The organism is Massilia sp. X63, assembly GCF_041023745.1.
Lineage (GTDB): Bacteria > Pseudomonadota > Gammaproteobacteria > Burkholderiales > Burkholderiaceae_D > Telluria.
Map to the genome: position 1 here is coordinate 515,096 of NZ_JBFTEF010000002.1, position 56,725 is coordinate 571,820.

The 56,725-nt window shown below is 67.0% G+C and carries 47 protein-coding genes and 1 pseudogene (2 of these 48 cut by a window edge); 11 read left to right on the forward strand and 37 right to left on the reverse strand.

Annotated features, from left to right (window positions below):
* From AB3347_RS06425 to AB3347_RS06510, 18 genes are all read right to left on the reverse strand, one after another.
* Nucleotides 1-1,224 carry the 5' portion of a methyl-accepting chemotaxis protein gene (locus AB3347_RS06425; protein WP_369090949.1) on the reverse strand. The gene continues 825 nt to the left of window position 1, outside the view, so the window shows 1,224 of its 2,049 coding nt (coding positions 1-1,224); the start codon lies at nt 1,222-1,224; the stop codon falls past the left edge of the window.
* A 17-nt stretch (nt 1,225-1,241) separates the two neighbouring features.
* Entirely contained in the window at nt 1,242-2,048 is an 807-nt protein-coding gene (locus AB3347_RS06430) for a TorF family putative porin (protein ID WP_369090950.1), read from the reverse strand.
* A gap of 176 nt (nt 2,049-2,224) precedes the next feature.
* Complete coding sequence (locus AB3347_RS06435; RefSeq protein ID WP_369090951.1) at nt 2,225-3,733, reverse strand: UdgX family uracil-DNA binding protein; 1,509 nt, start codon at nt 3,731-3,733, stop codon at nt 2,225-2,227.
* Nucleotides 3,730-4,959 carry a putative DNA modification/repair radical SAM protein gene (locus tag AB3347_RS06440; protein WP_369090952.1) on the reverse strand — a complete coding sequence of 410 codons (1,230 nt, stop codon included), beginning with the start codon at nt 4,957-4,959 and terminating at the stop codon, nt 3,730-3,732. The genes AB3347_RS06435 and AB3347_RS06440 overlap by 4 nt, the downstream gene beginning before the upstream one ends.
* A 293-nt stretch (nt 4,960-5,252) precedes the next feature.
* Nucleotides 5,253-8,015 (reverse strand): M16 family metallopeptidase, encoded by a 2,763-nt coding sequence (locus AB3347_RS06445; protein WP_369090953.1) that lies wholly within the window; start codon nt 8,013-8,015, stop codon nt 5,253-5,255.
* A gap of 216 nt (nt 8,016-8,231) precedes the next feature.
* The gene (locus AB3347_RS06450) at nt 8,232-9,791 is read right to left on the reverse strand and encodes a hypothetical protein (RefSeq protein WP_369090954.1); all 1,560 of its coding nucleotides are present in this window, start codon (nt 9,789-9,791) and stop codon (nt 8,232-8,234) included.
* A 7-nt stretch (nt 9,792-9,798) separates the two neighbouring features.
* A complete protein-coding gene (locus tag AB3347_RS06455) occupies nt 9,799-12,006 on the reverse strand; it encodes an EAL domain-containing protein (protein ID WP_369091081.1) in 2,208 nt (735 codons plus the stop codon).
* A gap of 7 nt (nt 12,007-12,013) precedes the next feature.
* Nucleotides 12,014-14,197, reverse strand: a complete 2,184-nt coding sequence (locus AB3347_RS06460; protein WP_369090955.1) for an HDOD domain-containing protein — start codon at nt 14,195-14,197, stop codon at nt 12,014-12,016.
* 330 nt (nt 14,198-14,527) lie between these two features.
* Complete coding sequence (locus AB3347_RS06465; protein WP_369090956.1) at nt 14,528-15,817, reverse strand: multidrug effflux MFS transporter; 1,290 nt, start codon at nt 15,815-15,817, stop codon at nt 14,528-14,530.
* Between the two features lie 7 nt (nt 15,818-15,824).
* Nucleotides 15,825-16,997, reverse strand: a complete 1,173-nt coding sequence (locus AB3347_RS06470) for a class I SAM-dependent RNA methyltransferase (protein ID WP_369091082.1) — start codon at nt 16,995-16,997, stop codon at nt 15,825-15,827.
* 96 nt (nt 16,998-17,093) lie between these two features.
* Entirely contained in the window at nt 17,094-17,507 is a 414-nt protein-coding gene (locus AB3347_RS06475) for a CopD family protein (protein WP_369090957.1), read from the reverse strand.
* Between the two features lie 27 nt (nt 17,508-17,534).
* The gene (locus tag AB3347_RS06480) at nt 17,535-18,800 is read right to left on the reverse strand and encodes a glutamate-5-semialdehyde dehydrogenase (protein WP_369090958.1); all 1,266 of its coding nucleotides are present in this window, start codon (nt 18,798-18,800) and stop codon (nt 17,535-17,537) included.
* 155 nt (nt 18,801-18,955) lie between these two features.
* The gene (gene holA / locus AB3347_RS06485; protein ID WP_369090959.1) at nt 18,956-19,969 is read right to left on the reverse strand and encodes a DNA polymerase III subunit delta; all 1,014 of its coding nucleotides are present in this window, start codon (nt 19,967-19,969) and stop codon (nt 18,956-18,958) included.
* A gap of 17 nt (nt 19,970-19,986) precedes the next feature.
* On the reverse strand, nt 19,987-20,493 hold the full coding sequence (lptE, locus tag AB3347_RS06490) for an LPS assembly lipoprotein LptE (RefSeq protein ID WP_369090960.1): 507 nt from the start codon (nt 20,491-20,493) through the stop codon (nt 19,987-19,989).
* A gap of 4 nt (nt 20,494-20,497) precedes the next feature.
* Nucleotides 20,498-23,140, reverse strand: a complete 2,643-nt coding sequence (gene leuS, locus AB3347_RS06495; RefSeq protein ID WP_369090961.1) for a leucine--tRNA ligase — start codon at nt 23,138-23,140, stop codon at nt 20,498-20,500.
* Between the two features lie 173 nt (nt 23,141-23,313).
* The gene (locus tag AB3347_RS06500; protein WP_369090962.1) at nt 23,314-23,640 is read right to left on the reverse strand and encodes a barstar family protein; all 327 of its coding nucleotides are present in this window, start codon (nt 23,638-23,640) and stop codon (nt 23,314-23,316) included.
* A gap of 2 nt (nt 23,641-23,642) precedes the next feature.
* The gene (gene dapB, locus AB3347_RS06505; RefSeq protein WP_369090963.1) at nt 23,643-24,455 is read right to left on the reverse strand and encodes a 4-hydroxy-tetrahydrodipicolinate reductase; all 813 of its coding nucleotides are present in this window, start codon (nt 24,453-24,455) and stop codon (nt 23,643-23,645) included.
* An 11-nt stretch (nt 24,456-24,466) separates the two neighbouring features.
* Nucleotides 24,467-25,090: an outer membrane protein assembly factor BamE gene (locus tag AB3347_RS06510; RefSeq protein ID WP_369090964.1), complete on the reverse strand. Its 624-nt coding sequence runs from the start codon at nt 25,088-25,090 to the stop codon at nt 24,467-24,469.
* A 92-nt stretch (nt 25,091-25,182) separates the two neighbouring features.
* Here AB3347_RS06510 and fur point away from each other — a divergent pair, with 92 nt between their 5' ends.
* The gene (fur, locus tag AB3347_RS06515; RefSeq protein ID WP_159700486.1) at nt 25,183-25,611 is read left to right on the forward strand and encodes a ferric iron uptake transcriptional regulator; all 429 of its coding nucleotides are present in this window, start codon (nt 25,183-25,185) and stop codon (nt 25,609-25,611) included.
* A gap of 72 nt (nt 25,612-25,683) precedes the next feature.
* Here fur and hrcA read toward each other — a convergent pair whose 3' ends face one another.
* Together hrcA and AB3347_RS06525 are read right to left on the reverse strand one after the other, a co-directional pair.
* A complete protein-coding gene (gene hrcA / locus AB3347_RS06520; RefSeq protein ID WP_369090965.1) occupies nt 25,684-26,700 on the reverse strand; it encodes a heat-inducible transcriptional repressor HrcA in 1,017 nt (338 codons plus the stop codon).
* Nucleotides 26,701-26,796: 96 nt separating this feature from the next.
* Nucleotides 26,797-27,507, reverse strand: a complete 711-nt coding sequence (locus AB3347_RS06525) for an HAD family hydrolase (RefSeq protein ID WP_369090966.1) — start codon at nt 27,505-27,507, stop codon at nt 26,797-26,799.
* A 254-nt stretch (nt 27,508-27,761) separates the two neighbouring features.
* Between AB3347_RS06525 and AB3347_RS06530 the strand changes: the two genes are divergently transcribed.
* Both AB3347_RS06530 and AB3347_RS06535 read left to right on the forward strand, forming a co-directional pair.
* Nucleotides 27,762-28,355 (forward strand): hypothetical protein, encoded by a 594-nt coding sequence (locus AB3347_RS06530; protein WP_369090967.1) that lies wholly within the window; start codon nt 27,762-27,764, stop codon nt 28,353-28,355.
* A gap of 16 nt (nt 28,356-28,371) precedes the next feature.
* Complete coding sequence (locus tag AB3347_RS06535; RefSeq protein ID WP_369090968.1) at nt 28,372-29,019, forward strand: hypothetical protein; 648 nt, start codon at nt 28,372-28,374, stop codon at nt 29,017-29,019.
* 182 nt (nt 29,020-29,201) lie between these two features.
* On the opposite strand, the gene AB3347_RS06540 is transcribed toward AB3347_RS06535, so the two are convergent.
* The 5 genes from AB3347_RS06540 to AB3347_RS06560 form a co-directional block, all read right to left on the reverse strand.
* Complete coding sequence (locus AB3347_RS06540) at nt 29,202-29,375, reverse strand: hypothetical protein (protein WP_369090969.1); 174 nt, start codon at nt 29,373-29,375, stop codon at nt 29,202-29,204.
* Nucleotides 29,376-29,644: 269 nt separating this feature from the next.
* Complete coding sequence (rsmA, locus tag AB3347_RS06545) at nt 29,645-30,415, reverse strand: 16S rRNA (adenine(1518)-N(6)/adenine(1519)-N(6))-dimethyltransferase RsmA (protein ID WP_369090970.1); 771 nt, start codon at nt 30,413-30,415, stop codon at nt 29,645-29,647.
* Between the two features lie 23 nt (nt 30,416-30,438).
* The gene (gene pdxA, locus AB3347_RS06550; protein WP_369091083.1) at nt 30,439-31,500 is read right to left on the reverse strand and encodes a 4-hydroxythreonine-4-phosphate dehydrogenase PdxA; all 1,062 of its coding nucleotides are present in this window, start codon (nt 31,498-31,500) and stop codon (nt 30,439-30,441) included.
* 8 nt (nt 31,501-31,508) lie between these two features.
* Nucleotides 31,509-32,912 carry a peptidylprolyl isomerase gene (locus tag AB3347_RS06555; RefSeq protein ID WP_369090971.1) on the reverse strand — a complete coding sequence of 468 codons (1,404 nt, stop codon included), beginning with the start codon at nt 32,910-32,912 and terminating at the stop codon, nt 31,509-31,511.
* Nucleotides 32,913-33,015: 103 nt separating this feature from the next.
* Nucleotides 33,016-35,295, reverse strand: coding sequence for an LPS-assembly protein LptD (locus AB3347_RS06560; protein WP_369090972.1), 2,280 nt, complete (start codon nt 35,293-35,295; stop codon nt 33,016-33,018).
* Nucleotides 35,296-35,391: 96 nt separating this feature from the next.
* Here AB3347_RS06560 and AB3347_RS06565 point away from each other — a divergent pair, with 96 nt between their 5' ends.
* The 4 genes from AB3347_RS06565 to AB3347_RS06580 are packed head-to-tail and all read left to right on the forward strand — an operon-like array spanning nt 35,392 to nt 39,676.
* The gene (locus tag AB3347_RS06565; protein WP_369090973.1) at nt 35,392-36,450 is read left to right on the forward strand and encodes an aminoglycoside phosphotransferase family protein; all 1,059 of its coding nucleotides are present in this window, start codon (nt 35,392-35,394) and stop codon (nt 36,448-36,450) included.
* A gap of 16 nt (nt 36,451-36,466) precedes the next feature.
* A complete protein-coding gene (murU, locus tag AB3347_RS06570) occupies nt 36,467-37,186 on the forward strand; it encodes an N-acetylmuramate alpha-1-phosphate uridylyltransferase MurU (RefSeq protein WP_369090974.1) in 720 nt (239 codons plus the stop codon).
* Nucleotides 37,183-38,538 (forward strand): aminopeptidase P N-terminal domain-containing protein, encoded by a 1,356-nt coding sequence (locus AB3347_RS06575; protein ID WP_369090975.1) that lies wholly within the window; start codon nt 37,183-37,185, stop codon nt 38,536-38,538. Before murU ends, AB3347_RS06575 begins: the two co-directional genes overlap by 4 nt.
* The gene (locus AB3347_RS06580; protein WP_369090976.1) at nt 38,528-39,676 is read left to right on the forward strand and encodes a UbiH/UbiF/VisC/COQ6 family ubiquinone biosynthesis hydroxylase; all 1,149 of its coding nucleotides are present in this window, start codon (nt 38,528-38,530) and stop codon (nt 39,674-39,676) included. Before AB3347_RS06575 ends, AB3347_RS06580 begins: the two co-directional genes overlap by 11 nt.
* A gap of 5 nt (nt 39,677-39,681) precedes the next feature.
* Here AB3347_RS06580 and AB3347_RS06585 read toward each other — a convergent pair whose 3' ends face one another.
* From AB3347_RS06585 to AB3347_RS06600, 4 genes are read right to left on the reverse strand one after another with little or no spacing between them, the layout of a single operon-like run.
* Nucleotides 39,682-39,903 carry a hypothetical protein gene (locus AB3347_RS06585; RefSeq protein WP_369091084.1) on the reverse strand — a complete coding sequence of 74 codons (222 nt, stop codon included), beginning with the start codon at nt 39,901-39,903 and terminating at the stop codon, nt 39,682-39,684.
* Nucleotides 39,904-39,907: 4 nt separating this feature from the next.
* Entirely contained in the window at nt 39,908-41,365 is a 1,458-nt protein-coding gene (locus tag AB3347_RS06590) for an NAD(P)(+) transhydrogenase (Re/Si-specific) subunit beta (protein ID WP_369090977.1), read from the reverse strand.
* Nucleotides 41,362-41,706, reverse strand: a complete 345-nt coding sequence (locus AB3347_RS06595) for an NAD(P) transhydrogenase subunit alpha (protein ID WP_369090978.1) — start codon at nt 41,704-41,706, stop codon at nt 41,362-41,364. Before AB3347_RS06595 ends, AB3347_RS06590 begins: the two co-directional genes overlap by 4 nt.
* 23 nt (nt 41,707-41,729) lie before the next feature.
* Nucleotides 41,730-42,842, reverse strand: coding sequence for a Re/Si-specific NAD(P)(+) transhydrogenase subunit alpha (locus AB3347_RS06600; protein ID WP_369090979.1), 1,113 nt, complete (start codon nt 42,840-42,842; stop codon nt 41,730-41,732).
* A 261-nt stretch (nt 42,843-43,103) separates the two neighbouring features.
* Here AB3347_RS06600 and AB3347_RS06605 point away from each other — a divergent pair, with 261 nt between their 5' ends.
* The gene (locus tag AB3347_RS06605) at nt 43,104-43,586 is read left to right on the forward strand and encodes an NUDIX hydrolase (protein WP_369090980.1); all 483 of its coding nucleotides are present in this window, start codon (nt 43,104-43,106) and stop codon (nt 43,584-43,586) included.
* 18 nt (nt 43,587-43,604) lie between these two features.
* Entirely contained in the window at nt 43,605-44,717 is a 1,113-nt protein-coding gene (mnmA, locus tag AB3347_RS06610) for a tRNA 2-thiouridine(34) synthase MnmA (RefSeq protein ID WP_369090981.1), read from the forward strand.
* A gap of 31 nt (nt 44,718-44,748) precedes the next feature.
* On the opposite strand, the gene AB3347_RS06615 is transcribed toward mnmA, so the two are convergent.
* The gene (locus tag AB3347_RS06615) at nt 44,749-46,509 is read right to left on the reverse strand and encodes a putative bifunctional diguanylate cyclase/phosphodiesterase (RefSeq protein WP_369090982.1); all 1,761 of its coding nucleotides are present in this window, start codon (nt 46,507-46,509) and stop codon (nt 44,749-44,751) included.
* Between the two features lie 182 nt (nt 46,510-46,691).
* Between AB3347_RS06615 and AB3347_RS06620 the strand changes: the two genes are divergently transcribed.
* Nucleotides 46,692-47,405: a GAF domain-containing protein gene (locus tag AB3347_RS06620; RefSeq protein WP_369090983.1), complete on the forward strand. Its 714-nt coding sequence runs from the start codon at nt 46,692-46,694 to the stop codon at nt 47,403-47,405.
* A gap of 12 nt (nt 47,406-47,417) precedes the next feature.
* Here AB3347_RS06620 and AB3347_RS06625 read toward each other — a convergent pair whose 3' ends face one another.
* The 7 genes from AB3347_RS06625 to AB3347_RS06655 all read right to left on the reverse strand — a co-directional run bounded on the left by AB3347_RS06625 (nt 47,418) and on the right by AB3347_RS06655 (nt 56,030).
* A complete protein-coding gene (locus AB3347_RS06625) occupies nt 47,418-47,816 on the reverse strand; it encodes a response regulator (RefSeq protein WP_369090984.1) in 399 nt (132 codons plus the stop codon).
* Nucleotides 47,817-47,828: 12 nt separating this feature from the next.
* On the reverse strand, nt 47,829-48,614 hold the full coding sequence (locus AB3347_RS06630; RefSeq protein ID WP_369090985.1) for a 5'-3' exonuclease H3TH domain-containing protein: 786 nt from the start codon (nt 48,612-48,614) through the stop codon (nt 47,829-47,831).
* A 69-nt stretch (nt 48,615-48,683) separates the two neighbouring features.
* The gene (locus tag AB3347_RS06635; protein ID WP_369090986.1) at nt 48,684-49,649 is read right to left on the reverse strand and encodes a DUF4214 domain-containing protein; all 966 of its coding nucleotides are present in this window, start codon (nt 49,647-49,649) and stop codon (nt 48,684-48,686) included.
* Nucleotides 49,646-52,243 (reverse strand): DUF4214 domain-containing protein, encoded by a 2,598-nt coding sequence (locus tag AB3347_RS06640; RefSeq protein ID WP_369090987.1) that lies wholly within the window; start codon nt 52,241-52,243, stop codon nt 49,646-49,648. Before AB3347_RS06640 ends, AB3347_RS06635 begins: the two co-directional genes overlap by 4 nt.
* A gap of 6 nt (nt 52,244-52,249) precedes the next feature.
* Nucleotides 52,250-53,602, reverse strand: coding sequence for a DUF1501 domain-containing protein (locus AB3347_RS06645; RefSeq protein WP_369090988.1), 1,353 nt, complete (start codon nt 53,600-53,602; stop codon nt 52,250-52,252).
* Nucleotides 53,602-55,245 carry a DUF1800 family protein gene (locus AB3347_RS06650; RefSeq protein WP_369090989.1) on the reverse strand — a complete coding sequence of 548 codons (1,644 nt, stop codon included), beginning with the start codon at nt 55,243-55,245 and terminating at the stop codon, nt 53,602-53,604. Before AB3347_RS06650 ends, AB3347_RS06645 begins: the two co-directional genes overlap by 1 nt.
* A gap of 104 nt (nt 55,246-55,349) precedes the next feature.
* Nucleotides 55,350-56,030, reverse strand: a complete 681-nt coding sequence (locus AB3347_RS06655; protein WP_369090990.1) for a glutathione S-transferase — start codon at nt 56,028-56,030, stop codon at nt 55,350-55,352.
* An 85-nt stretch (nt 56,031-56,115) separates the two neighbouring features.
* On the opposite strand from AB3347_RS06655, the pseudogene AB3347_RS06660 reads away from it, so the two are divergent.
* Nucleotides 56,116-56,725: pseudogene (locus AB3347_RS06660) on the forward strand (DUF72 domain-containing protein); it runs 280 nt beyond the window's last position.

Sequence of the window (56,725 nt, forward strand, 5' to 3'; positions counted from 1 at the left end):
TACGCGCGCCAGCACATCCTGGATCTTGGCCACGAAGCTGTTGAATCCGCGGGCGATCTCGGCCAGCTCGTCGTTGCCGCGCACCGCCAGGCGGGCGCTCAGGTCGGCGTTGCCGCCGGCCAGGCCGGTCATCGCACTGCCCAGCACGCGCAGCGGGCGGGTCAGGCGGCGCAGGACCGTCACCATCACCAGCGCCGCGGCCGCGGCGCACAGCACCGCGACCAGCGCCGCGTAGCCGGCCAGTTCGCGCGCCGGCGCGGTGGTCACGCTTTGCGGGAAGGCCAGCGCAATCGCCCATGGCGCCATGTCCTTGCTGACCTGCAGTGGCTGCAGCACGTGCACGATGCCCTGCTCGTCGAGGTACTCGTAGGGCTTGCCCTGCTTGACCGCGTCCAGCGCCGCGGCCGGCAGGTCGGCCGCCTTCTTGCCGTTGCGGATGTGGTCCTTGTGGCTGGCGTACATGCCGCCGTTCGAGATCAGCGCCAGCGTGCCCTCGTCCATCACCTTCATGTTGGCGAGCATCGTGCCGAGGCCGGCGAGCGGGAAGTCGCCGGTGACCGTGCCCTTGAACTGGCCGCCCACCATGATCGGCGCGGCCAGCGTGGCGATCGGCACGTCCTTGCCGTTGATCGGGTACATGTAGGGCTCGGTGAAGTGGGCGCGGCCGGTCGCCTTCGGCAGGTCGTACCAGTCGTTGCCGCCCGGCGTGGCGACGAACACGATCGGTTCGACGTTGATCTTGCCTTCCGGGCTGCGCGTCCAGTAAGGCATGTAGCGGCCGGTGGCGTCGTACAGCGGGGCCTGGCCGGCGAACTCGGCATCCTTGCCGTCCAGCGCATCCGGCTCATAGGCGGCGGCGCTGCCGATGAAGTCTTCCGACCCCGCCAGGGTGGCGCGCACCAGGTCGCCGACCTGGTCGCGTGCCAGCGCATGTCCGGCGGCCTGGGTCGAGGCCAGCACGGTGGCCGCGCTTTCCAGCGTCGCCAGGTTCGCGGCGATGCGGCCCTTGAGCAGCGCGGACGCTTCCAGGGTCAGCGTGCGCGCCTGGCGCATCGCGGCCTCTTCGGCGCTCTGGCTGTTCTTGACCGCGATGAAGGTCGAGGTCACGCCCAGGGCCGCCACCACCAGCAGGGTGGCGGTGATGCAGATCTTGGCGCTCAGCGACAGGGAAAATCGGCGGCGCGCAGCATGCTGCACCTCGTGCGCGGTCTGGTGCTCGTTCATGGTCGTCTCTCTTGTTCTCAGAAGGCGCGGGCGACGCTCACGGCGAACGTCCCCTTGGCAGGATTCGAATAGGCGATGGCGCCGTCGGCGCGCGGCACGCCGGTCGTATAACGGTCGTAGGCATCGGTCGCGCCCCAGGCGCGGGTATAGGCCGCGCCCACGCTCCAGCCGCCGTCGAAGGCCCTGGTGACGCCGGCCTTGGCGTCGTGCCAGTCCCACATGGCGTTGCCGCTGCCGGCCACGCGGCCGTCGCCCAGGTGCAGGTTGAGCGTGTAGCCGCCGCCCAGCTCGTGGTTGGCGCCCACGTCCAGGTAGCCGGTGCCGCGTGCGCCCGTGATGCCGAAGAAGTCGCGCGACACGGTGCGGTAGTACTTCGCATAGAAGGACCCGAAGCTCAGGCCGGGCACCAATTCGGTGTAGTCGTATTTGGTGGCGCTGGCGCCGATGCGGGCGCCCGGATAGCGGTAGTGCATGAGGGTCAGGCTGTAGCCCAGCGGCCCGGCCGTGCCCGCATAGCCGCCGTACAGGTCCCACTCGAGGCGGCCGCCTTCGATGAAGCGGTCGCTGACGGTCGAGGTCCAGGTACCGAAGGACCAGCCGCTCGGATGCGCGTAGTCCAGGCCCGCCTGCAGCGTAGGACGGCCCCAGCTCTGGCGCATGCCGCGCGAGACGTACTGCGAACTCAGGGTGACCGTGGCGCTCAAGGGAAGCGTGGCCGAGGGCGACGCGGTGTCGTCGCCGCCGGCGTGCGCGGCCGCCATGAACGGGGCCAGCAGCAGGCCTGGCAATAGCGCCGGCGACAGCCGGAAAAAAAGGGAAGTCATGCTTGTCTCGTCGATATGCGGCGCAGGCCCGGACGCCTCCGCTCGCTCGGCAGTTAATGCCGTATGGAAATATTACGAGACAAACGTGAGTATTGGCGAGATTGTAGTGTGTTCGACAACGAGATTTTTATTAACCTGCGTCATCTGTACAACACTTCGGCAAATCCACCATTTTTTCAGTCCGGCTCCGGCAGCTCGGGCCGCTCCAGCAGCTCGTGGGCCAGCTTCAGGCCCTTGACCATGACCGAGAACGCTTCGTGCTTGGATGCTTCGTCGGGCACCCGCAGCACATACGAGGGGTGGTAGATGGTGACCAGCCAGCAGCCGTCGATGCGGACCGGCTTGCCGAGGAAGTCCTTCAGCGCCACCGTGCCCTTGCGCATCACGGACTTGAGCGCGGTCGCCCCCATGGCCACGATGACCTTCGGCTTGACCGCGGCGAGTTCCTTCTCGAGCCAGTAATGGCAGGCCTCGACCTCGCGCTGCACCGGGGTCTTGTGGAGGCGGCGCTTGCCGCGCGGTTCCCACTTGAAGTGCTTGACGGCGTTGGTCAGATAAATCGCCTTGCGGTCGACCTCGGCCTGGGCGAACACCTGGTCGAGCAGCTTGCCGGCCGGGCCGACGAAGGGCTTGCCGGCCAGGTCTTCCTGGTCGCCCGGCTGCTCGCCGACGATCATGATCGGCGAACGCTTCGGGCCTTCGCCGCCGACCGCCTGGGTGGCGTACTGCCACAGCTCGCAGCGCCGGCACTCGTCGAGTTTCGAGGGCTGCTCGCGGTCCGGCTGCGCCGCCTCGGCGCTGATCGGAATGGTGGCGCCGCTCTTGCGGCCCACCGCCTCGACCTGCCCGATCTTGCGCGCCCCGAGTTCGGCCTGGCTCACCAGCGAAGGCACGATCGCGCCTTCCGGCAGGTTCTTCCAGAAGCGCGAGGGAATGTGGCTCTGCATCAGCTGGGCGTTGACGCGCGCGGGATTGAAGATGCTGCGGTAGTAGGTGAGCCAGAGCGCCTCGCCCGCATCATCCAGCTCGGCCGCGCTCGACATCAGCGGCCCGGTGTGGTGCAGCGCCCGGCCGTCCCACAGCACGCTGGCCTCGGGCGTGGCGATCATCCAGCTGACCTTGCCCATGCGGGCGACGAAGTGCTCGGCCACCTGGGGCAGCACGTCGTGGCGCGGCTCGAACCAGGCGACGAAGCGCGGATCGCCTGCATCCAGCGGGCGTTCACGGAAACGGATGTAGGCATGCATGTCGTGCTCCTCGCGGCGCACCGCCTTGACCATGCCGTGCAGGCGGCTGCCGTCCGGATCGGCGGGCGACTGCACGTCGTGTTCGCCATGCGTCCAGCGCCACAGCACGCGATACAGGAAAGCCCAGCGGTCCGGGGCGCGGAAGCACGCGGCTTTCTGCAGCATCTCCAGCAGCGATCGCGGCACGCGTGGACTTGTCCCCTGCGCCGGCGGTCGTGGCGATTGCGCTTCCTGCAATCGGTTGCCTTGATTATCGTCCGGCTCAGGCAGGGCCGGCGCACCCGAGAACAGATCGCCGCCCTCGGGCGTACCCCAGCTCACCGCCTCGGGCGGCACGCCGGCCCTGAGAAGCTCGCGCGCCGCCTCGCGCCATTCGGCGAAGCTGTTCACCGCCAGCGGCTGGCCGGCGGCGCCAGGCAGGGCGGTGGCCTCGTTCATGCGGCCTGCAGTTCCGGCCACAAATTCATCTGCTCGGGCGCGTCGGCCAGGTGGCGCCGCAGGAGGTGGGAACTGGCGGCGCCTTGCACCGGCTTGTAGTCGGCGGTGACGATGAAGGGCGCCAGCTTCTTCATGCTGCAGCGCAGGCGCGACAGGTCTTCCCAGCGGATGCGGCGCAGGCGGCGCAGGTCGACGATGCGCCTGGCGTTGCGGATGCCGATGCCGGGCACGCGCGCGATCATGGTCTCGTCGGCGCGGTTCAGGTCGAGCGGGAAGTGCTCGCGGTTGGCCAGCGCCCAGCCCAGCTTGGGATCGACGTCGAGCGCCAGGTTGCCCGATTGCGGCATCAGCTCGCCCGCGGTAAACCCGTAGCCGCGCAGCAGGAAGTCGGCCTGGTACAGGCGGTGCTCGCGCAGCAGCGGCGGCGGCGCCGCCGGCACGCTCTTCGGACTTTGCGGGATCGGGCTGAAGGCCGAGTAGTACACGCGTTTCAGCTTGTAGCTGCCGTACAGCGTTTCGGCGGTATTCAGGATGGTGTGGTCGTCGCTGGCGTCGGCGCCGACGATCATCTGCGTGCTCTGCCCCGCCGGCGCGAAGCTCGGCGCCTTCGGCTCTTCCGCCTTTTCGTCGAGCTTGCGGCGGATCGATCCCATCGCCAGCTTGATGGTGTGGACGTTCTTTTCCGGCGCCAGGCGGGTCACGCTGTCGTGGGTCGGCAGCTCGATGTTCACCGACAGGCGATCGGCCCAGCGGCCCGCTTCTTCGATGAGCAGCGGGTCGGCGTCGGGGATGGTCTTGAGGTGGATGTAGCCGCGGAACTTGTGCACTTCGCGCAGCTGGCGCGCCACGGCCACCAGCTGCTCCATGGTGTAGTCGGCCGACTGGATGATGCCCGAGCTCAGGAACAGGCCGTCGATGTAGTTGCGGACGTAGAAATCATGGGTGAGCTTGACCACTTCTTCGACCGAGAAGCGGGCGCGCGGCACGTTGGACGTGCGGCGGTTGATGCAGTACTGGCAGTCGTAGATGCAGAAGTTGGTGAGCAGGATCTTGAGCAGCGAGACGCAGCGGCCGTCCGGCGTGTAGCTGTGGCAGATGCCCATGCCGGTGGTGGCGCCGAAACCGTCCTTGTCCTCGGACGAACGCTTGGGCGCGCCACTGCTGGCGCAGGACGCGTCGTATTTCGCGGCGTCGGCCAGGATTTCCAGTTTGTCCTTGAGTTCCATCGCATGCCTTGAACTGTATGGGCATACAGTATACTATCGCGCGCGTATGCACAGGGACGATGGGCGCAAGTGTGCATGCCTCCAGCGGTTCAAAGACGGGGCAAGACGTAAAAAAAGCCCGGTCAGAGACCAGGCTTTCCAGGTACCGTAGGGTGGGCGGGTCTCCCGCCCACGCGGTCAAACTACAGCACTGCAGCCCGCGCGGCTGCTCATATTGCACCTATCACCGCGTGGGGTCATCCGGTCCAGTGGACCGGATGACGAGTCGCCCACCCTACGACAGCAAGCTCAGATCAACGAATCGGCTTGCCGTCCGCATCCACTACGGTGACTTCACCCCAGCCCAGCGAGCGCACGCCCGCCTCGATCTTGCGCAGGTCGCCGATCACCATCCACACCGCCTCGTCCGGCTTGATGAACTTCGACGAGGCCGCACCCAGCTGCTCCGGCGTGAGCGCACGCACGTTGGACGCATACCTGGTCCAGTAGTCGTCCGCCAGGCTCAGGTTGACGGCGTCCAGCCCCGCCGCTTCCAGTGCGGCGAGCGTGGAGAAGCGGCCCGGCAGGCGCGAGCTCATGTTGCGCATGATGCTTTCGTACTCGGTGCCCACCAGCGGACGCTCGCCGGCCACGCCGCGCAGCTCTTTCTGCACCTCGCGCATCGCCTCGATCGTCTTGTCGGTCTGCACCGGCGCGATGATGTAGAACGGACGCTGGCCGCGCACGTCCGGCAGGCGGGCCTGGGTGCCGTAGCTCCAGTGCTTGTCCAGGCGCAGGTTGCGGTTCAGGCGCGAGGTCGCGATGCCGCCGAAGTTGGTCATCACCGGCTCCATCGCCAGGTCTTCCGGCTGGCCGTAGGCCTGCGACACGTGGGTCGCGACGATGGTCGACTGCGGCGCGTCCGGCTTGTCCACCAGGATCAGGCGCTTGCCCTGGGTCGCCGGCACCGTGCTCATCTTCTTGGCCGGGGCGCTGCCCTGCTGCCACTTGCCGAAGCTCGCTTCCAGCGCCGGCAGCAGCTTGTCCATGGTGGTGTCGCCTGCCACCACGATGGTGGCGCTGCCCGGCTTGAACCAGGTGCCGTGCCAGGCCATCAGGTCGTCGCGGGTCAGGCCCTGCACGCTCGATTCGAAACCTGAGGCCGGCTTGCCGTAGGCGTGGTCGGCGCCGTACAGCACCGATGGGATCAGGCGCAAGGCCAGGCTGTTCGGCTGGGCCTTTTCCTGGGCGATGCCGGCGATGCGGCGGCTCTTCGAGAGCGCGAACTGGTCTTGCGGGAAGCTCGGGCTCAGCGCGGCTTCGGCCATCAGGTTGAGGGACGGCGTCAGGTTGGCGCTGGTGGCCTGCAGGCGTACCAGCGACTGGTCCTGCGAGGTGCCGGTGGTCAGGCGCGCGCCCAGGTTTTCCAGCGCATCCGACAGCGCGAAGGCGTCACGGTTCCTGGTGCCCTTGTCCAGCAGGTCGAGCGCCAGCGAGGCGGCGCCGGCCTTGGCGCTGCTGTCCGAGGCCGCGCCGGCGTCGACCGCCAGCGAGACGTTGACGATCGGCGCCGTATGGCGTTCCAGCAGCACGACCTTCAGGCCGTTCTTCAGCTGGGCGCGCTGCAGCGCCGGGAACTTGACGTCCGGGGCATCGCCCAGGCTTGGCAGCTTCTTGCGGTCCAGGGTCGACTTGGTCGCGGCCAGCTTGGCCGACGGCCGCACCGTCATGGTGTAGTGGTTGGCGCGCAGCCAGCGGTTACCCGCCGCCTTGACGTCGGCCGGGCTGCTGGTGGCGAACAGTTCGAGGCGGTCGAGGTAGGCGTCCGGCTTGTCGCCGTAGGTCTGGCTTTCGGCCAGCACGTCGCTGCGGCCGCCCATGCCGCCCACGCGCTCCAGGCTGCGCGCGAAATCGGCCAGGTCGCGGGTCTTCACGCGCTTGAGTTCGGCCTCGGTCGGGCCTTTGTCCAGCAGCTCGGCCACCACGCGCTCCATTTCGCGCTCGACCTCAGCCGGATCGACGCCCGGCTTGACCGTGACGGACAGGTTGAAGGTGCCGCCCAGCTCCGCGTCGTTGACGTAAGCCGAGACGCCGGTGGCCATGCCCTTGTCGTACACCAGGCGCTTGTCCAGGCGCGCGTTCTTGGAACCGGCCAGCACGCCGGCCAGCAGGTTCAGGCGCTGGGTGTCGGCATCCTTCCACGACGAGGTGTGCCAGCTGCGGTAGATGCGCACCTGCGGCACGTGGTCTTCCATCTCGTCGCGGATGTTGCGGTCCAGTTGCGGGATCCACTTCTCGGTACGCGGCAGCGGCGGACCCGGCGGGATCGCACCGAAGTACTTGTTGACCAGCTCATAGGCGCGCTCCGGGGTGATGTCGCCGGCCAGCGAGATCACCGCGTTGTTCGGGCCATAGTAGGTGCGGTACCACTCCTTGATGTCGTCCAGCGAAGCCGCCTGCAGGTCTTCCATGTAGCCGATGGTCGACCACGAGTACGGATGCGAGTACGGATACATCTTGGACGAGATTTCCATGCGCACCCGGCCATACGGCTGGTTCTCGCCCTGGCGCTTCTCGTTCTGCACCACGCCGCGCTCGCGCTCGAGCATCGCCTGCGAGATGTAGTTGCCGAGGAAGCCCATGCGGTCCGATTCCAGGAACAGGGTGCGTTCCAGCGCCGACACCGGCACGTCTTCGAAGAAGTTGGTGCGATCGGTATTGGTGGTGCCGTTGCGGTTGTTCGCGCCGAGATCGTCCATCGCCTCGCGGAAGCCGTGCGGGTAGTTCTCGGAACCGTTGAAGAAGAAGTGCTCGAACAGGTGGGCGAAGCCGGTCTTGCCGCGCTTCTCGTTGCGCGAACCGACGTGGTACCACATGTTCACGCCCACCACCGGCACGCTGTGGTCGGTGTGGACCAGCAGGGTCAGGCCGTTGGGCAGCACGAATTTCTTGTGGTCGATGCTGTAGGCCTTGCGGTCGAAGACCGTGGCCTTGGCGGAAGTGGGAGCTGCGGCGTGCGAAGGCACGGCTGCGAAGGCGGCAAGGCCGAGCAGCATGGGAAGTGCGAGTTTTTTCATGGGCGTCTCGTGGACTGGTTGTTGTATGTATGCGTCCCGTCCGATCATGCGCTGGTTGAACGCGTGGGCGGCGCAGCCGCCCACCCTACAGGAATCGCCGAGCTCGCGCCAGAGGAAGTGGATGCATATGTCGGGCCCTGCCCACAGTGTGTTTACGTAGGGTGGGCGGGTCTTCCCGCCCACGCGTTCAACCCACGCGTGAGCAGCCAGGATGCGTCAGGAAAAGCCCTGCGCCTGCGCCAGCAACTGCGGCTCCATGCGCGCCGCGATTTTCTTGAGATAGCCCGACGCCGCCCCCACGCCCGCGCCGCCGGCACGCTGCAGCCACGCATAGGCCTCGACCAGGTCGCGCTGCACGCCCTGCCCCGCCGAATACATCACGCCCAGGTTGAACTGCGCGCGCGCGTGGCCCTGGCGCGCCGCGCACAGGTACCAGAAATGGGCAGCTTCGTAATCGCGCTCGGCGCCCTTGCCGCAATCGTGGCGCAGGCCCAGTTCGAACTGCGCCAGCGCGTGGCCCTGGTCGGCGGCTTTCTGGAACCAGTCGGTGGCCTCGACCGGGTCGGCATGCTCGGCGCGGTCGAGCAGCGCGCCCACCATGTACTGGGCCGGCGCGTAGTCCTGGTGCGCGGCGCGGCGATACCACTCCAGCGCCTGCGCCTCGTCGCGCGCCACGCCGATGCCGCCCTCGTAGCGCAGGCCGAGGTCGAACTGGGCGCGCAGGTGGCCCTGTTCGGCCGCCTGGCGGTACCAGTGCGCCGCCTGCGCCGGATCCTGCGGCACGCCGCTGCCGGCGTCGAACAGCTGGCCCAGGTGGTACTGCGCCGACGGCATGCCCTGCGCGGCCGCCTGGCGGTACCAGTGCGCTGCCCTGGCAGGGTCGCGTTCGACGCCCTGGCCGTGTTCGTAGCGCACGCCGAGGTTGTCCTGGGCGCCGGCATGGCCCTGCTCTGCTGCGCGGCCGTACCAGTGCAGCGCCAGCGCTTCGTCGCGTGGTACGCCGTGGCCGCTGTCGTAGATGAGGGCGAGGTTGAACTGGGAACTGACGTGCCCCTGTTCGGCGGCGCGGCCGTACCACAGGATGGCGCGTGTGCTGTCCTGCTCGATATCCTGGCCCTTGTCGTAGCGCAGGCCGAGGTTGAACTGGGCCGGCGCGTAACCCTGCTCGGCGGCCTTGCGGAACCAGTCGATCGCCTGGCTGCCGCTGGCGCGCAGTCCGAGGCTGAACTGCGAGCGCGCATAACCCTGGCTGGCGGCGCGGCGGTACCATTCGGTGGCCGCGTCCTGGTCCTGCGGCACGCCCTTGCCGGTCTCGTACATCATGCCGAGGTTATGCTGGGCGCCGGCTTCGCCCTGGCTTGCGGCCTGGCTGAACCAGTGCAGCGCCTGCTGCACGTCGTTCGGCACGCCCTGCCCCTTGGCATACAGCCAGCCCAGGTTGTACTGCGCCGGCGCGTAGCCCTGTTCGGCGGCGCGCCGGTACCAGTAGGCGGCCTGGCCGTAGTCCTGGGCCACGCCCTGCCCCTTCTGGTACATCACGCCGAGGTTGTACTGCGCCAGCTCGAGATCGGCGCTGGCGGCCATGCGGTACCAGGCCACCGCCAGCTCATGGTTCTGCGGCACGCCCTGGCCGCTGGCGTACATGAAGCCCAGGCTGTGCTGGGCGCTCGGCACGCCGCGCTCGGCCATCCCTTTTACGCGCAGGAATTCGGCGCTGTAGTGTGGTTCGGCCTTGCGACCTGCGAGGTCGCCGGCTTGGGCCGGGAGATCGAGCATGGCGGCGTCAGGCCTGGACCGCGCGCAGGCCGAACAGCGTCGGCTGGGTGCGCAGCGACTTGATGAACTCGCCCAGCGGAATCGGGCGGTAGTACAGGTAGCCCTGCATCGTCATGCAGCCGTTGGCGCGCAGGTAGCGCGCCTGCTCCTCGGTCTCGACGCCTTCCGCGATCAGGTTCAGGCCCAGGCCGCGCGCGATCGAGATGATCGCCAGGATCACCGGGTAGTGCCCGCCCTCCTCGTGGATCTCCTTCACGAAGGACTGGTCGATCTTCACCGTGTGGATCGGGAAGCGGTGCAGGTAGGACAGCGACGAGTAGCCGGTGCCGAAGTCGTCGATCGCCACCGACACGCCGAGCTGGCACAGTTTGTTCAGCTGCTCGATCGCGTACTGCGGATTGCGGATGCAGATGTTCTCGGTGATCTCGACTTCGATCTGGCCAGGTGCGATCCCGTAGCGCACCAGCGCGTTGCGCATCTTTTCGAAGAAGTCGCCGCGGTCGAGGTATTGCGGCGACAGGTTCAGCGACAGGCGCACATGGTCGGTGCCGGTGGCGTTCCACTGCAGCATGTCGCGGCACAGCGCGCCGATCATCCAGTCCGAGATCGGCAGCATCAGGCCGTTCTCTTCGGCGAAAGGCAGGAACTCGCCGGCCGACAGCAGGCCACGGGTCGGGTGGTTCCAGCGCATCAGCGCCTCGGCGCCGACGATGCGGCCGGTGAGCGCGTCGATCTGCGGCTGGTAGTACATCTCCAGTTCGTCCTGCTCGAGCGCGCGGCGCAGCGCCTGCTCGAGGGCGATCTTCTGGTGCGAGATGTCCAGCATCGAGGTGTGGTAGAAGCTGTGGCCGTTCTTGCCCTGTGCCTTGACCTGGTACATGGCGATGTCGGCATGGCGCAGCAGCTCGTCGATCGATTCGCCGTCGGTCGGGTAGATCGCAATGCCGATCGAGGCCGAGATGTGCACTTCGTGGCCATCCAGGTCGAAGGGATCCTGCAGGGTCTCGAGGAACTTGTCGGCCACCATGCGCGCGTCGTCGCGGTCGCGCAGCTCCGGCAGCACGATGGTAAATTCGTCGCCGCCCTGGCGCGCCAGCGTGTCGCCCTTGCGCAGGCAATCCTTCAGGCGGGTGGCGGCCTGCTGCAGCAGCTCGTCGCCCTTGACGTGCCCCAGGGTGTCGTTGACCAGCTTGAAGCGGTCCAGGTCGATGAACATCACCGCCAGCTCGGTCTTCTTGCGCTTGGCCTGGATCACGGCCAGGCCGAGGCGGTCCTTGAACAGGATGCGGTTCGGCAGGTCGGTCAGGATGTCGTGGTAGGCCTGGTAGGAGATGACTTCCTCGGCGCGCTTGCGGTCGGTGATGTCGCGCGCCACGCCGTAGGTGCCGAAGAACTCGAGCTTCTTCACTTCCTGGTCGGGCACGTGCATGCCGATCGCGTTCAGCGAGATCGTCATCAGGGTGTTGTTGAAGGTGCGGTCCTGACTGTTGCCACCGCGGCACTTCAGGCGCAGCTCGACGTTGCGCGAGGCGCGCTCGTCGACGCGGCGCTCGTTGAACACGTAGCGGGCGCGCTCCAGGTCTTCTTCGTGGACCAGCACCGAATAGTGCTTGCCGAGCAGCTCGTCGCGCGAGTAGCCGAGCAGCTGGTAGGCGCGGTCGTTCACGAAAGTGAAGCGGCCTTCGTGGTTCAGGGTATAGATGATGTCTGGCGAGGAGTCCACCAGGTAGCGGTACATCTTCTCCGAGTTTTCCAGCTGGGTGGCCATGCGCTGGTTCTCGAGCGCCAGGCGGCGGCCCTTGAGCGCATTCGCCACCGTGGCCAGCAGTTCCTCGCGCGAATAGGGCTTGCGCAGGTAGTCGTAGGCGCCGCGCTTGAGTGCGCCGATCGCCGCATCGATGCCCACCTCGCCGCTCATCACGATCACGTCGGCATTGATCCCCTTCTGGTTGATGAAGTCCATGATCTCGTGGCCGCCGATGTCGGGCAGGCGCAGGTCGAGCAGGACCAGGTCGAAGCGCAGGCGCGACAGATGGGCCAGGGCTTCGCTGCCCGAGGAGGCGGTGGTGAGGGAGTAGCCGCGGTCCTTCAGCAGCTCGTACAGCGACGAGAGCAGGCGCGGTTCGTCGTCGACCAGCAGCAGGCGCGGCTGGCTGTCGGCTTCCAGCGTCGGGCTGTAGGCGGCCGGCTCAAACATGGCAGTGTGCGCGTTCATCATGACTTTATGCGGTGCCGAGCGCGCGGGCCGGCAGCGCCATCGGGCTGGCGAGCGCCGGGCCAGCGGCGGTGCCGGCGCCGGACCACGCCGGCAGGAGAATTTCGAATGCGGTGCCGCTGCGGCCGCTGCGGCAGGCGATGTGGCCGCCCAGCTTCTTGACCAGGCTGTGCACGATCGACAGGCCGAGGCCGTGATGGGCGCCGTCCTTGGTGCTCTTCACCGGCGAGAACAGGTGCGCCAGAACCTCGCGCGACAGGCCGGGACCGTTGTCGTTGACGACCAGCTCCAGGTAGAGCTGGCGCTCGCGGTTGACGTGGCCGCGGTTGATGATCTCGACGCGCCCGCCGGTATTGCCGAGCGCCTCGATGGCGTTCTTCACCAGGTTCACCAGGATCTGCTTGAGCACGTCGGCATCGCCCTCGATGCGGCTCGCTTCGTCATGCATGGTGACGGCGATGTCGACCGTGGCAGGGACGAAGCCGGTGCTGCGGAACAGGCGCTGCACCTCGTCCACCACCTTGGCGACGTCGGTCGGGCGCGGCCCCGCCTCGCTCGGCTTGAGGTCGGCCAGGCTGCTGACCAGCTGGCCGACGCGGTCGATCTCTTCGTTCAGGATCGACATCTCGGTGTTCACCGGTTCCTGGCGCGCCAGCTTGCTGTCGAGGACACTCAGGTAGTTCTTGATGATCGACAGCGGGTTGTTCACTTCGTGCACCACGCGGCGCGAGGCCTCGCGGTATTCCTCGGCCACGTGCGCGAGCTGGCGGCGGGCGTGGCCGCGTTCGGACAGCATGTTCTCCAGCGCGCTGGCGGCCTGCGCGCCGAAGGACTGCATGAAGCGTTCGCGCCGCTGGCAATACGGGACCTGCCAGGCGGCGATGCCGCCGATCAGGACGCCCAGGCAGCGCGCACCGGCGACCAGGGGCACGCACACCATGCTCTCGGTGCCGAGCATGCGCAGCAGCTGTTCCTCGGCCAGGCCGAGCGTGCCGCCGTCATGCGGCTCGCGCCCGATGAAGGCCGGACGGCGCTCCAGCGCGCTCTTGGCGATCGCGCCGCCCTTTGCCAGCGGCACGGCGAATTCGGCGATGCGCTGGCTGCCCTGGGTGGGGGCGCCTACCAGGGCGTGGCCGGTCGGGTTTTCGAGCAGGACGACGGCATTGCCGAAGTCGAACAGGATGCGCGCCGAGCGCGTCATCGCTTCCAGCAGGCCGCTCTCGCCCTGCTGGCGCGCGAAGCTCTGCCCCACTTCCGAGACCAGCACCATGTTGCGCACTTCCTCGGACAGGCGCTGCTGCACCGGGTCGAGGCTGGGGGGCGCATAAGCCGGCGGCGCCGGGATGTCGTCGGCGCCCGCCAGGTCGATGCCCAGGTGGGCGGCTGCCTTGTCGATCTGGCGCGCGGCGCCGGCCAGCATCTGGGCGGCCTGCTCGCCGTCGATGCCGCACAGGGCGGCCGCTTCTGCCACCTGCGCTTCGTCGTCGGCATGGCTGGACAGCACGTGGGCCAGGCGCACGATGCGGATCAGGGGATGGGCCGACTCCAGGCGCTCGCTCGCTTCGTGGTGGTACAGCACCGCGTCGGCCAGGAAGGAGTCGAGCTGCCAGCGCTCGATCAGCCAGGCGCCGGCTTCGGCGTGGGTAATCTGCAGCGTGCGCTGCTCGACGGCGCACAGGTCCTCGTCGTCGCGCGCGGTGAAGTTGTAGGCGTATTCCTTGGGCGCGGTGGCCAGCAGCGCCAGGCGGCCGACATTGTGCAGCAGGCCGGCCAGGTAGGCTTCTTCCTGGTGCGGGTACTCGACCGCGCGCGCGATGTCGCGCGCGATGACGGCGGTGCCGAGCGAATTCTTCCAGAACGCGCGCAGGTCGGTGCTGCCCGAATGCGGGAAGTTGTTGAAGGTCTGGAAGACCGAGTCGCTGATCACCAGCGTCTTGATCATGTCGGTGCCGAGGGCGACCAGGGACTGCTCGAGATTGACGTTGCGTTGGTGGCGCTGGTACGCGGAACTGTTCGCGACCGCCAGCAGCTTGCCGGTCATGCCGGCATCTTTCGAAATCAGGGCGGCCAACTCCGGCATGCCGAGGTCGTCGGCCTGCAGGTGTTCGATGAGACGCACGAGGATCTGCGGCATGGCCGGCAGACGGGCAATCAATAGACGATTGCGGATATCCTGATCCGATTGTTGCATGATCTCAAACGTGGCCGCTTGTCGAGGGGTTGTCCGAGGCAGCCCAAGGGCGGGTTGCCACATGGTCTTGCTTGTTGATCTACCGAACAGAACATTGTTTCAACGTTTGTTCTAGGCACGAAAACCTTATCTTAGCATATAGACATTTCTGATCGGGAACAATACTTTCTGTTAAAAGTGTTGTCGAGAAGTCGCTCTAAAGCTAGAGGCGTCCTTGGCCTGCCCGCGAAAGCTGCAATAATATTTCAATATGCATATACATGTGAAATATTCTTTCATATAAGAAAAAAGGCTCGGTCAACCGGGCCTTTTGTTGCAAGCGCGACACGCTCAGGGCAGCATTTCCCCGTCGCGGATCTTGCGGCGCCGGTAGCGCCGCGCCGTCGCCCACAGGGCCACCGACAGCAGCGCGAACCCGGCCTGGCCGAGCGCCAGCGCCAGCACCGAATGCGACAGCATCGGCGAGACCACGCCGGCCACGATCGCACCCATCAGCGTGGTCATGAAGGACTGGCACGAGGCCACGGTGCCGCGAATGTGCGGGAACAGGTCGAGCGCGAGCAGGGTGGCGCCCGGCGCGATGATCGAGCTGCCGAAGGTGAAGAAGAACATGTGCGCCACGCTCCATGGCAGCGAGGGCGGCAGGAAGCTGTGGTAGGTCACGTTGAAGGTGACCGCGCCCAGCATGAAGAAGAAGCCGACCCGGATCTGGCGCGCGAAGGTCATCTTGCCCGCCATGCGGTTGGCGGCCAGCGCGCCCAGGAAGATGCCGCTCACGGTCGGCACGAACAGCCAGGCGAACTGCGAGGGGCCCAGGCCCAGGTGCTCGGGCAGCATCACCGGCGCCGACGCGATGTACAGGAACAGGCCGGCGAAGTTCATCGCCACCACGCCCGACTTCATGTGGAACAGGAAGGAGCCGAAGATGGCGCCGTAGCTCTGCGCCAGGAAGCGCGGGTTGAAGGGCTGGCGCTTCTCCTTCGGCACGGTCTCGGGCAGGTGCTTCCAGCAGAACCAGCCCAGCGCCACGGTGTACACGCACAGCGCGAGGAAGATCGCGCGCCAGTCGAAGAAGGTGACGATCCAGCCGCCCAGCACCGGCGCGATGGCCGGCGCGATCGAGAAGATCATGGTCACCATCGACAGCAGCCTTGCCGCCGCCGCATCCGAATACAGGTCGCGGATGATGGCGCGCCCCACCACCACGCCCGCCCCCGCCGACACGCCCTGCATGATGCGGAACACCCACAGGTAATGCACCGAGCTGGCCGCCGCGCAGCCGAAGGTGCCGATCGCGAACACGACCAGCGCGAACAGGATGATGTTGCGCCGGCCGAAGGCGTCGGACAGCGCGCCATGCCACAGCACCATGCCGGCGAAGGCCAGCATGTAGGCGGTGAGCGTCTGCTGCACCTCCAGCGCCGAGGCGTTCAGCTCGGCGCGGATCTGCGGGAAGGCCGGCAGGTAGGCGTCGATCGAGAACGGTCCCAGCATCGACAGCGCGGCCAGCAGCGTGGCCAGGCCGCCCGCCGACAGCATCGCAATCTTGTGGGGCGTCGGCAGCGGAACCGGCATGACCGGATCCTTGGGCAAGTCGTCGGGTTCGGTCGGCGGCAGCATGGAGGGCTTATTGCTCCTGTTTCGGTTTGGCTTCCTCGCGGCGGTTGAAGCCGGCCACCATGTCGAAGCGGAACAGGCGGCATTCGAGCGCGCCGTTGAAGAACGGGGTCTTGCGCGATTCCTTCAGGCGCAGCAGCTTGGGCAGCTGCAGATCCGCCGTGAACAGGAAGGCGGTCCAGCCGGCAAAGCGCTGCTTCAGCGTGGTGCCGAGCGCGGAATAGAAGGACACCGCCATCTCGTCCTGCGGCACGGTGGAGTCGCCGCGCACGCCGATGCGCTCGCCGTACGGAGGATTGGTCAGCAGGATGCCGGGCGTGGAGGTCGGCGGCGACACGTGCTGGGCCTCGATCTGCTTGAGCGGCACCTCGAACAGGACGCCGGCAATCTTGAGGTTATGGCGCGTCATCGCGACCATGTCGCCCGAGATGTCGGAGCCGAAGATGGTCGGCTCGGCCGGCAGCGGGTTGGGCTTGATCTCGGCTTTCAGTGCCGCCCAGGCCTCGCGGTCGAAGTCGGCGAATTTTTCGAAGGCGAAGCGGCGGCGCGCGCCCGGCGGAATGCCTTGCAGCATCTGGGCGGCTTCGATCAGGATGGTGCCGGAGCCGCACATCGGGTCGAACAGCGGGACGCCCGGCTTCCAGCCGGCCACGCGCAGCATGCCGGCGGCCAGGTTCTCGCGCAGCGGCGCGTCGCCGGTCTCTTCGCGCCAGCCGCGCTTGAACAGCGCCTCGCCCGAGGTGTCGAGGTAGATGATGAAGTTGCGCTGGTCGAGGAAGCCGACGATGCGCATGTCAGGCTCGCGGGTGTTCACCGAAGGACGCTTGTTGAACTGGTCGCGGAAGCGGTCGCAGACGGCGTCCTTGATCTTCAGGGTGGTGAATTCGAGGCTCTTCAGCGGGGATTTCACCGCGGTGACGTCGACGCGGATGGTGTGGTTGACGCCGAACCAGTCTTCCCAGGGCTGCTCGAGCACCAGGTCGTAGATGTCGTTCTCGTTGTTGTAGCTGCGCTGGCCCATGCGCATCAGGACGCGCGAGGCAATGCGCGAATGCAGGTTGATGCGGTAGGCATCGACCATGGAGCCGGAGCAGTGCACGCCGCCCGGCACCTGGTTGTGCACCTTCATCGTGGTGCTGTGTTGGGCGATTTCGCCCAGTTCTTCGGCAAGCGCCGCTTCCATGCCGCGCGGGCATGGGCAAAAATAAGAGGCCATGAGGGGTACCCTTTGTCCGTGAATAAAACTTGAAACGATCAGTGCCGGCCCGTGCCGACACCCTTAAAACGGCTTGACGACCACCAGGATCACAATCGCCAGCAACAGCAGCACCGGCGCTTCATTGAAGTAGCGATACCAGGTGTGGCTGCGCACGTTCGCGCCGCGCTCGAATTTCCTGAGCAGCGAGCCGCAGGCATGATGGTAGCCGATCGTCACGATGACGAGCGCGAGTTTTGCGTGCAGCCAGCCGCCCTGGATACCGTAGCCCAGCCACAGCCACAGGCCCAGCAGCAGGGCCGGCACCGCCAGGATGGTGGTGAAGCGGTACAGCCGGCGCGCCATGCCCAGCAGCCGCTCGAGCGCTGCCGGATTGCTTTCCTGGGCCAGGTTCACGAAGATGCGCGGCAGGTAGAACAGCCCGGCGAACCAGGACGCGATGAAGACGATGTGCAGGGCCTTGATCCAGAGGTACATGCGGTTCCTTGTTATTGTTTGCGGCGCTTATTCGCGCACTTCGCCATGTCCGAACACCACGTACTTGAGCGAGGTAAGCCCTTCCAGCCCGACCGGACCGCGCGCATGCAGCTTGTCGTTCGAGATGCCGATCTCCGCGCCGAGGCCGTACTCGAAGCCGTCCGCGAAGCGGGTCGAGGCGTTCACCATCACCGAGGCCGAATCGACTTCGCGCAGGAAGCGCAGCGCGGCGCTGTAGTCTTCGGTGACGATCGATTCGGTGTGCTTCGACGACCAGGTGTTGATGTGGTCGATCGCGCCGTCCAGTCCCTCCACCACGCGGATCGCCAGGATCGGCGCCAGGTACTCGGTACTCCAGTCCTGCTCGGTCGCATGCTTCAGCCAGGGGTAGCCGGCCAGGATCGCGTGTGCTTCGGCGTCGGCGCGCAGTTCGACCTCTTTCGTCTTGTACAGCTCCGCCAGTTGCGGCAGCACGGCCGGCGCAATCGAACGCGCGACCAGCAGCGTTTCCATGGTGTTGCAGGTGCCGTAGCGGTGGCACTTGGCGTTGAAGGCCACCGGCAGCGCCTTGGCGATGTCGGCCTTGTCGTCGATGTAGACGTGGCAGATGCCGTCCAGGTGCTTGATCATCGGGACCGTGGATTCTTCCATCAGGCGCGCGATCAGGCCCTTGCCGCCGCGCGGGACGATCACGTCCACGTACTGCGGCATCGTGATCAGGGCGCCGACGGCGGCGCGGTCGGTCGTGTCGACCACCTGCACCGCGTCCAGCGGCAGGCCGGCGCCCTGCAGGCCCTCGCTCACCAGTTTCGCCAGCGCGCGGTTGCAGTGGATCGCCTCCGAGCCGCCGCGCAGGATGGCCGCATTGCCGCTCTTGATGCACAGGCCGGCCGCGTCGACGGTCACGTTCGGACGCGCTTCGTAGATGATGCCGATTACGCCCAGCGGCACGCGCATCTGGCCGACCTGGATGCCGCTCGGGCGCGACTTCATGTTGGTGATCTCGCCGACCGGGTCGGGCAAGGTGACGATCTGGCGCAGGCCGTCGACCATGGTCTTGATGGCGCCATCGGACAGGGTCAGGCGGTCCAGCAGCGCCGGCTCCAGGCCGTTGGCGCGGGCGGCGTCCAGGTCTTGCTGGTTGGCGGCGCGCAGCACGGCGGCCTCGCGCTCGATGGCCTCGGCGATCAGGAGCAGCGCGCGGTTGCGGGTGGCGCCGTCGGCGCGCGCCATGGCGCGCGAAGCGGCGCGGGCCTTGCGGCCCATCGAGTGCATGTGTTCGGTGATATCCATCGTCGTTCCCGTTTACGGTTTTTTGGTAGGGTGGTCGGGGTAATTTCGGGCAATGCCCGGAATTACGAACGTCCGCGCGTTCAACCAGCACAAGAACGGCCGAGGTCCATCAATTCACAGTAGAGTTGAACGCGCGGTCGGCAGAGCCGACCACCCTACCGTGCAACTCTGAGCGCTAATTGGAGCATCGCATCCCACGCATCGCCCGCGAAGGCCTTCGCGCGCAAGCCCTTGACCATGCGGTCGACCTGCGCCGCCTCCTGCATGGCCGCTTCCAGCGTGGCGATCGACACGCGCCGCAGCGCCGGTTCCATCATGCGCTCGCGCGGACCCCAGATGCGGTGTTCCTTCAGCAGCGCGCCCAGCGGACGGCCCTGCGCCATTCCGGATTTCAATTTTAGCAGCGTGCGGATTTCTTCACTGACAGCCCATAAAACCAGCGGCAGGGCCTCGCCCTCGCCTTTCAAACCGTCGAGCATGCGCGCCAGGCGCGCCGGGTCGCCCGCCAGCATCGCCTCGGACAGCTTGAACACGTCGTAGCGCGCCACGTTGAGCACGGCGTCGTGCACCTGCTCGAAGCTCAGCTTGCCCGGCTCGTAGAGCAGGCCGAGCTTCTGGATTTCCTGGTGCGCCGCCAGCAGGTTGCCCTCGACGCGGTCGGCGATGAAGTCCAGGCTCTGGCGCTCGGCGCTCTGGCCCTGGCTACCCAGGCGCATGCCGATCCAGCCCGGCAGCTGGGCGCGTTCCACGTTCGGGATCTCGATGTAGACCGCCGCCTGCTGCAGCGCCGCCACCCACGCGGCCTTGGCGGTCTGCCAGTCCAGCTTGGGCAGGGTGATGAGGGTGAGGTTGTCGGGGCTGAGGTCCTTGGCGTAGGCCTGCAGGGCGGCGCTGCCGTCCTTGCCGGGCTTGCCGCTCGGGATGCGCAGCTCGATCAGCTTCTTGTCGCCGAACAGCGACATGGCCTGGTTCGCCGCCAGCAGCTCGCCCCACTTGAAATTGCGCTCGACCGTGAGCACGTCGCGCTCGGTGTGGCCCTGGGCGCGCGCGGTCTTGCGGATGCGGTCGGCCGCTTCCAGCGCCAGCAAGTGTTCGTCGCTGGTGATCACGTACAAGGGCGCGAGGCCCTTGGCCAGGTGGCCCTCGAGGGCCTCAGGCCGCAGTTGCATCGCTCGGTCCCACTCCGTCAGACAGGTTTGATCGCGGCCAGCCGGCGCAGGATCTGCTGCACCAGGTCGGACTGCATGTCGCGGTACAGAAGCTGCTCTTCCGATTCCTTGGCCAGCACCTCGGCTTCGTTGAAGGCGATGTTGCGGCGCAGGGTGATTTCGGTCGGACCCAGCAGTTCCTTGTTGTTCGCGTCGCGCACGCGGAACACCAGCGTGTAGCTCAGCGAGTATTCGCGCACCCGGCCCAGGCTGTTCAGCGACAGGATGGACTTGCCGCGCGATTCGGACAGCACGTCGAACAGGGCTTGCGCCTTCGACGCGTCGTTCTCGATGCGCACGGTGTCGCCCGCGCGCAGGTTGCGCTTGAGCTCCGTGCCCAGCGGCGAGGTCTCGGGGAAGGCCAGGTAGATGCTCTGGAAGGGCATGTTGTACTGGCCGTTCGAACCGCGCAGCTGGAAGCCGCAACCCGTCAGGGTTGCGGCCACCAGAGCGGCCGCCAGCGTGCGCACCAAGGTTGTTTTCATCGGTTTACACCACGATGTTGATGAGTTTGCCAGGCACGACGATGACCTTCTTCGGCGTGCCTTCGATGAATTTCTGGGCAGCTTCCGAGGCCAGCGCCGCGGCTTCGATGGCGGCCTTGTCGGCATCCTTCGGCACCTTGACCGAACCGCGCAGCTTGCCGTTCACCTGGATCATCAGTTCGATCTCGGACTGTTCCAGCGCGGCCGGGTCGACCTGCGGCCACTGCACGTTCAGGATGTCGCCGTAGACGGCGGCATAGCCGAGCTCCTGCCACAGCGCGTGGGTGATGTGCGGCGCCACCGGGTTCAGCAGGCGCAGGAAGATCGAGAAGCCTTCGGCGACCACCGCATCCGATGCCGCGCCTTCGGCCAGCTTGGCCGACTCCAGCGTATTGAGCATCTTCATGCAGGCCGACACCACCGTGTTGTACTGGATGCGCTTCAGGTCGTAGTCGGCCTGCTGCAGCACCTTGTGCACTTCGCGGCGCAGGGTCTTCTCGGCGTCGGAAAGAAGACCTTGCTGCTGGCCTTTCAGGGCATTGGCGATGCGCTCGCGCTGCGCGTAGCCGTAGGCCCAGACGCGGCGCAGGAAGCGGCTCGCGCCTTCCACGCCGCTGTTCGACCACTCCAGGGTCTGCTCCGGCGGCGAGGCGAACATGGTGAACAGGCGCGCGGTGTCGGCGCCGTATTGCTCGATCTGCGCCTGCGGGTCGATGCCGTTGTTCTTCGACTTCGACATCTTCTCGGTGCCGCCGATCTGGACCGGCTGGCCGTCCGATTTCAGCACGGCGCTTTGCGGGCGGCCCTTGTCGTCAAAGGTCAGCTCGACGTCGGCCGGGTTGAACCAGGTCTTCTTGCTCGATGCGTCTTCGCGGTAGTAGGTCTCGTTCAGCACCATGCCCTGGGTCAGCAGGTTGACGAAGGGCTCGTCGAACTTCAGCAGGCCGAAGTCGCGCATCACCTTGGTCCAGAAGCGCGCGTACAGCAGGTGCATGACGGCGTGCTCGATGCCGCCGATGTACTGGTCCATCGGCATCCAGTAGTCGTTGCGCTCGTCGACCATCTTGTCGTTCGAACCCGGCGAGGTATAGCGCATGTAGTACCAGGACGAGTCGATGAAGGTGTCCATCGTGTCGGTCTCGCGGCGCGCCGGCTTGCCGCACTTCGGGCAGGAGCAGGCCAGGAAGGCTTCGTCCTTGTTCAGCGGGTTGCCGGTGCCGTCCGGGACCAGGTGCTCCGGCAGCACGACCGGCAGGTCTGCTTCCGGCACCGGCACCGCGCCGCAGTCGGCGCAGTGGATCATCGGGATCGGGGTGCCCCAGTAGCGCTGGCGCGAGATGCCCCAGTCGCGCAGGCGGAAGGTGACCTTCTTGTCGCCCAGGCCCTGTGCGGCCAGGTCGCCGGCCACCGCGTTGACCGCGGCGATGTAGTCCAGCCCGTCGTACTTGCCCGAGTTGATGGTCTTGCCGTGCTCCTTGTCGCCGTACCACTCCTGCCAGCCATCCAGCGAGAATTCCTGGCCTTCCACGGCCACCACCTGCTTGATCGGCAGGCCGTACTTGGTGGCGAAGCCGAAGTCGCGCTCGTCGTGGCCCGGCACGCCCATCACGGCGCCGTCGCCGTAGGTCATCAGGACGTAGTTGCCGACCCAGACCGGCAGCTGCTCGCCGGTGACCGGGTGGGTGACCGTGAGGCCGGTCGGCATGCCTTTCTTTTCCATCGTCGCCATGTCGGCTTCGATGACGGAACCGAGCTTGCATTCGGCGATGAAGGCCTGCAGTTCCGGGTTGATTTGTGCCGCGTGCTGGGCCAGCGGGTGCTCGGCCGCCACCGCGCAGAAGGTCACGCCCATGATGGTGTCGGCACGGGTGGTGAAGACGTACAGCTTGCCTTCGTTGATGAGCTCACCCGATTCATCCTTGATGTCGTGCGGGAAGGCGAAGCGCACGCCGGTCGACTTGCCGATCCAGTTGGCCTGCATGATGCGCACGCGCTCCGGCCAGCCCGGCAGCTTGTTGTCGACGTAGTCCAGCAGCTCGTCCGCGTAATCGGTGATGCGCACGTAGTACATCGGGATCTCGCGCTTCTCGATCAGCGCGCCCGAGCGCCAGCCGCGGCCGTCCACCACCTGCTCGTTGGCCAGCACGGTCTGGTCCACCGGGTCCCAGTTCACGGTGCCGGTCTTCTGGTAGATGATGCCCTTTTCGAGCATCTTGAGGAACATCCACTGGTTCCACTTGTAGTATTCCGGCTTGCAGGCGGTCATCTCGCGCGACCAGTCGATGGCCAGGCCCATCGATTCCATCTGCCCGCGCATGTGCGCGATGTTCGAATAGGTCCACTCGGCCGGCGGCACGTTGTTCGCCATCGCCGCGTTCTCGGCCGGCATGCCGAAGGCGTCCCAGCCCATCGGCATCAGCACGTTGTAGCCGTTCATCCGCAGGTAGCGGTACATCACGTCGTTGATCGTATAGTTGCGCACGTGACCCATGTGCAGCTTGCCCGACGGGTAAGGCAGCATCGAGCAGGCGTAATACTTGCCTTTCGGGAAACGCGGGTCGTGTTCGACGGCTTTATAGGCGTCGATCGACTTCCAGTAGGCCTGGGCGGCCTGTTCTACTTCGGCTGGACTATATTTTTCTTGCATGGTTTCTGCAGACGTAATGAGGGGGTGGAACAGAACATTATACTGGTTCATTTTGCAGTGCGGCGAAGTGCGGCGGCGCAGTGCAGGAAGCCCGATGGGCTTGTTGTCAATGCCGCAAAAGAAAAACCGCCATCCGGCCTGTGCCTGGATGGCGGTTTGCTTGCGGCCGAGGGTTAGCGCAGCACCAGTTCCAGCGCCGGCTTCTCGCCGTAATCCTCGTAGCGCTCGTTGATGCCGCCGATGCAGAAGCTGATCTCTTCCAGCAGCTCGGGCGCCGCGGCCTTCATCTTCCCGGCATCGCTGATGACGATTTCCAGCACCTCGTTCGGCTTGAGCCGGAACTTGGTCATGTTCTCTTCGTCGCGCAGGTAGCTCATGCAATCGACCCAGGCGTCGATGCTGTCGGCATACGATTCGGGAAAGCCGAACGCGCGCCGGCTCTCCGCATGGAAGGAGGCCTCGTCGACGATGGCCGCGCCGTTCAGTTCCGCGACTGCCATGGTCAAGCCTTCAATCCGAGCACGTCCTGCATGTCGAACAGGCCGTTCGACTTGCCCGCCAGGAAACGTGCGGCGCGCAGGGCGCCGTGGGCGTAGGTGACGCGGCTGCTCGACTTGTGGCTGATCTCGATGCGTTCGCCGGTGCCGAGGAACATCACGGTGTGGTCGCCCACCACGTCGCCGCCGCGCACGGTGGCGAAGCCGATGGTCGAGGGGTCGCGCTCGCCGGTCACGCCTTCGCGGCCGTAGACTGCGCATTCCTTCAGGTCGCGGCCAAGCGCGTCGGCGATGACTTCGCCCATCCTGAGGGCGGTGCCGCTCGGCGCATCGACCTTGTGGCGGTGGTGCGCCTCGACGATCTCGATGTCGTAGCCTTCATTGAAGCTTTTCGCCGCCATCTCGAGCAGCTTGAGGGTGACGTTCACGCCCACGCTCATGTTCGGGGCAAACACGATGCCGACTTTCTCGCCGGCGGCGCGGATCGCGGCCTTCCCGGGCTCGTCGAAACCGGTGGTCCCGATCACCAGCTGCACATCGTTGGCCGCGCAGTATTCCAGGTGGCGCAGCGTGCCTTCCGGGCGGGTGAAGTCGATCAGCACGTCGGCGTCTTGCAGCGCGGCCGCGAAGTCGGACTGGATCACGATGCCGGTCAGCTGGCCGGCGAAGGCGCCGGCGTCCATGCCGATCGAGGGCGAGCCGGCGACGTCGAGGGCGCCCGCCAGCACGGCGTCGGGGGCGGCCTGGATGGCCTCGACCAGCATGCGGCCCATGCGGCCGCTGGCGCCGGCGACGGCGACCTTGATGGGAGCGCTCATGCCTGCACCGCTCATGGCTGGATCACAGGCGCGCCGCCGACCTTGGGCGCTTCCATCGGACGCGACTCCGGCTTGGCCTTGTTGCTCACCTTGGCCGGGCCGGCGATGCGGTCGATGTACTCGCGCTCGGTCGGCAGGTTGCCGCCTTCGAAGCGCTCGACCTTGTCGTCCTTGAAGAACACGGTGACGCGGCTGGTGGTCAGCTCGCCGTTGCCGCGCGCAAGGTAGAAGGGGTAATCCCAGCGGTCTTCGTGGAACGCGTCGGTGAGCAGCGGGGAACCGAGGATGAAGCGGACCTGGTCGCGCGACTGGCCGACCTTCAGCTGGTTCAGCATCTCCTGCGAGACGAAGTTACCCTGCTGGATGTCGGGGCGGTAGGGCGAGAAGATCCAGAAGAACTTCTGCAGCTTGCTGGCCTGGACGGTCTGGGCGCCGGCGTTGGCGGCGGCGGCCGATTTCTGCGCGTCGGCGACGATCGAGGCCGGGTCCGTTTCCACCGGCGGCGCAGGACGCGTCTGGTTGCGCCAGGCGGCGCAGCCGGACAGCATCAGCGTGCATGCCAGGGCGCCTGCAAGGGCTGCCTTGGCTGCGAATTTTCCAGAATCGCGGTGGAGAACGGCTTGTTTGACGCGCATAGGTAACCTCAAAACGTTTGAGCGGGAGCTCCAAAACGCTATATCATAAAGCACTATGCCAAACTACGAGCAACAAACGTGAGCGAACTGCGATGAGTAACAACCCCACCGACCTGAAGGCCAGCGGCCTGAAGGCTACCCTGCCACGCCTGAAAATCCTGGAAATCTTCCAGAACAGCTCCGTTCGGCACCTGACGGCGGAAGATGTCTACAAAATCCTCTTGGCCGACAACATGGACGTAGGCCTGGCCACCGTGTACCGCGTGCTGACCCAGTTCGAACAGGCCGGCCTGCTGAACCGCAACCATTTCGAGACCGGCAAGGCCATCTACGAGCTCAACGCCGGTTCGCATCACGACCACCTGGTCTGTCTCGACTGCGGCCACGTGGAAGAGTTCTACGACGAAGAGATCGAGTCGCGCCAGCACAAGATCGCGGTGGAGCGCGGCTTCAAGATTGCCGAGCATTCGCTGGCCATCTACGGTAATTGCGTGAAAGTGGGCTGCCCGCGCAAGGGATGATCTTTCCGGGCCCGGGCCCGGCACGCAAACAATGGGGACGCCGCCGCCGGCATCGTCCCCATTTTTCTTGCCTCAGGACTGGCTCAAGGCATTCGACAGGAGCTTCGCGGTGATGTCCACGATGGGGATCACGCGCTCGTAGGCCATGCGGGTGGGGCCGATCACGCCGAGGGTGCCGACGATGCGGCCATTGACCTCGTAGGGCGCGGTGACCACGCTCATCTCGTCCATCGGCACCAGCTTGGATTCGCCGCCGATGAAGATCTGCACCCCGCCCGCCTTGCTCGACACGTCGAGCAGCTGCATCAGGCCGGTCTTCTGCTCGAACATCTCGAACATCTGGCGCAGCGAACTCATGTTGGACGACAGGTCGGACACCGACAGCAGGTTGCGCTCGCCCGCGATCACCATGTCGTCGCCCTCGGCCATCGCCTCGCTGCCGGCCTGCACCGCCACCTGCATCAGCCTGCCCATGTCGTCGCGCAGCTGGGCAAGTTCGCCGCCCAGGCGCTTGCGCACCTCGTCGAAGGTTAGCCCGGCGTAGTTCTGGTTCAGGTAGTTTGCCGACTGGATCAGCTGGCCCGGCGTGTAGTCGACGTCGGTGAGCAGCAGGCGGTTCTGCACGTCGCCGCGCGGATCGACGATCACCAGCAGGATGCGCTTCTCGGACAGGCGCAGGAATTCGATCTGCTGGAACACCGACTCGCGCCGCGGGCTTTGCACCACGCCGGCGAACTGCGACAGCGAGGACAGCATCTGGGCCGCGTTGGCGATGATCTTCTGCGGCTGCTGCGCCGGCAGGCGCATGTTCTGGGCGGCGGCAGCCTGCTCGTCGATGTGCTGCACGGTGAGCAGGGTGTCGACGAACAGCCGGTAGCCGCGCGGCGTCGGGATGCGGCCGGCCGAGGTGTGCGGGCTGGCCACGTAGCCCATTTCCTCGAGGTCGGCCATGATGTTGCGGATCGTGGCCGGCGACAGGTCGAGGCCGGAAATCTTCGACAGCGCACGCGAGCCGACGGGCTGGCCGTCGGCGATGTAGCGCTCGACGAGGGCTTTGAGCAGGGTCTGGGCGCGGGGTTCGAGTTGCATGGGTTGGGGAAAGCAGCAAAGGCCGGTCATCCGGGATCGGGCCATCAGCCTCTATTATGCACGTTCTTGTACACGTGCGGCTGTGCACGGCGCCAGTCAGGCATGCTCGCGCCTGAGCCAGTCCAGCAGGCCGTCCAGGCTGTTCACCTCGGCGTCCGGCCGGACCTGGTCCGGCAAGTAGTTGACCTGGCCGATCCGGTTCATCCACACGGCGCGCAGGCCGGCGCGCTGGGCGCCGTACACGTCGAGCCGCAGGTCGTCGCCCACGTAGACTGCCTCCTGCGGCGCCACATCCAGCAGGCGGCAGGCTTCCAGGAAGATCTTCGCGTCCGGCTTGGCGACGCCGAAGGCGGGCGCCGACACCGAGGCGTCGAAGTGGCGCGCCAGGCCGATGGTCTGGAGGTCGGCATTGCCGTTGGTGACCGAACCGATGCGCACCCTGCCCTTCAGGCGCAGCAGGCCGGGCAGCACGTCATCGTAGGGGATCACGGCGTTGCGGGCGGCGAAGAATTCGGTCATCGCCAGCTCCACCTTGCCGGCATCCTCGCCGGCCTGCTCGAAGGCGGCGATCAGGCCGGCGCGGCGCAGGGCGCCCAGGTCGAGCTGGAATTCGGGCTGGCGCGCCAGCAGCTCGAGCCGGGCCTGGCGCAGCGTGTCGATCGTGAACTGCTGCGCCACGCGCGGCGCGTGCTGGCGCAGCCAGGCGAACAGGATCTGCTCGGCCTCCAGGATCACCGGGGCGATCGGCCACAGGGTGTCGTCGAGGTCGAACAATACGGCTTTGGGCCAGGCGCGGCGAGGGTTCATGATGTGGGTCGATGGCAAGGTGGGCGAAGCTGGGGGATCAGGCCAAGCATAGCGAGCGCGCCCGTAGAAATCAATCCGGCACAGGAGTCCGGCTACCGGCGGTTACAGCATGATACAAAGGCAAACCGTCCAGCTGCTTGCCAAATGCACTAAAATGTTGGGCGATATATCCTGGGCGATGCCCGCCCAACAGCGTGTCTATTGATCAATTGAACACGCTTTGCACGTCCACCAGTCAGATTTTTGGAGAAATTATGAAGAGTTCGACCCTGCGTGCCGGTGCTGCCCTGGCATGCGCGCTGGCGCTGAGCGCGTGCGGCGGTAGCGATGGCGACCTGTATCTCGGCGGTTCGTTCGCCGGCGTCACCAAACCGGGCCTGGTTTTGACGAACAACGGCGGCGACGACCTGGTCGTCAATCCGACCAGCACCGGCCTCGGTGAGTTCTACTTCTCCAAACTGGTCGAGACCGATTCGAGCTACAACGTCAAGGTCAAGAGCATCCCGAGCAACGCGCTCGAGTGCAAGGAATACGACAATACCGGCAAGGTGGCATTCAGCATCAACACGGTGCGCATCGTCTGCACCATCAAGCAGCACGAGCTGAAAGGCAGCGTCACCGGCCTGACCGGCAACAACCTGGTGCTGGTCAACGGCGCCGACAAGGTCGCCGTCGCCGCGGGCGCCACCGCGTTCTCCATGGCCAAGATCAACGAAGACGCGCCCTACGGCGTCGCCATCCTGACCCAGCCCGACAACCAGACCTGCACGGTCGCCAACGGCACCGGCGTGATGGGCGCGGCCGACGTCAGCAACGTGGCGGTCACCTGCGGCCCGCGTACTCAATAAACCTGGAGCATACTGAATGAAGTTTTCCCTGATCCGTCCGGCAAGCATGCTGGCAATGGCACTGGGCCTCGCTTCCTGCGGCGGCGGTGGCGACGACAATTACACGGTGAGCGGCACCGTCGATGGCCTGATCTACCCAAGCCTGGTGCTGAGCAACAACGGCAGCGACATCACGGTGGCGCCGCCGGCCAAGGCAGGCGAACAGGTCACCTTCAGCTTCCCGAACAAGCTCGAGTACGGCGACACCTACAACGTCGTGATCAAGACCAACCCGCCGCACCAGACCTGCGGCGTGCATCCGAACTTCCCGGCAAGCAACGCCGACACGGCCGGCCGCCTGGCGTCCATCACCGCCCGTTTCGTGTGTGCCATCAACGAATACACCGTCGGCGGCAAGGTAACCGGCCTGACCAAGGACAATACCGGGCTGGTGATCGCCAACGGCAGCACCACCGGCACCACCGCGCTGACCGCAGCCGACACCAACACCACCGGCGCCGCCTTCGACTACCAGTTGATCCTGCCGGTGCAATACGGCCAGACCTACGGCGTGACCATCGTCACCCAGCCGAAAGACCGCACCTGCACGATCGCCAACCCGACCGGCACCATGGGCGATGCCAACGTGACCAACGTCGACATCACCTGCGTACCGAACAGCTGAGAGATATTCGCCAAGCTTATGTCGAATATTTGAAAGGGAAATTGGACTTATATGCTGTGACGCAGCATACTAACTCCTGTCTCCTCCAACTCTCCTCAGAAAAGAATTGGATTTAAGCCCGCCTCAACCGCGGGCTTTTTTTTGCCCGCGCGCCGCGCCTGGCTGCGAAACGCGCCGGAAGATCAGGCCGGACGCTTGGCGCTGACCTTGACCACGGCGACCTGCGAGGCGCCGACCGACACCTGGGCGTTGTAGGCATCGGCCGCGCGGCTGGTGGCCGCCTGCGCATAGCTGCTGACGCCGGCGAGGACCAGGGCGGCGATGAAGATGGCTTCCATGTGCTTGAGGACGTTCATTTTGTGCTCCCTTCGGTAAGTTGGCTGGCCGCTTCGTTCTCTGCTGCGGCTTTCGATGGGAGCACTTTACGCAATGGCCTCCGCCGTCTCCAGCGGCGTGCGATGGAATGCAAAAAACGGTGGATGAAGGGACGAAAAGCGCGATGCGCTGCCATGGTGCAGCGCAATGTAGAGCTAGATGGGGGGGCTGAAGCCAGGCTGCCGGCGCCGGCCGAAGCGAGCGGCAGTAAATGATCCGTCACCCCGGCGCAGGCCGGGGTCCAGCTTGCTTACAATAGGTTCGCCAAGGCCACATACTGCTCCAGGCCGACCGCTTCCGGACGCGCGCCCGGATCGATCCCTGCCTCGACCAGCTGGGCCTCGGTGAACATGCCTGCCACGCAGTTGCGGATCACCTTGCGGCGCTGCGAGAAGGCCTTGGCGACCACCTTTTCCAGCGTGGCGCCGTCGACGTCCAGCATCTGGCGCTTGGGGATCATGCGCACGATTGCCGAATCGACCTGCGGTGGCGGGTCGAAGGCGGTCGGCGGGACGATGAACAGCAGGTCCATGTCGTAGCGCCACTGGAGCATCACCGACAGGCGGCTGTAGGCCTTGGTGCCCGGCTCGGCCACCATGCGCTCGACCACTTCCTTCTGCAGCATGAAGTGCTGGTCCTCGACCAGCGGCGCGAATTCGGCCAGGTGGAACAGCAGCGGGCTCGAGATGTTGTACGGCAGGTTGCCGACCACGCGCAGCTTCTGCCCTTCGGGCACCGGGATCGAACCGAAGTCGAACTTCAGGGCATCGCCCGAGTGCACGGTAAGCTTTTCGCGCGGGTAGGCTTTTTCGAGGCGCGCCACCAGGTCGCGGTCCAGTTCGACCACATGCATGTGGTCGAGCGACTTGAGCAGCAGCGCCGTCATGGCGGCCAGGCCCGGCCCGATCTCGACCATCGTTTCGCCGCGGCGCGGCCCGATGGCGTCGATGATGTTGTCCAGGACGAGTTTGTCGGTCAGGAAGTTCTGGCCGAAGCGCTTGCGTGCAACGTGTTTGCTCATGGATTTCTGTTAGTTGTTCTTTATTATGGCTGGCGTGCCGCCCTTTGAGCGTCAACCATCTGCATGGCGGCGCGGATCGCCTCTTCCATGCTGCCGCAGTCGGCCAGGCCCAGCCCCTGCGCTGCGAGGTCGAGCGCAGTGCCGTGGTCGACCGAGGTGCGCACGATCGGCAGGCCGAGCGTGACGTTGATGCCGCGCCCGAAGGTGGCGTGCTTGAGCACCGGCAGGCCCTGGTCGTGGTACATCGCCAGCACGCAGTCGGCGTCCTGGAGGTACTTCGGCTGGAACAGGGTGTCGGCCGGATACGGCCCGCGCGCGTCGATGCCGCGCGCCCGCGCCGCTTCCAATACCGGCGTGATGACCTCGATCTCTTCGCGCCCCAGGTAGCCGTTCTCGCCCGCGTGCGGGTTCAGGCCGGTGACCAGGATGCGCGGCGCGGCGATGCCGAACTTGCCTTTCAAGTCGCGGTCGAGGATGTCGATCACCTGGGTCAGGTTGTCGACCGTCAGCGCGCCCGGGACGTCCTTGAGCGGCAGGTGGGTGGTGGCCAGCGCCACCCGCAGATAGGGCTGCTCATTTCCCCCTGCCGCGGCAGGCTGCCCGGCCAGCATCATCACGACCTTGGGCGTGCCGGTCTTCTCGGCCAGGTATTCGGTGTGGCCCGAGAAGGCCACGCCGGCGTCGTTGATCGTGCTTTTCTGGAGCGGGGCGGTGACGATGCCGTCGAACCAGCCGGCCTGGGCGCCTTCGATGGCGAGGTCCAGGGTGGCCAGCACGGCGCGGCCGTTTTCCGCATCGAGGGTGCCGGGCACCACGTGCGCGGCGAGCGGCACGTCGATCACGGCCAGGCGCTCCTTGCCGAAGTGCGGCAGGCCGCCGTTGCGCAGCGCCTGGATCGACAGGGCCGACAGGCGGATGGCGGGATCGATCAGGCTGGCGGTGAGCGCCAGGAAGGCGGCGTCGCCGACCAGCACGCAGTTGGCGGACTCGCGCAGCGCCCAGGCCGCGCGGATCGCGATCTCGGGACCGATGCCGGCCGGCTCGCCGACCGTGACCGCGAGGGTTGGCCGGCGTCCGTTCGGCATGGCCATGATTACTGCTCCTCGCGGAACTCGACGTAGGCGCGGTCGCGCACCTGGCGCATCCAGTCCTCCAGCCCTTCCTGCAGCTTGCGCTCGCGCAGGACCTGACGTGCCATGTCGCGTTCGCGCTGCTTGCTCTGGTCTTCGCTCTTGCGCTCGGTGACGCGCAGCAGGTGGAAACCGAACGGCGACTCGATGACGTCGGAGACTTCGCCCGGCTTCAGGGTGGCCAGGGCCTGGTCGAATTCCGGACCGGCGTCGCCCGGTTCCAGCCAGCCCAGGTCGCCGCCCTTGGCCGCGCTGGCCGGTTCCTGGCTGTTCTGGCGCGCCAGGTCTTCGAAGCTGGCGGCCTTGCTGACGATTTTTTCTTTCAGCTCGAGCAGCTTCTTCTTGACCTCGGCCGCGTTCATGGTCGGCGTCGGCTTCATGAGGATGTGGCTCACACGGGTCTGCTGGACCACGGCGCCGTCGGGCGCGGCGGCGTCGGCCAAGTTGCGCTGGTCCGCCATCTTGAGGATGTGGAAGCCGACGTTGGTCTTGATGATCGGGGTCACCTGGCCCGGCTTGAGCTTGCGCAGTTCGGTGGCGAAGACCGGCGGCAGGCGGTCCACGTCGCGCCAGCCGATCTCGCCGCCCTTCAGGGCGTCGGCGGCGTCGGAATAGGTTGCCGCCATCTTGCTGAAGTCGGCGCCGGTGCGCAGCTGGCGCGCGACTTCGTCGGCGCGCGCGCGGCGTGCCGCGATCTGCTCGGGCGAGGCGTTCTCGGGCACCGCCACCAGGATCTGCGACAGGTTCATCTCGACCTTGTCTGCGGAGGCGGCTTTCGAGGCGGTCAGGTAGGTGTCGATCTCGGCTTCCGAGACCTGGATCTTGGAATCGACCTCGTGCTCGCGCAACTGCTGCATCATGATTTCGTTGCGGATGTCTTCGCGGAACTGGCCGTAGGGCAGACCCTCTTTTTCCATCTGATTGCGCATCTCCTGCACCGACATCTTCTGGTTTTCGGCGATGCGGCCGATGGTGGCGTCGAGCCTGCGGTCGTCGACGCGCACGCCCATTTCCTTGGCCAGCTGGAGCTGCGCGCGCTCGACGATCATGGCCTCGACCACCTGGCGTTCCAGGGTCGACTGGTCCGGCAGCTGCACGTTGCGCGCTTTCAGGTTCTGCGCGGTCTGGGCCACGCGATTGCGCACCTCGTTCTTCGTGATCACTTCGTCATTGACGACCACGTGGATCGAATCGAGCACCTTGGCATTGCTGGATGCCGGCGGCAGGAAGCCGCTGCCCGGCTTGGTGGCCGCATTGGCAGCCGGCGCCGTCGCTTGGGCCATGACCTGGCCCGCGGTCAATGCGCACAGCAGGGCTGCGGCGAGCGCGGCCTTTGCAGGCTTGCCTGCGCGCTTGGAAATGTGCATACGGGTGGAACGCGTCATCTGGAAAGCACTCATTCAGGGTGAATAATCATTCAATTGCCAACCACGCAGTGTACTCCACAGCGTTTTAAAGCGTCCTTAAATTTCAGGGACGCCCCACATTGCTGTTCAGCTGCGTATAGCCCGGCACGCTCTTGTTGAACGTCTCGAGCGGGTTGCCCGACCCCAGGCGCGACAGGCCGTTGAGCTCGAGCTGGAAGAAGATCGGCGTCGAGGTGGTCTGGGCGGCGGTCACGAAACGCTGGACCCCGGCGCGGAACACCCAGCAATCGGCCTTGTACTCGAGACCGACCAGGCTCTCGAGCAGCTTGCCCTTGCCCGGCGTCGCGCTGCCCACGGTGTACGATCGCAGCGCATAGCTGACGCGCCCGACGCCATACCAGCGCGCCGACAGCGGCCATTGCGCCGACAGGTCGACGTTGCGGAAGCTGCCGCGCTGGTAGCGGTATTCGGCGTTCAGGACCTTCATCGGGGCCGGCCGCCACTGCGTGCTCAGGTTCGAGCTGTACAGGTTGCTGCCGGTCGCGTCGTATTGTACGCCGCTATCGAAGCTCCAGGTCTCCGAAATGCGGCCCGAGGCCGCCAGCAGCAGGTCGGAACGGCTCTGGTGCAGCGGCTCGCCCGGCAGGCGCACGCGCGGCTCCTTGAGGTAGAGGCGCTGGCCGACGGCCAGGCGCAGGCGCTCGGCGCCGTCCGGCTGGATGTAACGCGACACCACGGCGGCGGTCAGCTGGTTGGCGTCCGACACGCGGTCGGCGCCGACGTAGCGGTTCTCGCTGAACAGCTGGGCGTAGTTGAAGCCGGAACGGCCGGTGTCGAAGTTCGGGAACAGGCTCTGGTCCTTGTACGGCGTGTACACGTAGAACAGGCGCGGCTCCAGGGTCTGGGTGCCGGCGCTGCCGAACAGCGAGGCCTCGCGCTCGAAGATCATGCCGCTGTCGAGCGAGAAGGTGTTCAGGCTGCGCGACAGCTTGGTCGGGCCGGTGTAGCTGTTGGTCCGGTCCAGGTCGTACTTGGTGTGGTGGCTGATTACCTTGGGCGTGACGAACCAGCCCGGACGCACCCACGGATAGCTGACCTGGGCCACGGCCACTGCGCGGTTGCCGCGCACCCAGTCCGGGTGCCAGAAGCTGACCGCCTCGGCGTCGACGGCCCAGTCGAAGCCCTTCACATCGTAGCGGCCGGCGTGGAAGTTAATCTGCGGCAGGCGGTCGTAGGGACGCGGCACCGCCAGGCCGTTGGTCGGCGTCGCGGCCGGATCCTGCAGCACCTGGTAGTTCTGGGCGCGCGCGGACAGGCTCCAGTACTGGCCGACGTAGTCGGTGCGCACCTCGCGCAGCAGCTGGCGCTCGGCGCTGGCGGCCACGGTGCGCGAAAAGTCGCTCGGGTATTCGTCGTCGGAAGCGGCGTGCAGGTTCCAGCCGTAGGACCAGCCCGGGCCCAGGGCCTGGGTATGGACCGAGTCGACGCGCCAGCGGTCCTCGCCGGTCTCGCGGTCGTGACGCAGGCCTTCGACGTGGGTTTCGCCGTTGTAGGCGCCGAGACCGGTGACGCCGAGGTAGCGCCCGGTGGCGCCGAGCTGCAGGCCGCGGTCGAGCATCAGGCGCGGGAACAGGGTCAGGTCGCGGTTTGGCGCGATGTTGAAGTAATACGGCACCATGACCTCGGCCTTGCCCTTGGAGCCGAAGCCCACGGTGGGCGCCAGCCAGCCGGAGCGGCGCGCGCCCGACAGCGAGAACGACAGGGCCGGGGTGCCGAGGATCGGCACGTCCTTGAAATAGATGACCGTCTTGCCGGCCAGGCCGACGTCGCGGCCGCTGTCCAGGCGCAGCGTGCTCGACTTGAGGTACCAGTCGGGGTCCGGCCCTTCGCAGGTGCTGTAGGTGCCGTCGCGCACCAGCGCCACGTCTTCGCCGAGGAAGTCGATGCGCGAGGCATTGCCCTGGGCGTTGTTCAGCTGCAAACGGTACTCGGGACGCAGCACATAGCCCTTGCCGGTCTCCAGGTTCAGCTGCAGCTCGTCGCCCTTGTAGCGGTCGCCGAAACGCCACATGTTGACGTTGCCGATGGCGGTGACCTGGTCTTCGATCCGCAGGTAGCAGGCGGTGTCGGCGGTCAGGCGGGTCTGGCCGCGGGTCAGTTCGACATTGCGCTCGAGGTTGATCTGGCGGTCGGGACGGCCGCTGATCTCCTCGGCACGGATCGTGATCGGGAGGTCTTGCTCATCCCGGCTTGTGCTCGACTGTGGCGCGGGAGCGACGTCCTGTGCATGCAGCGGCAACGAAACGCCGGCGGCCGCACTGGCCAGTACATACAATGCGAGCGCCTGTCGCGGAGGAAATGGGTGGGCCGAAAACCAGCTCATGGAGAATCTGCGTGCGCCATAAAGGGCGGTATTTTTGGAATGAATCCCTTATTATATGGGAATAACTTTGATCAACCCGATTCACCAGGCCGCTTCATGTCATCTTTGTATCAAAATTCTTCCACTTCCGCTGATAAGGACGCGCGCCTGCAGCAGCTGACCGAATGGCTGGCCTCGACCGGCCTGGTGGAAGTGGAAACCGGCCGCCCGGCATCCGCGGATGCCAGTTTCCGACGTTATTTCCGCTACGACGTCGTTCCCGCCATGCGCGAGAAACTGGGCGCGACCCTGGTGGCCATGGATGCGCCGCCGGAACGCGAGAACGTGCCCGCCTTCATCCACGTGCAAGGCCTGCTGCTGGATGCCGGCGTCACGGTGCCGGCCATCGTCGCCAGAGCCGTCGAGAGCGGCTTCCTGCTGCTGTCCGACCTCGGCGTGACCACCTACCTGCAGCGCCTGGATGCGGACAATGCCGCCTTCATGTACTCGGACGCGGTCGACGCCCTGCTCAAGTTCCAGCTCGCCAGCCAGCCCGGCAAGCTGCCCGAGTTCGACCGCGCCTTCGTGCTGCGCGAGATGAATTTGTTCCCCGAGTGGTATATCGAACGCCACCTGGGCGTGAAACTGGACGACAAGCAGCAGGCGCAACTGGACAAGGTGTTCGAGGCGATCACCGCCAACGTGCTGGCCCAGCAACAGGTCTACATGCACCGCGATTTCCATTCGCGTAACCTGATGTGGCTCGAACAGGGCAATCCGGGGGTGCTCGACTTCCAGGACGCGGTCTACGGCCCGATCACCTACGACCTGGCTTCGCTGCTGCGCGACGCCTACGTCCAGTGGGACGAAGAGATCGTGCTGGACTGGGTGGTGCGCTACTGGCAGAGCGCCAAGCAGGTCGGCCTGCCGGTGAATCCGGACATCGACGCCTTCTACCGCGACTTCGAATTCATGGCCCTGCAGCGCCACCTGAAGATCCTCGGCATCTTCTGCCGCCTGAACTACCGCGACAGCAAGCCGAACTACATGGGCGACCTGCCGACGGTGATGGACTACGTGCGCCGCACCGCCAACCGCTACACCGAACTCAAGCCGCTGATCCGCCTGCTCGACGCGCTCGAGGACAAGGCGCCGGCGGTCGGCTACACCTTCTGACGACGGGTCCATTCTCATGAAAGCCATGATTTTCGCCGCCGGCCGCGGCGAGCGCATGCGTCCGCTCACGGACGCCTGCCCCAAGCCGCTGCTCAAGGTGCGCGGACGTCCGATGATCACCTACCACGTGCTGAACCTGGTGCGCGCCGGGATCAAGGACATCGTCATCAACCACTCGCACCTCGGCCACATGATCGAGGAAGAGCTGGGCGACGGCAGCAAGTATGGCGCGCGCATCGTGTACTCGCACGAGCCGACCCCGCTGGAAACCGCGGGCGGCATCGCCAACGCCCTGCACCTGCTGGGCGACGAGCCTTTCCTGGCGGTGTCGGGCGACATCTACGCGCCCTACTTCGATTTTTCCCAGGTGTTCGACGTCCTGAAGGACAAGGACATGCTGGGCATCCCCTACCCGCCGGACAAGCGCGACATCGCCTGGCTGTGGCTGACGCCGAACCCCTGGCACAACCCGGGCGGCGACTTCGCGCTCGACATGTACACGCTGCGCAACGACGGCCCGGCCAAGTGGAACTTCGCCGGCATCGGCGTCTACCGCCCCGAGATGTTCGAGGGCATCCAGGCGGGCGACTTCGTCAAGTTCGGCCCCCTGATGCGCAAGTTCATCGAGCAGGGCCGCGTGGGCGGCGAGCTGTACCAGGGCCTATGGGTCAACGTCGGCACCGCGCAGCAGCTGGAAGAACTCAACGCGCCGCTGGCGGCCAAGACGGGTTCATGACCGCGGCCGCCGCGACGCACATCGAACGCCGCGCGCGCCTGGCGGCGCGCATGCAGCCGGGATCGGTCGCGGTGCTGGCCACCGCGCCGGAAGTGCTGCGCAACGGCGACAGCGACTACCCCTACCGGCACGACAGCTATTTCTATTACCTGACCGGCTTCGCGGAGCCGGAAGCCGTGCTGGTACTGCTTGCCGCGACGGGCGGCACGCCGGCGCGCGCGATCCTGTTCTGCCGCGAGAAGAACCCGGAGCGCGAGATCTGGGACGGCTACCGCTACGGCCCGGAAGCGGCGCGCATCGCCTTTGGCTTCGATGAAGCCTTCCCCATCGGCGAACTCGATGCGCAGATGGGCAAGCTGCTGGCCGACGTGCCGGCGCTGTACTACGCGCTCGGCCACAGCGCGGCGCTCGACGCCCAGGTAAGCGGCTGGCTCAAGGCCGTGCGCGCCCAGGGCCGCAGCGGCATTGCCGCGCCCGCCTCCACCCACCACCTGCTCGGCATCCTCGACGAGATGCGCCTGCTGAAGGACGCCGGCGAACAGGCGCTCATGGGTCGCGCCGCGGCGCTCGCCGCCGGCGCCCATGCGCGCGCGATGCGGTTTACCCGCCCCGGCGTGTTCGAATACGAGATCGAGGCCGAGCTGCTGCACGAATTCCGCCGCCACGGCGCCCAGTTCCCGGCCTATACCCCGATCGTGGCCTCCGGCCCGAATGCCTGCGTGCTGCACTACAACCAGAACAATCGCCAATGCCGCGAAGGCGAGCTGGTGCTGGTCGATGCCGGCTGCGAGTTCGACGGCTACGCCTCGGACATCACGCGCACCTGGCCGGTGAGCGGACGCTTCAGCGAAGCGCAACGGGTCCTGTACGCGCTGGTGCTGCAGGCGCAGCAGGCTGCCTGCGCCGAAATCGTGCCCGGCAAGCCCTACAGCGCAATGCACGAAGCGGCCGTCGGGGTGCTGGCGGCCGGCATGCTGGACCTCGGCCTGCTCGACAAGAACAAGTACGGCTCGCCCGAGGACGCGATCGCCGCCAAGGCCCACCTGCAGTTCTACATGCACGGCACCGGCCACTGGCTGGGGATGGACGTGCACGACGTCGGCCCCTACCGCGACCTGGCCCAGGCCGAGCGCCCCTCGCGGCCCCTGCTCCCGGGCATGGCGCTGACGGTGGAGCCGGGCCTCTACGTGCGCCCGGGCGAAGGCGTGCCGGAGCAATACTGGAACATCGGCATCCGGATCGAGGACGACGTGGTCGTCACGGACGACGGCTGCCGCGTGCTGTCCGGCGACGCCCCGAAAGCCGTGGCGGACATTGAAAACTTGATGAAGGAGCGCGTGCATGGCGGATGAACGCCTGGATATCGATGTGGCGATCTGCGGCGCCGGCCCGGTCGGGCTGGCGCTGGCCGCCTTCCTGGCGCGGCGTGGCGTGGACGGCAAACGGATCGCCCTCGTCGACGCCAAGTCGCTGGGCCAGGCGATCAGCGACCCGCGCTCGATCGCGCTGTCCTGGGGCAGCGTGCAGCTGCTGGACGAAGTGCGGTCCTGGCCGCTGCCGGCCACCCCGATCCACGAAATCCATGTCTCGCGCCGCGGCCAGCTGGGGCGCAGCCTGATGGACCGCGCCGAGCACGGGCTGCCGGCGCTGGGCTATGTGGCGCGCTACGGCGACGTGGTGGATGCGCTGGCGCGCGCCTGCGACAAGGCCGGCGTGACGACGCTGCGCCCGGCCCGGGTCGAGACCTTCGACGAACAGCACGACGGCGTGGCGCTGCGCCTGGACGATGGCCGTACCGTGTTCGCCCAGGTGGCGGTGCAGGCCGAGGGCGGCGTGTTCGGCCAGCAGGACAGCCGCGCCCAACAGCGCGACTACGGCCAGACCGCCCTGATTGCACGCGTCAGCGTGAGCGAGCCGGTGGCGCAGCGCGCCTTCGAGCGCTTCACCGACGAAGGCCCGCTGGCCCTGCTGCCGCAGGACGGCGGCGATGGCCACCAGTATGCGCTGGTCTGGTGCATGCGCCCCGAGCGCGCGGTCGACGTCCAGATGCTCGACGATGCCGCGTTTCTTGCCCAGCTGGGCGAGGCCTTCGGCACCCGCCTGGGCACGTTCACCGCCGCCTCGCCGCGCGTCGCCTTCCCGCTCGGCCTGAACGCCGAGGCGCGCGCCACCGCGCGGACGGTCGCGATCGGCAATGCCGCCCAGACCCTGCACCCGGTCGCCGGCCAGGGCCTGAACCTGGGGCTGCGCGATGCAGCCGTGCTGGCGCGCCAGCTGGCGCGCGGCGCCAGCCCAGGCGCGGTGGACGGTTTCATGAACGAGCGCGCCCAGGACCGCCGGCTGACGATCTCGCTGACCGACACCATGGCGCGCGCCTTCACCGGCGGCGGCCCGCTGCAGCCGCTGCTCGGGCTGTCGCTGGCGGCGCTGGATGTCGTGAAACCCGCGCGCCTGCTGCTGGCCGACCTGATGATGTTCGGCCGCCGCTGATCCGGTCAGGAACCGAGACGCCGCGCCGTCGGCCGGCGCGGGCTGGCGTCTTCGTGGAACAGGTCGGCCAGGTAGTCCAGCAGGCCGTCCTCGGGGGTGTCATGCGGGACGACAAAATCGGCAGGGCGGCGCTTGCCCTCGCTGCCGGGATACCAGGCCTGCCAGCTGCCCGGCGCGCCGCTGATGTCGACCCGCCTGCCGAACACGTCGAAGCGCAGCACCGTCAGCTCCTTATTCGACCGCCTTGACCATCGATTCGATCACCTTCTTGGCATCGCCAAAGACCATCATCGTGTTGGGCTGGTAGAACAGTTCGTTGTCCAGGCCGGCGTAACCCGAGGCCATCGAACGTTTATTCACGATGATGCTCTTGGCTTTGTAGGCCTCGAGGATGGGCATGCCGGCGATCGGCGATTTCGGATCCTTGGCCGCCGGGTTCACCACGTCGTTCGCTCCCAGCACCAGCACCACGTCGGTCTGGCCGAACTCGCCGTTGATGTCTTCCATCTCGGCCACCTGGTCGTAGGGCACCTCGGCCTCGGCCAGCAGCACGTTCATGTGGCCGGGCATGCGGCCCGCCACCGGGTGGATCGCGTAGCGCACCTGCACGCCGTGCTCGGTGAGCTTGTCCACCAGTTCCTTCACCGCGTGCTGGGCGCGCGCCACCGCCAGGCCGTAGCCGGGGACGATGATCACCGATTCGGCATTCTGCAGGATGAAGGCGGCATCGTCGGCCGAGCCGGACTTGACCGGGCGCTGTTCCCGGGCGCCGCCATCGTCGACGACGGCCTCGCCGCCGAAGCCGCCCAGGATCACGTTGAAGAAGGAACGGTTCATCGCCTTGCACATGATGTACGAGAGGATCGCGCCGCTCGAGCCCACCAGCGAGCCGGCGATGATCAGCATCGAGTTGTTCAGCGAGAAGCCGATGCCCGCCGCCGCCCAGCCCGAGTAGGAGTTCAGCATCGACACCACCACCGGCATGTCGGCGCCGCCGATCGGGATGATGATCAGGACGCCCAGCACGAAGGACAGCGCGGCCATGACGATGAACGGGGTCCAGGCCGGGGCCACGTTGTCGTCGAAGCAGAACACCAGGCCCAGCGCCACGATCGCGATGGCCAGCACCAGGTTCAAAATGTGCTGGCCGGCGAAGCGCACCGGCGCGCCCTGGAACAGGCGGAATTTGTATTTGCCCGACAGCTTGCCGAAGGCGATCACCGAACCCGAGAAGGTCACCGCGCCGACGAAGGTGCCGATGAACAGCTCCAGGCGATTCCCGAAAGGCAGCGCGCCGCCACGCTCGGCAATCTTGAAAGCCCAGGGTTCGGACACCGCGGCGATCGCGATGCACACCGCGGCCAGGCCGATCAGCGAGTGCATCGCCGCGACCAGCTCCGGCATCTTGGTCATCTCGACCTTTTTTGCCGCCACCGCGCCGATCGCGCCGCCGACCACCACCCCCAGCAGCACCAGGGTGAAGCCCATGCCGCTGCCCGTGGCCAGTTCCGCCTGCAGCTTGAGCATCAGGGCGATGGTGGTGACAACCGCGATCGCCATGCCGGCCATGCCGAAGGTATTGCCGATGCGCGCCGTCGACGGCGAGGACAGGCCCTTGAGCGCCTGGATGAAGCAGACCGACGCCACCAGGTAGAGCAGCGTCACGACATTCATGCTGATGAAGTTCATGCCCGTTCCTCCGCTGCAGCGGTCTTCGCGGCCGCCGGATCGCCGGACCGTTTCGGTTCCTTCTTCTTGAACATCTCGAGCATGCGGCGCGTGACCATGAAGCCGCCGAAGACGTTGACGGCGGCCAGCGCCACCGCGATGGTGCCGGCCACCTGCCCGGCCAGCCCTTCGGTGAGGCCGGCGGCCAGCATGGCGCCGACGATGATGATGGCCGAGATCGCGTTGGTCACCGCCATCAGCGGCGTATGCAGCGCGGGGGTGACGTTCCAGACCACGTGGTAGCCGACGTAGATGGCCAGCACGAAGATGATCAGGTTGATGATGGTATGGCTGATGTCCATGCTTCGCTCCTCGTGTCCGGTTCTTATGTGCGCAACACTGCCCCGTCCGCGCACACCAGGGTGGCGCGCACGATCTCGTCCTCGCGGTCGATCGCGAACCTGTCTTCCTTGTCGATGACCAGCTTGAGGAAGTCGAGCACGTTGCGGGCGTACAGGGCCGAGGCGTCGGCCGCCACCAGCGAGGCCAGGTTCGGCTCGCCGATGATGTGCACGCCGTGCTTGATCACCGTGCGGCCCAGTTCCGTCAGCGGGCAGTTGCCGCCCTGCTCGATCGCCATGTCGACGATGACCGAACCGGGCTTCATGGCCCGCACCGTCTCTTCGGAAATCAGGATGGGCGCCTTGCGGCCCGGGATCAGGGCGGTGGTGACGATGATGTCGGCCAGTTTGGCGCGCTCGTGCACCAGCGCCGCCTGGCGCTGCATCCAGGCGGCCGGCATCGGCCGCGCGTAGCCGCCTGCGCCTACCGCGATCTCGCGCTCCTCGTCGGTCTCGTAGGGCACGTCGATGAACTTGGCGCCGAGCGATTCCACCTGTTCCTTCACCGGCGGGCGCACGTCGGAGGCTTCGATCACGGCGCCCAGGCGCTTGGCGGTGGCGATGGCCTGCAGGCCGGCCACGCCGACGCCCATGATCAGGACCCGCGCCGCCTTGACCGTGCCGGCGGCCGTCATCAGCATCGGCATGAAGCGCTGGTAGGTGTTCGCGGCCAGCATCACGGCCTTGTAGCCGGCGATGTTGGCCTGGCTCGACAGCACGTCCATCGACTGGGCGCGCGTGATGCGCGGCGCGGCCTCCAGCGCGAAGGCGGTCAGGCCGGCGCCGGCGAGCAGCGCCAGGTTCTCGGTATCGAAGGGATTGAGCATGCCGACCAGCACGCTGCCGGGCCGCATGCGGCTGCATTCGGCGGCGTCGGGACTGCGCACCTTGAGCACCATGTCGGCGCCGAAGGCGGTGGCGTTGTCGACGATGGTGGCGCCGGCCGCCTCATAGGCGGCGTCGGGGCAGGAGGCGCGTACCCCGGCGCCGCTTTCCACCAGCACCTGGTGGCGCGCGGCCAGCTTCTTGACGGTTTCGGGAGTTGCAGCAACGCGGGTCTCGCCCGGCCTGGTCTCGGCCGGTATGCCAATTCTCATGAATCCCTCCGTTCAGTGGACACATCTGTCCACAATCTATCATGTATTTATATCAAGTGCGCATGCAAATTGCTTAAAAACAAATACCAAAAAATTAATCATCGATTGTCGCGAAAAGCCGGCAAGCCGACCAGCGCTGCGCACCCATTGTTTGCAACAGATCAAGGCCATTTAACGACAGGCAAGCGCACCGTAGCGCCGGTGGATGAGCAGAGATGCTGTGTGTCAAGGTAAAATGTCGGCTCATTATCAAGGACGCGCATGACCGATATCTTCAAACCATCCGTGACCGTTGCCGCGATCATCGAGCGCGAGGGACGCTTCCTGCTGATCGAGGAAGAAACGAGCGAAGGCGTGAAGCTGAACCAGCCGGCCGGGCACCTCGACCCGCACGAGTCGCTCGAGCAGGCGGTCGTGCGCGAAGCGCTGGAGGAAACCGCGCACGAATTCATCCCGACCGCGCTGGTGGGCATGTACATGTCGCGTTACCATTCGAAATCGCGCGGCGCCGACGTCACTTACCTGCGCTTCACCTTCTGCGGGCATGCCGGCCGCGAACTGGACCAGCCGCTCGACGAGGGCATCCTGCGCACCATGTGGATGACGCGCGACGAGATCGCCGCCACCGCCGAGCGCCATCGCAGCCCGATCGTGCTGCAGTGCGTGGACGACTACCTGGCCGGCCACCGCACGCCATTACACCTGCTGTACACCCATCCTTCGGTCTTCGAGGGTGGTATTTAAAAGAATACGGAAACAGAAATGAGCAAGAAAAAAGTCGTGATCGGGATGTCGGGCGGCGTCGACTCCTCGGTCGCGGCGTGGATGCTGAAGGAACAGGGCTACGAAGTCATTGGCCTGTTCATGAAGAACTGGGAAGACGACGACGACTCGGAATACTGCTCGACGCGCCAGGACTGGATCGACGCGGCCAGCGTGGCCGACGTGGTCGGGGTCGACATCGAGGCCGTCAACTTCGCCGCCGAATACAAGGACCGCGTGTTTGCGGAATTCCTGCGCGAATACCAGGCCGGCCGCACGCCCAACCCGGATGTGCTGTGCAATGCCGAGATCAAGTTCAAGGCCTTCCTCGACCATGCGATGAAGCTGGGCGCCGACCTGATCGCGACCGGCCACTACGCCCGCGTGCGCGAGAACGACGGCCGGTTCGAGCTGCTGAAGGCCTTCGACCACACCAAGGACCAGAGTTACTTCCTGCACCGCCTGAACCAGGCGCAGCTGTCGAAGTCGCTGTTCCCGCTGGGCGAGATCCCGAAGACCGAGGTGCGCAAGATCGCCGAACGCCTGGGCCTGCCCAACGCGCAGAAGAAGGACTCGACCGGCATCTGCTTCATCGGCGAGCGCCCGTTCCGCGAGTTCCTGAACCGCTACCTGTCGCACAAGCCGGGCCCGATGAAACTCGACACCGGCGAGACCGTGGGCGAGCACATCGGCCTGTCCTTCTATACGCTGGGCCAGCGCAAGGGCATCGGCATCGGCGGCCTGAAGTCGCGCAAGACCGCGGACGGCACCAGCGAGCCGTGGTTCGTGGCGCGCAAGGACGTGGCCAGCAACACGCTCTACATCGTGCAGGGCCACGACCACCCGTGGCTGCTGTCGCCGCACCTGGAAGCCGGCCAGGCCAGCTGGACCGCGGGCGAACCGCCGGCGCCGCCGGGCGAGGGCCGCGTGCTGTCCGCCAAGACCCGCTACCGCCAGGCCGACGTGGCCTGCACCGTGCGCGCCGACGGCATGCAGCGCTTCGCGCTCGATTTCGCCGAGCCGCAGTGGGCGGTGACGCCGGGGCAGTCGGCCGTGCTGTATGACGGCGACGTGTGCCTGGGCGGCGGGATCATCGATACCAACGCCGCCTGATGTTCACGCGCGGTCGGCAGAGCCGACCACCCTACCTGACGGCCAGCCAGGCCGCCAGCGCAGCCGGCGCCATCGGCCGCCCGTAGTAATACCCCTGCGCCTCGTCGCAGCCGGCCGCGCGCAGCAGCTGCGCCACCTCCTCCGTCTCCACGCCTTCCGCCACCACCCGGTGGCCGAGGTCGTGCGACAGCTTGATCATGGTCGTCACCAGCGCGTGCGTGCGCTCGTCCTTCTCCATGCCGCGGACAAACGACTGGTCGATCTTGACCACGTCGGCCGGCATGTCCTGCAAATACGACAGGCTGCTGTAGCCGGTACCGAAGTCGTCGATGGCGATCCCGACGCCGCCCGCGGCCAGGCGCGCCATGGTGTCGTGCGCCGCCTTTGGTTTACGCATCAGCGCGCTTTCCGTCATTTCCAGCGCCAGGCAGGAGGCCGGCAGGCCGTGGCATGCCAGGCCGTCCAGCACGCGATCGCAGAAATCGGGTTCCTCGAGGTTCACCGCGGAGACGTTGACCGCCACCTGCAGCGTCACGCCCTGCTCGCGCCAGGCCGCCAGCTGGCGCAGCGCCGCTGCCAGCACCCATTCGGTGGTGGCGCGCGCCAGCGAGGTGGCCTCGACGATCGGCATGAATTCGCCCGGCGGGATCGGGCCGGTCTCGGGATGGTTCCAGCGCAGCAGGGCCTCCACCCCGACGCAGCCGCCATCGCGCAGCGAGACCTTGGGCTGGAAGACCAGGTGCAGCTCGCCTGCTTGCGCCAGCGCGCGACCGAGCTCGCTGATCAGCCAGAAGCGGTGCCGGTAGGCGGCGTCCTGCTCGGGCGAATACACGCGCAGGCCGGACTCGGCGTCGCGCGCGTCGTGGGCGGCGCTGTGCAGGTTGCGCAGCACGTCGAGCGGCGCGTCCTGGCCCACCGCGAAGCGCACCAGGCCCACGGTGGCGGTGGTCAGGAAGCCGGCCTGCCCCATCGGCACGCGCGCGGCCAGCCAGTCCATCAGCGTGGCGCTGAAGCGCGCCAGCGACAGGCCGAGCGGGGCCAGGAACACGAACTGGGTCGGGCCGACGTGGTAGATCTTGCCGCTGCCGGCCAGGCGGCGCAGCGCCGGCACGGCGGCGCGCACGATATCGTCGAGCCAGGCGCTGCCCATCACCCGCATCGCGTCGCTCAGCTCTTCCGGCGTGGCCAGGCTGACCAGCGCGGCCAGCTGGGGCGAACCTGCGGGGTGGACGATGACGAGGTCGCGCGCGTCGCTGACGAACTGGTTCCGGTTGGGCAGGCCGCTGACCGGATCGATCCGTCCCAGCGCATGCTGCAGTTCGATCTGCGCCATCACCATGGCGGCCAGGTCGGCGAGCGTGGCGCGGTCCGCCTCCGTGACGGTGCGCGGCTCGGTGCCGAGCACGCACATCGCACCCAGGCAGTGGCCGGCTTTCGTCACCAGCGGCGCACCGAGGTAGAAACGGATCCCGCTCTCGGCCAGCAGGCTGTCGCGGAAACAGGCGTTCTCCAGCAGGTCCGGCACGGCCAGCATCGCGCCGCTCTCGGCTACCTGGGCGCACGGCGCCTTCAAACGCGGGATCGTGTCGTGCTCGACGCCCACCTTCGACTTGAACCACTGGCGATCGACGTCGGTGAGCGACACCGCAGCGATCGGCAGCTGGAACAACTGCGCGGCCATGCGCGTGATGCGGTCGAAGGCTTCGCTGGGCGCGGTATCGAGCAGTTCCAGCTGGCGCAGGGCTTCCAGCCGAGCGGCTTCCTCGATCGACGGTTCATACGGTGAATGCATGGGCGGCCTTGGCTTCGCACACCCGAGAAGGCGCACGTATTTATCGGAAATGACGATTATAGAGGTTTTCTTGGCTAAATTAATACGCGTGGTCAATATTTTTATACATACATACGCATTTCCGTCAAATATTGTCGCAATTCGGGTAGAATGCCTGGGTCGATACACAACCACCAATGAACATGAGCGAGGACGATCCGATCCTGACGACGCGGGAGGCGGCACACCTGCTGGGCGTTGCCGTCAGTACCGTGCAGATCTGGATGGAGAACGGGGCGCTGCCGGCCTGGAAAACGCCCGGCGGGCACCGGCGTGTGCGCCTGAGCGCGGTGCGCCAGCTGCAGGTGCAGCAGGGACAGCCGGGCAGCGCGCCGTCCGCCAGCCCCGCGGACGAGTCCGCGAGCGCAGCCGCGGCGCCCGCTGCCGCCATGGAGGCACTGCCGGCCTATGACGTGATGTCCAGCCATGCCCTGCTCGACACGCCCCCCGAGGAAGTCTTCGACCGCCTGGCGCGGCTGGCCGCGCACGTGACGGACTGCCCGATCGCGCTGGTCACGGTACTGACCCCGCAGCGCCAGTGGTTCAAGGCGCGCGTCGGGCTCGACCTGCGCGAGACGCCACGCGAGTGGGCATTCTGCAACGGGGCGCTGGCCACCGGCGACATCTTCGTGGTGAGCGATGCCGCCACCGACCTGCGCTTCGCCGACAACCCGCTGGTCACGCGGGCGCCCTACGTGCGCTTCTATGCCGGCGTGCCGCTGCAGGATGCGCAGGGGCGCCGCTTCGGTACCCTGTGCGTGCTGGACCGCGAGCCGCGCCGCCTGCGCGAGCGCGAGCTGCGCGCCTTGCACGAGCTGGCGGCAATCGCCTCGGACGAGATGAAGCGGCGCGGCTGACCTGCGCGCCGGCTAGCCGGCGCCGCCGGCGGCCGCCTGCTGCTTGCGCACCACCGCGATCACGGTATTGCGGATCGTCTTGAGCACGGTTTCCGCCTTGAAGGGCTTGACGATGAAGCCATGCACGCCGCGCCCCAGCGCATCCTGGATGGCGGCGGCGTCGAGCGTGCCCGAGACCATGAAGATCATCGCCTTCGGCAGCTGTGCGCGCAGTTCCTCGACGATGCGGCTGCCGTCCTCGACCTGCTCGCGGGCGATGCAGACGATCTGGGGGCGGTGCTTCATCGCCAGCCCGTAGCCCAGCGTGCCGGTGTGGGTCTGCGCGACGACCTCGTAGCCGCCGTCCGTCAGCACGGTGTTGAGCAGGCCGCGCGCGATGGCGCTGCCGTCCACGATCAATGCCTTGAGCATCGCGTCAATCCTTCAGTTCGATTCATAAGCCAGCATGTTCCAGGTGACGCCGAGGCGCACGTCCAGCTTGAGCGACACCAGGCAGCGCGATATGGCGAGTATCTCACGCTCGGCGCGCAGCCTTTCGCCCAGCGGGGTCTTGAGGATGCCGGCGCCCGCCACCACCGCGTCCAGGCTGCCGTAGGCATTGAGCAGGCGCGCCGCGGTCTTCATGCCGATCTTCGACACGCCGGGCACGCCATCGGTCGGATCGCCCATCAGCGCCAGCAGGTCGTGCAGCAGTTCCGGCGCCACGCCGAAGCGCTGGCGCACCCAGGCGTCGTCATGCCATTCGTTCTTGAAGTGGTCCCACACCAGCGCGCCGTGCGCGATCAGGATGTGCAGGTCCTTGTCGGTAGTCGCGACGATGGCCTCGCCGCGCGCTTCCTGCAGCCAGCGCATCACGCCGGTCGCGATCACGTCGTCGGCCTCGACCTCGGGGACGGCCAGCACCTGCAGGCCGGCCTGGCGCAGGCGCTCGTGGAATTCCGGCAGCGCCTCGCGCAGCGGCGCCGGCATGGCGGCGCGCCCTTCGCGGTAGCGCGGATAGAGCGCGTGGCGCCAGTTGGGGCCGCCGTAGTCGAAGGCCGCCAGCACGTGGGTCGGCGCATGCGCTTCCAGCACGTTGCGGAAGGACGAGAACGCATGGCGCAGCGCGATGCTGGCCTTCAGGTCGGAGTCGGGCTCGGGGCTGGCCTCGTAGACGCGGCGCACGATGTTCAGGCCATCGATCGCGAGCAGCTTTCCCTGTTTGCTCATGGTGGTGCGGGAGTGGTTGCGGCGTCGCCATGATAAACCGGGCGGCGTGTGCAGCAAAGCATGACCGGTTTACCGGGCGCCGTCCTGCACTTCCCCCTCATACCAGGCGCGCACCACCGCGCGCTCGGCCTGCGTCATATTGGTCTGGTTCCCGTAAGGCATGAACTGGGTCTGGACCACGTTGACGTAGATGCGGTAGGCGTCGGCGCGGATCTGCTCCGGCGTATCGAAACGGATGCCGCGCGGGGCGGTGTTGAAGCCGCGCATGGTCGGCGTCACCGAATGGCAGGCGACGCAGCGCGCACGCACGATCGCCTGCACCTTGGGGAAGGCCGGCGAGGCCGCCACCGCCGCCAGCGCCTCGTCGACCAGCACGGCCACGTCGCCATCCAGGGTGGTGGCGCTGACCTTGGCCAGCACCTGGCGCAGCGCGGCCGCGGCGCCCTCGCCGTTGTAGGCGGCAATCCGCTCCGGCGTGTCGAGCGCGGCGGTAAAGGCGCTTGCGAGCGCGGCCTTGCGCGCGAACACCGCCTGGTCGGCGACGGCCGCGCCGGCCAGCAGCGCCACCGGCACCTGGCCGCGCGTCAGCGCGCCGCTGGCCAGCGCGCCGGACCAGAAGGCCAGGCCGCCCGGATCGGGCGCGCGGTTGAACAGGTTGCGGTACATGGCCGTGACCGCCGCTGCGTCGTCGCCGGACAGCAGGGCAAGGGCTTCCGGGCTGCCGGCCAGGCTGTCGAGCACCTGGCGCCAGCCGGGCTCGCTGCCGTAGCGTGCGGACAGGACGCCCATGTCCGCCGGCAGCCCCGCCTGGCGGCCGGCGCCGGCGAAGAAGGCCAGGCCGGCCGGGTCGGCGGCGCGGCCAAGGTAGGCCAGATAGAGCTGCTGGGCGATGCGCTCGTGGTCGACCTGCGCCAGCGCCAGCGCGCTCGCGGTCCGCGACGGCGGCGCGGCGTCTTCCACGTCCGCGCCGCCGCAGCCGGCCAGCAGCACGCACGCCGCCAGCACGGCCTTGCGGCCGGTATTCCAGGACCTCATGCGCCGAACGGGGTGTAGTCGATCCCGCCCTCGATCGCGCCGATCACCTGGGCGCGGTTCTCCGCGCTCTCGGCGAACTGCGCCAGCAGTTCCGAACGCGAGAATCCGAGCTTGATGGCATTGACCCAGAAGTCGTAGCCCGCCTGTTCCGGCGCGCGGTGCAGCACGTTGTTGTACAGCTTGGAGACGAATTCCTCGGCCGTCGGGTTGGCGCCGTACAGCTTGATCGCCTCGCTGGACTCCAGGAAGCCGCGCGCCACCGCTTCCAGCGTGACCCCATTGTCCATGTTGAACATCCAGAAGCTCAGGCCCGGAATGTCGGGCTTGCGGTCGAAGGCGGCCTGGTACACGCGGTAGGTCTGGCCGGCGGCGCCGTCGATGTCGAGGGCGACCGCGCTGCCGTCGCCGAACAGCACGCGCTCGACACCCACCAGGTGGTCGGCGCCCGCGGCCTTGGTCGCGATGGCGCTGCCGTCCTCGTTACGCGTGAACTTGACGCTGGCGCGCAAGCCGTCGTAGCGCACGATGTCGAAGCCGGCGCCGGCGTCGATGTGGTCGGAGCCGGGGCCGCCCGCGATGCGGTCGTTGCCGGCGCCGGCCGACACGGTGTCGTCGCCGGCCGTGCCGGCCAGGTTGTCGGCGCCGCCGGTGCCGCCGACGTTGGCCGACAGCTGGCGCACCGCGATGAAGCCGGTGTAGTCGTTGCTGCCCTTGCTGTCGGTGACGGTATAGGTGAAGCGGTCTTCCGCCGCGTAGCCGCGCTGTGGCGTGTAGACGTACTCGCCGCCGGCCGACAGGGTCAGGCTGCCGTGCGCCGGACCGCTCTTGACCTTGTAGGTGACGGCGGCGCCGTCACTCGACGCCGGCAGCAGGCCCGAGGTCGAGGCGTTCTGGTCGACGTCGATGGTGGCGTCGGCCGCCAGCCCGGCCGCGCCGAAGCTGATGGTGCTGTCGGCAAAGCGCAGCTTCTCGATGTTGAGCAGGGTGTCGAAGCCGCCGCTGCCGTCGCGCGCGGTGACGAACAGCTTGCCGAAGCCGGTGCTGATCAGGTAGTCGGCGCGCTTGCCTTCGAAGACCGCGGTGTCGATGCCGTCGCCGCCGTCGAGCCAATCGTTGCCCAGGCCGCCGCGCAGGCTGTTGTCGCGGCTGTTGCCGATCAGGACATCGTCGTACTGCGAGCCGACCACCGACTCGATCCAGGTGCCCGGGGTGATGCCCAGGTTGTCGAGCGCCACTGCGCCGCCCCTGGTCAGGCCCACGCTCGACAGGCTGCCCGGCGTCAGGTCGATCGAGACGCCGATGCGCGAGGCGGAGGCATCGATGGTGTCGCTGCCGCTGTCGTCGGTGATGCTGGTTTGCGCTTCGAAGTGCGCGGCGCCGAGCTTGTAGACCGTGTCGCCGGCGCCCGCGGCGCGGCTGCCGTACAGGTAGCGCAAGGCGGCAATGTCGAGCGCGCCCCAGGTCGACGGGTACAGGCCGTCCGGGCTGGCGCCGTGCGCCATCACCGAATAGCTGGTGACGTCGTCCTGCTCGCGCCACTGGGCGGTCCAGGCGTCGCCCGCATCGACATTGCGCGGGTGGCGCAGGCCGAGCGCATGGCCGATCTCGTGCAGCAGGGCGGCATAGCCTTCCGAACCGAGTGCGAGGTCGGCGAGCGAGTCGGTGTCCATCCAGACCTGGCCGGCATTCGGCTGCCCCGGCATCGCAGCCACGCCCTTGGTCGCAGCCTGGGCGCTGGCGCCGAACAGCAGCTTGGCGTCGCCGGCGGCGACTTCGCGGAACGCCAGTCCGGTGAGTTTCGACGCGCTGTCGAGGATGGCGCGCACGGCCGCCTTCTGCGCCTCGGTGAAGGCGGCGAAGCCGGTCGCGCCCGGGCCGCTGGCCGGGGCCGCGGTGGCGAAGCCGAAGCTCAGCTCGACGGCGCTGCCGAGCGGCTGGGTGGCGTTCCAGCGGTTGGCATTGGCGCCGACCAGGCCTTCGCGCGCCATCTGTTCCGGCACGATGTAGTCGGCGACCATGACCCGGTCTTCCGAACCGCTGACCACGAACCGTTCGACGTTGCTGAACGCGAGTTTGAATTCAGGCCTGCCGCTCCAGGTAGCCGTGCCGCTGCGGCCATCGATCGACACCGTGAACGTGTAGTCCGCCAGCGTGACGCTACGGCCGCCGTTCTGGTCGCGGAAGTCCGGCAGGATGACCAGGTCGTCGCCCGCGCGGCCGTCGACCACGGTATTACCGCCACCCACGAAGAACTCGTTGTCCAGGCTGCTGCCGTACAGCTTGGTATCGCCCCAGCTGCCGCTGACGCGCTGGACGCCGATCAGGGTGTCGCGGGTGCCGTAGCCATCCTCGGCCCAGCCGCCTTCGAGATCGACCACGACGGCGCCCGGGCTGTCCCAGTACGCCGCGATCAGTGTGCGCCACCAGTCGCTGCTTACCAGCTGTTCGATCCGGTCGTTGCCGGCGCCGCCAATGATATTACCGTTGTAGACCCGGAAGCTGTCGTTGCCGCCCTTGCCGAAGTAGTTATTCCACTCGTCCTGGACCGTGTTATGGACGAACTGGTCGTCGCCATCGGTAAGATTGATGTCCATGGCTTCTTATGCGTGCAGCAGGTTGATGGTTTTCTGGCCGAAGTTGGCCAGGTTCGGGAACACCTTGTCCAGTTCGGTCGACGGCAGGCCGAGCCACTGCATCAGGGTCGCACCCACCTGGTCGGTAGAGATGGTCGGGACGAAGCGTCCGCCTCCGTTTGGGTCGGAGTCGTCCGGCCCGCCCAGGGTCAGGCTGGGCAGGGTGCCGACCACCTGGCCGCCGCGCACCGGGCCACCCATCGCGAACCAGTGGTTGCCCCAGGCGTGGTCGCTGCCGCCGCCCGAGGCCTGGCGCAGCGTACGCCCGAAGTCGCTCATGGTCAGCGAGACCACGTTCTGGTCCAGGCCTGCGGCCTGGTTGGCCGCGTCGAAGGCGCTCATGGCGCGCGCCAGCGTCGCCAGCTGCGCGTCCTGGCTGGTGGCGGCGGTACCGCGCTGGGCGGCGTGGGTGTCGAACTGGCCCCACTGGACCAGGAACACCTGGCGCTTGAAGCCGCGCTGCTTGAACACCGGCAGCAGCGACGCCAGCTTGCGCAGAGCGCGCGACAGGTCGTCGCCGCCGAAGTCGCCGGCCGGGTCCTTGGCCGCCAGCGCGGCCTGGGTGAACAGGGTCGATTCGGTCACGGCGCGGCCGAAGGTGCGCGCGTACTCGGCTTCGTACTGGTTGGCGAACTGCCAGCGCGCCATCCGGTTCAGGGCCTGGGCCGGCGCGGTCTGGGGTTGCGCCAGGTCGGCCTGGCCCCAGTAGCGCGAATCCCACGGGCTGAGGAAGGATACCGGGGAATTGCGGCCCAGGACCAGGGTGCGGTCGGTGTTCATGGTCACCGCGCTGGCCTGGCTGCGCAGCGCGGTCGGCAGCAGCTCGAGCGCGCGGCCGGCCCAGCCGCTGGTGTCGCTGTCGCCCAGCCAGCCCTGCTGCCACATCACCTGGTCGCTGTGCGACAGCAGGAAGGAGGGCACGGCGACGGCGCGCTCGATCACCTGGCGCGCGGTGGCCGGCGCCACCAGCGGGCCGGCGTTCGAGATCCAGGCCAGGCGGCCGCTGTTGTACAGCGGCGCGAGCGAGGCCAGCGCCGGATGCATACCGTAGCTGTGGCCGCCGCTGGTACCGGCCAGCGGCGCCAGCACGCTCTTGGCGATCGCCAGTTCCGGGCGGGCGCCGGCATAGTCGTTGTACGCGCCATCAAGCGGCACGAGGCTGTTCAGGCCATCGTTGCCGCCGTTGAGGAACACGACCACCAGGGCGCGGTAGTCGTCGCCGGCCGCGTGGGCCGGGCCGGATTCGAGCAGGCTCGATGCGCCGAGCAGGCTGACCACCGGCGCGGCGCCGGCGAAACGGAGAAAGTGGCGGCGGTCCATCAGCGGATCACTCCATAGTAAGGGGTCGCCAGTGCGTACTGCAGCAGGCTGATTGCTTTCTGGTCGGGGGTATTGCCCCAGGTGGTCGGCGCCAGCTCGATCAGGTTCTGGCGCAGCGTGGCCGGCATCGCGCCGCGGAAGTAGCGTTCGTTGACCAGGTCGGCGAAGGCGGCCGGCGAGTTGCTGTAGGCGCGGCCGAAGGCGCCGGCGTCGCAGGCCGCGCCGGCGCGCTTGACGCCTTCCGGGACGAAGCTGGCGAGGCGCCAGGACAGGTCTTCGGCGGTCAGGAGGCGCTGCTCCGGCGCCAGCAGGTTGCTGCCGGGGGCGCGGTCGGTCGGCATGTAGAAGCTGAACACGCTGGCCGGGTCGAACGGACGCTGGGCCGGGACCATCAGGCCGTTGTTGTTCTCCCACTGCAGCGGGTCCTTGCAGCCGAGACCGCGCAGCAGGCCGGTATACCACAGCACCGGTTCGCGCATCTTCCCGAACTGCACCGTGTCGGCGCCGGGCTGGTCGCCGCGGCGCGCTTCCGGATCGAGCAGGATGGCCTTCATGACCGCCTTCATGTCCCCGGCCACGCCCTGGCCGTTGTTGCGGAACACGGTCGCGACGCGTGCGATGTAGGCCGGGCTCGGGTCGCTGGTGACGTGGTGCTGGATCAGGCGCAGGCTGACGAAAGGCGCGATGTTCTGGTGCGACATCAGGAGCGAGACAATGGTCTCGAGTTCCTGGCCTGCTTCGACGCCGGCCGGGAAGGAGCGGCCCAGCACCAGCTTGGCGCCGCGGTCGTGGGCCGCGCGCCAGGTGTCCGGCACCAGCGGCTTGTCGTGGCGGCGGAAATCGGTACGGTCGAAGTCGCCGTCGATGCGCCAGCCGGTCAGGGCGCGCGCCAGCTCTTCGACGTCCTTCTGGCTGTAGGTCTCGACCGGCTTGCCGGCGGCGTCGCGCTGCAGCGTGCCGTCGATGTTCAGCTTGGCCACGCCCAGCGTGAACAGCTGCATCAGTTCGCGCGCATAGTTCTCGTTCGGCGAGCACCACTTGCACTCGTCGCTGGTCGGGCGGTTCTGGAGGTTGTCCAGGTAGAAGCCCATGGTCGGGTTGGTCGTCACCGCGCGGATCAGGTCCCCGTAGTTGGAGAACGCGTGCTGCTGCAGGAAGTTGGACCAGGCCAGCGAGCCATAGGGCTCGATCTTGTTCATCGCAGTCACGATGAACTGCGACAGCGACCAGGAGACGCGGCGGCGCAGCTGGTCCGGCGCCGTCAACAGCGAGGTGTAGAGTTGCCCGGTGGCGTAGCGGTAGGCCTTGTCGGACAGCGCCGGGATCTGGCTGTCGTAGTTGACGATCGGGCTGGTGTCGATCCTGGACACCGGCATCGCGTACTGCGCGTCGATCCAGCGCTCGAAGCCCTTGGCCTGGATGTCGGCGACCAGTTCCGGCGTGGCGCCGAAGCTGACCTGGTCGGCGAAGCGCGCGGCGGCGTAGCGGGTGACCGGGCTGCTGGCAACCGGCTTGACCTGGCCGGCCGAAGCGCTGAAATGCTCAGCCGGCTGGTCGGCATCGCGGCTGCATCCGGCGGCCAGCAAGAGGACGGCAGGTAGCAGCCAGGCCCGCTTGCGGGAAAGGCGTGAAATGCTTGGCATGGGAACTCCAGCGTGATCGAAGCACCCATTTTATTGCGAACCTGAATTATGCAACAACCATCAAGTTAAAAAATCATGAACACTTGTAGTTAATAAGATACCGCTCATGCATAGTCGTACTTGCCGCCGCGCTCCAGCGCACGCCCGTAGGCCGGGCGCGCATGGATCCGCTGCAGGAAGGCCGCCAGCTTCGGATACTGGCTGCCGAGTCCCCCGCGCGAGGCCGCCGCTTCCAGCGCAAAGCTCATCTGGATGTCGGCGGCGCTGAATTCCTCGCCGGCGAACCAGGCCGACTTGCCCAGCTCGGCCTCGAGGAAGTCGAGCTGGCTGCGGATGTTCGGCATGATGAAGCCGTCCTTGACCTTGCGGGCGATGGCGCGCGCGATCGGCCTGGCAAAGAAGGGCATCGGGCCGTTCTCGACCTTGTCGAACACCAGCTTCATCAGCAGCGGCGGCATGGCCGAGCCTTCGGCGAAATGCAGGAAGTAGGTGTAGCGCAGGCGCTCCGGGCTGCCGGCGGGCGGCACCAGGCGCCCGTTGCCGTAGCGGCCGGTGAGGTATTCGACGATCGCGCCGGATTCGGCCACGACGACGGTGTCGCCGCTGCCGTCGTCGCTGATCACGGGCGACTTGCCGAGCGGGTGCACCGCCTTCAGTTCCGGCGGCGCCAGCATGGTCTTGGGGTCGCGCTGGTACTTCCTGATCTCGTAGTCGAGCCCGAGCTCTTCGAGCAGCCACAGGATGCGCTGCGAGCGCGAATTGTTCAGGTGATGGACGACGATCATTGGCACGGTTTCCGGAAGCTTCGACAAGCCGCCAGCTTAGCATGGCGTGCGCCTGCCCATGGACGAGCCGGTATATCTTCGGGGCATGCATGGATCGGTCTACATCGGCATTTCCGGCTGGCGCTACGTGCCGTGGCGCGGCGTGTTCTATCCGAAGGGGCTGGCCCAGCACCGCGAGCTCGAATACGCGGCCAGCCAGCTGCCCAGCATCGAGATCAACGGCTCCTTCTATTCGCTGCAGCGGCCCGAGAGCTACGCGGCATGGTACGCGGCGACGCCGCCCGGCTTCGTGTTCGCGGTCAAGGGCAACCGTTTTCTCACCCACATGCTCAAGCTGAAGGACATCGACGGCCCGCTGGCCAACGTGCTGGCCTCGGGCGTGTTCGCATTGCGCGACAAGCTCGTGCCCTTCCTGTGGCAGTTCCCGCCGGTGGTGAAATTCGAGCCGCAGCGCTTCGAGCACTTCCTGTCGCTGCTGCCCCGGGATACCGATGCCGCGCTCGAACTGGCGCGCCAGTACCAGCCGCGCATGGAAGGCCGGGTGTCGCTCGCTGCCGGCCCAGGCGGCCGCTGCGCCACGCGGTGGAGATCCGCCACGAGAGCTTCATGGACCCCGCCTTCATCGCCATGCTGCGCCGCTACAACGTGGCGCTGGTGGTGGCCGACACCGCCGGCCGCTGGCCGCTGTGCGAGGA

Bases quoted from the DNA above. Each gene is read 5' to 3' on its own strand.
- AB3347_RS06580 (WP_369090976.1), top strand. From the start codon at position 38,528: ATGGCGGATGAACGCCTGGATATCGATGTGGCGATCTGCGGCGCCGGC.
- hrcA (WP_369090965.1), bottom strand. From the start codon at position 26,700: ATGCAACTCGAACCCCGCGCCCAGACCCTGCTCAAAGCCCTCGTCGAG.
- lptE (WP_369090960.1), bottom strand. From the start codon at position 20,493: ATGAAAACAACCTTGGTGCGCACGCTGGCGGCCGCTCTGGTGGCCGCA.
- AB3347_RS06630 (WP_369090985.1), bottom strand. From the start codon at position 48,614: ATGAGCAAACAGGGAAAGCTGCTCGCGATCGATGGCCTGAACATCGTG.
- AB3347_RS06480 (WP_369090958.1), bottom strand. From the start codon at position 18,800: ATGGATATCACCGAACACATGCACTCGATGGGCCGCAAGGCCCGCGCC.
- AB3347_RS06430 (WP_369090950.1), bottom strand. From the start codon at position 2,048: ATGACTTCCCTTTTTTTCCGGCTGTCGCCGGCGCTATTGCCAGGCCTG.
- AB3347_RS06620 (WP_369090983.1), top strand. From the start codon at position 46,692: ATGAGCGAGGACGATCCGATCCTGACGACGCGGGAGGCGGCACACCTG.
- AB3347_RS06510 (WP_369090964.1), bottom strand. From the start codon at position 25,090: ATGCGCGTCAAACAAGCCGTTCTCCACCGCGATTCTGGAAAATTCGCA.
- fur (WP_159700486.1), top strand. From the start codon at position 25,183: ATGAGTAACAACCCCACCGACCTGAAGGCCAGCGGCCTGAAGGCTACC.
- AB3347_RS06475 (WP_369090957.1), bottom strand. From the start codon at position 17,507: ATGTACCTCTGGATCAAGGCCCTGCACATCGTCTTCATCGCGTCCTGG.
- AB3347_RS06470 (WP_369091082.1), bottom strand. From the start codon at position 16,997: ATGGAAGCGGCGCTTGCCGAAGAACTGGGCGAAATCGCCCAACACAGC.
- pdxA (WP_369091083.1), bottom strand. From the start codon at position 31,500: ATGCCGAACGGACGCCGGCCAACCCTCGCGGTCACGGTCGGCGAGCCG.
- AB3347_RS06455 (WP_369091081.1), bottom strand. From the start codon at position 12,006: ATGAACGCGCACACTGCCATGTTTGAGCCGGCCGCCTACAGCCCGACG.
- AB3347_RS06635 (WP_369090986.1), bottom strand. From the start codon at position 49,649: ATGAGGTCCTGGAATACCGGCCGCAAGGCCGTGCTGGCGGCGTGCGTG.
- AB3347_RS06555 (WP_369090971.1), bottom strand. From the start codon at position 32,912: ATGCACATTTCCAAGCGCGCAGGCAAGCCTGCAAAGGCCGCGCTCGCC.
- AB3347_RS06460 (WP_369090955.1), bottom strand. From the start codon at position 14,197: ATGCAACAATCGGATCAGGATATCCGCAATCGTCTATTGATTGCCCGT.
- rsmA (WP_369090970.1), bottom strand. From the start codon at position 30,415: ATGAGCAAACACGTTGCACGCAAGCGCTTCGGCCAGAACTTCCTGACC.
- AB3347_RS06595 (WP_369090978.1), bottom strand. From the start codon at position 41,706: ATGGACATCAGCCATACCATCATCAACCTGATCATCTTCGTGCTGGCC.
- AB3347_RS06615 (WP_369090982.1), bottom strand. From the start codon at position 46,509: ATGCATTCACCGTATGAACCGTCGATCGAGGAAGCCGCTCGGCTGGAA.
- leuS (WP_369090961.1), bottom strand. From the start codon at position 23,140: ATGCAAGAAAAATATAGTCCAGCCGAAGTAGAACAGGCCGCCCAGGCC.
- AB3347_RS06445 (WP_369090953.1), bottom strand. From the start codon at position 8,015: ATGAAAAAACTCGCACTTCCCATGCTGCTCGGCCTTGCCGCCTTCGCA.
- mnmA (WP_369090981.1), top strand. From the start codon at position 43,605: ATGAGCAAGAAAAAAGTCGTGATCGGGATGTCGGGCGGCGTCGACTCC.
- AB3347_RS06500 (WP_369090962.1), bottom strand. From the start codon at position 23,640: ATGGCAGTCGCGGAACTGAACGGCGCGGCCATCGTCGACGAGGCCTCC.
- holA (WP_369090959.1), bottom strand. From the start codon at position 19,969: ATGCAACTGCGGCCTGAGGCCCTCGAGGGCCACCTGGCCAAGGGCCTC.
- AB3347_RS06525 (WP_369090966.1), bottom strand. From the start codon at position 27,507: ATGAACCCTCGCCGCGCCTGGCCCAAAGCCGTATTGTTCGACCTCGAC.
- AB3347_RS06440 (WP_369090952.1), bottom strand. From the start codon at position 4,959: ATGGAACTCAAGGACAAACTGGAAATCCTGGCCGACGCCGCGAAATAC.
- AB3347_RS06565 (WP_369090973.1), top strand. From the start codon at position 35,392: ATGTCATCTTTGTATCAAAATTCTTCCACTTCCGCTGATAAGGACGCG.
- AB3347_RS06465 (WP_369090956.1), bottom strand. From the start codon at position 15,817: ATGCTGCCGCCGACCGAACCCGACGACTTGCCCAAGGATCCGGTCATG.
- murU (WP_369090974.1), top strand. From the start codon at position 36,467: ATGAAAGCCATGATTTTCGCCGCCGGCCGCGGCGAGCGCATGCGTCCG.
- AB3347_RS06435 (WP_369090951.1), bottom strand. From the start codon at position 3,733: ATGAACGAGGCCACCGCCCTGCCTGGCGCCGCCGGCCAGCCGCTGGCG.
- AB3347_RS06530 (WP_369090967.1), top strand. From the start codon at position 27,762: ATGAAGAGTTCGACCCTGCGTGCCGGTGCTGCCCTGGCATGCGCGCTG.
- AB3347_RS06655 (WP_369090990.1), bottom strand. From the start codon at position 56,030: ATGATCGTCGTCCATCACCTGAACAATTCGCGCTCGCAGCGCATCCTG.
- AB3347_RS06450 (WP_369090954.1), bottom strand. From the start codon at position 9,791: ATGCTCGATCTCCCGGCCCAAGCCGGCGACCTCGCAGGTCGCAAGGCC.
- AB3347_RS06640 (WP_369090987.1), bottom strand. From the start codon at position 52,243: ATGGACATCAATCTTACCGATGGCGACGACCAGTTCGTCCATAACACG.
- AB3347_RS06645 (WP_369090988.1), bottom strand. From the start codon at position 53,602: ATGGACCGCCGCCACTTTCTCCGTTTCGCCGGCGCCGCGCCGGTGGTC.
- dapB (WP_369090963.1), bottom strand. From the start codon at position 24,455: ATGAGCGCTCCCATCAAGGTCGCCGTCGCCGGCGCCAGCGGCCGCATG.
- AB3347_RS06590 (WP_369090977.1), bottom strand. From the start codon at position 41,365: ATGAACTTCATCAGCATGAATGTCGTGACGCTGCTCTACCTGGTGGCG.
- AB3347_RS06535 (WP_369090968.1), top strand. From the start codon at position 28,372: ATGAAGTTTTCCCTGATCCGTCCGGCAAGCATGCTGGCAATGGCACTG.
- AB3347_RS06560 (WP_369090972.1), bottom strand. From the start codon at position 35,295: ATGAGCTGGTTTTCGGCCCACCCATTTCCTCCGCGACAGGCGCTCGCA.
- AB3347_RS06575 (WP_369090975.1), top strand. From the start codon at position 37,183: ATGACCGCGGCCGCCGCGACGCACATCGAACGCCGCGCGCGCCTGGCG.
- AB3347_RS06625 (WP_369090984.1), bottom strand. From the start codon at position 47,816: ATGCTCAAGGCATTGATCGTGGACGGCAGCGCCATCGCGCGCGGCCTG.
- AB3347_RS06605 (WP_369090980.1), top strand. From the start codon at position 43,104: ATGACCGATATCTTCAAACCATCCGTGACCGTTGCCGCGATCATCGAG.
- AB3347_RS06540 (WP_369090969.1), bottom strand. From the start codon at position 29,375: ATGAACGTCCTCAAGCACATGGAAGCCATCTTCATCGCCGCCCTGGTC.
- AB3347_RS06650 (WP_369090989.1), bottom strand. From the start codon at position 55,245: ATGCCAAGCATTTCACGCCTTTCCCGCAAGCGGGCCTGGCTGCTACCT.
- AB3347_RS06600 (WP_369090979.1), bottom strand. From the start codon at position 42,842: ATGAGAATTGGCATACCGGCCGAGACCAGGCCGGGCGAGACCCGCGTT.